Source organism: Phyllobacterium zundukense, from assembly GCF_025452195.1.
Taxonomy (GTDB): Bacteria; Pseudomonadota; Alphaproteobacteria; order Rhizobiales; family Rhizobiaceae; genus Phyllobacterium; species Phyllobacterium zundukense_A.
On the sequence record NZ_CP104973.1, the window covers coordinates 3,388,718 to 3,446,388 of the forward strand.

The following is a 57,671-nucleotide window of genomic DNA, read 5'->3' on the forward strand; positions in this document are numbered from 1 at the left end:
CCCGGCAGCGTTCAACGAAGCAATCAACAAGCCTTACATGCTGGACGCGGGCGACCGCATCCGGCTGACCGTTTTCGAGCAGGAAGGCATTACCAACACATATAGCGTCGATCAGGCGGGATATATCTCCGTCCCGCTGATTGGCAGCGTCCCTGCCCGTGGCAAGACCATCCAGCAGATCGAAAAAGAAGTCGCTGCCAAGCTGCGCAAAGGTTATCTGCGCGATCCGGACGTCGCAGTCGAAATCGATCGCTACCGACCGGTCTTCATCATGGGTGAAGTCGGTGCGGCCGGGCAATACTCCTACGTTCCGGGCATGACGGCGCAGAAAGCCATTGCCGCGGCTGGCGGCTTTACCCCGCGCGCCCAACAGAACGACGTCGATATCACGCGCCAGTTCAACGGCGAAAGCCTGACGGGCCGCGTCACCATTTCCGATCAGGTGCTGCCCGGCGACACGATCTATGTGCGCGAGCGGTTTTTCTGATCACGGGAATGGCCGACAAACCATCCCTTCGCATCGTTCACTGTTTTCGTGCGCCTGTTGGCGGGATATTTCGCCACGTACGCGATCTCATCGAAGCGCAGGTCAAGGCCGGTCACAAGGTCGGTGTGATCTGTGACGCATCGACAGGCGGTGACTTCGAAGAAGCATTGCTTGCAGGGCTGCGCGACAGGCTTGAGCTCGGTCTCAAACGCATTGCCATGCAGCGCCAGATCGGGCCGGGCGATGCGATGGCGGCGCTGCGGACATACAGGATCATCAAGAAATTGCAGCCGGATGTCCTGCACGGGCATGGTGCCAAGGGCGGCACCTATGCGCGGCTCTTCGGCTCGTGGTTGCGGGTATCCGGTTCACGCGTTGCCCGGTTTTATTCTCCGCATGGCGGCAGCCTGCACTACGATCCCAACAGCCTGCAGGGCCGCGTGATCTTCCAGGTCGAACGCGCGATGGAGAAGATGACCGACAGGATCATTTTCGTCTCCGCATTCGAACAGAACGTTTACACGAAGAAAGTCGGCGAGCCGCGGTGCGACTTCGCGCTGATCTATAACGGCCTGGCAGACAGTGAATTCGAACCGGTCGTGACATTGCACGACGCCGCCGATTTTCTATTTATCGGCGAGATGCGCGTATTGAAGGGACCCGATATCTTTATCGACGCCCTTGCGAAAGCGAACAGCCAAAGCGGCCAGAATCTGACGGCAGTCATGGTTGGAGACGGCAAGGATCGAGCGAGCCTCGTCAGACAAGCCGGTGCAAATATTCGTTTTCTCATGCCGATGAAGGCGCATGACGCATTCAGGCTGGCCAAGGTGGTCGTAATTCCTTCCCGCGCCGAAGCCCTACCCTATATCGTGATCGAGGCTCTCGCTGCAGGGATGCCGGTTATTGCCAGTCGCGTCGGTGGCATTCCGGAAATCCTTGGCGATGATTCCCCTGCCCTGGTGCAGCCGGAGGCCAATGATCTGGCTAGCAAAATGACCTATGTCATCAGCGATATCGCACGTTACAGGCAGACGCTTCCAGGTATCGAAGCGCTCAGGCAAAAGTTCGGCGTCGAGGCAATGGCTACGCGGCTGGAAACCGAGTATTTCGCAGCGCTAGATCGCTGAGATTCCTCAAGCCTTTCTTAGCGCATATGTGCTAATGACAGGCAATTCGGGCTTTCAGGTGAATCATGACAGACAGAAAAGCGGAATCGAAGCTTTCGCGCGAGGTTGTTCGCAACCTTACGCCCGACACGCCGCGCACTTCCGGCGAGAAGCCGGTGCTGAGCCCGGTCGCCTATCAGATCGCCTCGCAATATGCCAAGGACACCAATTCGCCAGTGATGATCAGCGGCATCATGCGGATCATCGAATTCCTGATCATTGTGCTGGCGGGCATTGCCGTCTTCATTATCTATGTCGGCCCATCCGCCTCTACCTTGGCGCAATATTCCCTTGCGATCCTCGCCACGGCAGTGGTCACGGTCGTGCTTCTGGAGCTCACCGACAGTTACCAGCTTGCCGTCATGCGCGACCCCTTCAGCAAGTTCGGAAAACTCATCCTCGTCTGGTCCGGCGCTTTCGCGATGATGTCGCTGGCGGCGTTTTTCCTCAAGACCTCGGAAGACTATTCGCGAGTGTGGTTTGGCACCTGGTACGGGTCGGGACTGATCCTTTTCCTCGTATTCCGCATAGTCATGTCGCGCTTGATCCGAGGCTGGGCCCGCAACGGCAAGATGGAACGGCGCGCGGTTATCGTTGGCGGTGGCAAGCCGGCGGAAGACCTCATCCGGTCGATCGAACAGCAGCCCTATAACGACATTCGTATTTGCGGCGTTTTTGACGATCGCGATGCCAAGCGGTCACCGCCGATCGTCGCCGGTTATCCGAAGCTCGGTAATATTTCCGAATTGATCGAGTTCGCGCGTATCGCCCAAATCGATATGCTGATCGTCTCCCTGCCCATCACCGCGGAAGCGCGGGTGCTGTCACTTTTGAAGAAGCTCTGGGTTCTGCCCGTCGATATCCGCCTGTCGGCGCACAACAACCATCTGCAGTTCCGGCCGCGTGCCTATTCCTATATCGGGTCCGTCGCCATGATCGACTTGTTCGACAAGCCGATCAACGACTGGGATTCGGTGGCTAAACGTGCCTTCGACATCTTCTTCAGCGTCTTCGGCCTGATCGTCTTCAGTCCGGTTATTCTGGCGACTGCCATTGCCATCAAGCTTGAAAGCAAGGGGCCGGTGATCTTCAAGCAGCTCCGGCATGGCTTCAACAACGAGGTCATCGAAGTCTGGAAGTTCCGCTCCATGTTCACCGAGATGTGCGACCCGACGGCGCGCAATGCCGTGGTCAAGAACGACCCGCGCGTGACCCGCGTCGGCCGCTTCATTCGCAAGACTTCGATCGACGAACTGCCGCAGTTCTTCAATTCATTGATGGGAACGCTTTCGCTCGTCGGACCCCGGCCGCACGCCATCGCCGCGCATACGCGCAATCTGCTCTATAACGACGTTGTCGACGGTTATTTCGCACGGCATCGGGTCAAGCCCGGCGTGACGGGCTGGGCACAGATCAATGGCTGGCGCGGCGAAGTCGACACGGACGACAAGATCAAGATGCGCACGGAATTCGATCTTTACTACATCGAGAACTGGTCGCTGTGGTTCGATCTGAAGATCCTGTTCCTGACCCCCGTGCGACTTCTCAACACGGATAATGCCTATTGAGCGCGGCAATCGATCAGAACCGGCAGACCGGCGTCGACAACGCCGCAAAAAACCGCGCTCTGATCAGGTTGATTTCGACTTTTGCCGTGGGCTTCGGGGTGTTCCTCAGCGGCTTCGTCATCGATGAACCAGCGCCCTACGAGCTCTACATGGCAGGTCTCATCGCCGTCTGGGCCCTGTTCGGTCTGAGATTGTCGCGCACGGTCGCCGCCCTCCTCGCCATTCTGGTGGTCTTCAATCTCGGCGGCCTTGTCTCCCTGGCGCAAATGCCCGACCTCAAGGCGGCGCCGATGTACATCGCCGTTTCGCTTTTTCTCGGCTTTACGGCGGTTTTCTTCGCAGCGATCATCGATGCCGACCATCGCGTCCTGCGTGTCATCTTCAAGGCCTATATCCTCGCCGCGATCGGCACATCATTGCTCGGTATCCTTGGTTATTTCGATGCCTTTCCCGGAGCAGAACTGTTCACGCGCTATGGCCGTGCAATGGGTGCTTTCCAGGACCCGAATGTTTTCGGTCCTTTTCTCATGCTGCCACTCGCCTGGCTGGTGCATGGCGTCCTGGTAGGCAACCTTCGAGCACTGCCGTTGCGCCTGATCCCGATCCTCATCCTGACGCTTGGCATCTTCCTGTCTTTCTCCCGTGCGGCCTGGGGAATGGCCGCACTGATCATTGCCGGCCTGGCATTGCTTCTGTTCATCAGAAACCCCGATCCGCTGTTCCGGATGAGGATCACCCTGCTTGCGGGCCTGGCTGTCGTGTTTGTCCTGCTCGCTGTGGTCGTCGCGCTGCAAATCCCGAGCGTTGCCGACCTTTTCACGGCGCGAGCGCAGCTGGTGCAAGATTATGACAATGCGCAATTCGGACGCTTTGCCCGTCACTGGTACGGGATGCTCATGTCGATCGATCATCCCCTCGGCATAGGCCCGCTGGAGTTTGGTCCGATCTTCGGCGAGGATACGCATAATATCTGGCTGAAGGCGGCGCTGGACTATGGCTGGATCGGATTTATCAGCTATCTGACGCTCACCATGCTGACACTGGGCCTCGGCCTGCGCATCCTGTTTCGCGAGCGTCCCTGGCAACCCTTTCTGCTCTGCGCCTATCTTGTTTATGTAGCGCATGTAGCCATCGGTAATATCATCGACACCGACCATTGGCGGCATTTCTGGCTGCTCGTCGGCATCGTCTGGGGCTGTGCCGCATTGGAGGCACGCTATCAGAGGAACACTGGGTGATTCATGCGTGTTTTCTTGTTTTCTCAAACTAAGCGCATGATCTTGTTTGATTTATTGCAATACAAATTGTATGCTGGAATACATAATATAACCAAAAATTGTGTAACACTTTTATCACAACTTATTGATGTAGTTCGTATCAAGGTAAAATACGTGGCCATACATGAAGAGCCGTGCATGAGGTCGTTTGCCAACTCTCGATGGAAGAAAGAATTGACCAAAGCATGATGGGTGTACCAATTGGTATTGTTTAGAAGCAACAGTAAAATCTATTCGAACGCTGATGCCCAGCTGATGCAGCGCTCCCTTGATTCGGCCGTCCGGCAGCTGAATGGCCAAGACTTGTCAGACGACGAAATCAATACGCTGGCACGTTTCGTGCGCGCCGCTTTCATCATCGGCAATCGGGATATGGAATCCATGGCGAGGTTTGCGGTAAAGGCAGTTCTCATACGGCGCAAGAGCCGCGCGAAGACCCAGCTCTGAACTCAATTCTCCTGCAGCTTTGCGGCTTCGGCAGCCTTCTTGCGTGCTATCGCGTCGTTTGTGGCTGCCGCGGCGACATTTGCCGTATGATCCTCATTGCCGGCAACTTGTACTGTCGGTGACGCAAAGCCGATGCCATTGGCTCCGAACGCTTCCCTGATCATGGCATAGGCGCGGCGGCGGATCGTGGACTGATGCCCCGGTTTTGTCATCATGGCGAAGCTCAGATTGATACCGTAGTCGCCGAAAGCCTCGACGCCCTTCATCTTGACGGTCTCGATGATCTGCGGGCCGAATTCCGGATCCTGCAGCAGTTCGGCGCCGACCGCTTTCACCAGCTTTTTGACCTTGGCGATATCTGTGTCGTAGCTGACCGAAATGAGGAATTTGTCGATGACCCAGTCACGGCTCATGTTCTGCACGGCACCCAACGTGCCGAATGGCACGGTGAAGATCGGACCGCGATGGTGCCGCAATTTCACGGAACGGATACTGAAGGATTCGACTGTGCCCTTGTAGCTGCCGCTCTGGATATATTCTCCCACCCGAAAGGCGTCGTCGGTCATGTAGAAGATGCCGCTGATGATGTCCCTGACCAGAGCCTGCGAGCCGAAGCCGATGGCGACGCCGAAAATGCCGGCGCCCGCGATCAACGGGCCGATTGCCACGCCAAGACCGGACAGGACCATCATCACGGCAACCGCAGCGATGAGCACAGCAAGAAAATTGCGCAGAATCGGCAGCAAGGTCATAAGCCGCCCGCTGCGGGCCAGTGCAGCTTCATCGCCGCCTTCGATCCGGGCTCGTTCAATACGACCGTTGATGAGACCTTTGAGCATATGCCAGATCAGATCTGCGGCGAGCAGGATCACCACGCCGCCCAGCACGCCGCGAATCATGCGGCTCGCGGCCTCGTCCTCCATCAAACCGATTGTGCGAAAACGAATGACCGCGCCGAGCCAGGCGACTGCAAGTATGATGATGATCACCCTTGCTCCCCGCTCCAGAAGGACTTCAAGGACCGGGTTCCTGGCTTTTGGCGCATCATCGGGGCCGGCGAAGAAGGACTTCACGATTGTGCTGGTCGTCCTCAAAATAGGAGGCAAGATGATGGCATAGACGCCGATCCAGAAAGCCAGGCTCATGCCGGCAACCCATAATGACCAAAGTACGCATAGATAGAGCGTGAGCAGCCACTCCTTGGCGCGGTAGGCCCGGGACGCAACGGGGGCTTCCGGCCGGTTCCAGACGGCTTCCAGCGCCACCGCCAACAGGCCAAGGCCGAGTGCGTAGACGATCAGGCTCCTGACGTTGGGTGTAAAATTGAGCGCGGTCATCATGCCGGCTGCCGCCCAACCTGTGAAAAAGATGCCGGTGAACAAGGCAACGCGGCGATACCAGAACGCGGCCTGCACATCATCCATCGGAATGAGACGCGCCGGAATCTCGCCGCCATCAGCCGTTTTGCGGTCGATTCCGAGCGAAATGGCCGCCAACCGCATGATCACGCGCCAGGCAATCAGCGCGACCAGCATCGGAAGGACAAGCATGGCCAGGAGGGGCGGCCACGTAAATGCGTGGAACGCACCGATACTGGCCAAAGCAAAGACCACCAGCGGTGCCATAGCGGCGAAAATCGATCGGCCGATTACGTGATGCCGTTTGGGCGTATCTGCCTCAGTTGCGGCCGGCACCGCCATTTTCCGGCGCGCGCGGCCGAGAATACGCCGGAAGACAAATTCGGCGCCGAAACCGAGCGCAGCAAACGCAGCGAAGAGCACCAGGACCGCTCCCGGACGTCGGCCGTTGATTTCCGTCATGATCGTCGAGCGCGCCCCGGCAAACTCGCCGGGAACGGCCGGAATGGCCTGTACGAGGCCGCGCAAGTGTGCCCGGATGGCGTTCGACCATTGCATGAAGTCGCTTGCCGATGGCGCAACGGAAACCTCTTCCGCCGCCGCAGGCGGTGGTGCCCCCTTGGCGGCGATCCATGCTTTGATTTCGGGATCATCCAGCAGCTTCAGCAGCTCTTCGACCTTTTTGGGTGGCGGCTCTGTCGCCACCGTCTGCGCCTGCGAAACTCCGGCAAGGCTCAGGAAAGCAACACAGCTCAATGCGAACACGATGCGCATTTTGGCGGTCATGGCTTGAAACACTACTACAGTACTCATGCGTTTGCCCCGGACAGACGTTTTGGTATATTATGAACGCAAAACAATGGCCTGTCTCATGAATAGTACAGCATTGCGTGCGCCGGAATAATGGTGCCGGCTCTATTTACCAGTTCCGCCAAAATAAGTGGTGTCCCGGCTACCCCGCCCTATTGCTGCCAACCGGATGGGTTTACATATAAGATGTGCCAACACGAGGAACCGTCATGACCCGGATCGAATACAGGTTGCATGCTTTTGACCTCGCGAGCCCGTTCGGCTTCGCAGACGGCAATATGTTCGGTCACCTCTTGCGGGAAAAACTCGGAAAGCTCGCGCCGGACAAGCGGGCCGTTCTGATCGAATGCGTCAAAAGATTTTTGCTCCCGGCGCTGCCGCGGCGGATAAAGACTGTCCTCGTCGGCACGCACAATCCCATCCGCATTCCCGACGGCGAGACGATCGACGATATCGAGGACTTCACGGTCGGCATCCGGGAAGATCAGGTGCTGGAAGTGGCCGCGGAACTCGCTTCGAAGCACGATTGATCGAAAAACATCAAACCGGATGCGCTGTTTAGAGTGTTTCGGTTTTACGCAATTCCGGACACAAAATCGGTTCCCGCTTTGCTGGAATTGCTCTCGTCTGCTCCCGGAGCAGGCGTATAGCCGATATCGCGGCTATACTGGTCGGAGTGGCCGGATTCGAACCGACGACCCTATAGTGCGGTAACGCGTGCCAACGTGGGCACTTACTCACACGTAGGGTTATGCTGCGCGGTTGCGCTTTTGGTAATTTCCCGCGCTACACGAATGCGCAATGCATCGTCGTCTAATTTAACGAAAGTTTTGTAGTCTGGATGGCCTCGAATTTGAAGTAGCAACGATTCTCGCGGGTAGTCTGCATATATTTCCAGAAAACGATCATAAAGGCCGAGAATATCACCACCATAGTTGCGAGTGGGACCCTCGGGTTTACCGAAAGCTGCATTGCCATAAATGGCGGCTGCCTTTGCTTCCTCACTGGAAAGCGGAACTCTTACGATGTGACTTGCTTTCGTAATTTCATCCTTGATTGCGACCGTAGCAGAGTCGCCGAATGCAACAATATCGTAAATCGTGCCTTGTGCGGGTGTTCCATCCGGCAAGTTGTAATCGAGTTTTTTGCCGATTTGCAGACTCTCGGAGACCCCGCTCAAGCCCGGAGGAGTGCCATCAAACGTTGATGGTACTGTTTCAACTTCCATAAAGCATTGATAGACCCAGATCATGTCTTTGTGCTTGTCTCGGCGTTCCATGGCCTCTTCAAGGGAGACGAGATCTTCAGACCTAAAATCATCCATCCTATAACCATCGAGGAAGATCAGGCGTTTGACTTCCTTGACGTCATCATTAGCAAAGTAGGGATGATTGGTCACAAAAACGTAAGTCGGGACTGGTTTTTCTTTAGATTGTTTGCCCACGGTCATCAATTCGGCCTCGCGGACATACTGTTGGATTAGCGCATAAAGTGGCGGCAAGTCTGCTTCTGAAAAATTGGTCCCAATTGACAGTTCAAACCAATAGACCGCGTTGGATAGTTTCTTTTCCGAAGCAGCATGAACCTTATTTCGTAGCCAACTACGGAGCTCACTTCGAAATACGTCGCTGTTTAAATCGTAAGCGTTCTTCCAACTATTCTTCCGTTTGGCTTCCACTGCATACTTGCGGCCCGATTTCATAGTAGCCCAAAATTCTGGAGCCTTGTCTGACTTGGCTTGAGCATCCTCAATCTTAGCGCCCGCTAAAGCGAAAGCCGCTGCGACGACCGTCTCATAAACAGCCGGTTGAAAGTGATCGGGTTGCCGCAGCCGACCAATGAGACTCTTTGGCAACTGATCATGATGTTCCATCAGATAGAGGGCGTATGCAAATTGGAAAATGCCCGTAACAAATCCAACGGCTGGTGCCCCCTTGGATGTATCGTGCTGTTTACTATGGGCCGTAAACTTGTCCATCCATCCAAAAAGCGGATGTTTTAATCCGTGTTTCTTCGCTTGGGCGCCCCAATCACGGCCCATAACTTCTGGAAGATAGCTCAACAAGAAATCCGTGAAAAACGTCCATTTCGGTGAGAACACGATCCTGTTCCCGACGGCGACTACGCGTTGGCCTTGGAATTCCGCTGAGATAATCCTTTTACCGTGTCCCTGTTGCCGCTTGCGCACGATTTCCTGCGCTTCCCGCTGCCGAAGCATTCGAGCGATCTGTTCTTTCATGTCCTCCGGCAATTCTGGCTTTCTGATCTGCCCGTGGCAATGCTTGTATTTCTTACCGCTGCCACAAGGGCAAGGCGCGCTTCTTGCGATTCTGGTTGACCTTGGTTCGCCGGGTTTCATAACCCAATGCTCCACATTGCGAAGAATAGCTATGAAAATAAACTGCTTCGGTCAAAGCGGAAAGGTTCTTCCCAAGGAGGCCAAGGAACGCGATACGGGTAATGTATGGGGCTCCCCCCTACCTACATCACGCCCATATTCGCCAAGAATAGAAAAATGTTCTTTGGCGCCGATTTCCTAAGCCGTTCTCTTGGAAGAAAATGGTCGGAGTGGCCGGATTCGAACCGACGACCCCTTGACCCCCAGTCAAGTGCGCTACCGGGCTGCGCTACACTCCGATAAATTCGCTAGATCAATGACTTAGCGAGGCATTCAATCCTCAGAATATTCGGCCTATTTTCTGCCGGGGTAACGCTGAGGGTAACAGTCTCGCCGATTATTTGGGAAGTCTCTGGGGGAAACCTCAAATCGACAGGCGAGCAATTACCCTATGGCGCTACAGGAGGCAAGGGCCGCAACGGAACTACGGACAAGAAATATCCGGCAGAGCGAACCGTTTTCGCCCATAGTGATTATCCCCTGCCGGTCGGAAGTCCAGGTGAAACATGCTATGGTTTGCTTGGAGGAACGGAGGGACAGAACGTTGCCCAATCACGAGGAGAAGATTGCGTCCTACAAGACGTTGATTGATTTGCACTATAGCAATGTCGAGAAAGCACAATGGAGACTGTTTGAATTGCGAACCGGATCGATAACCACCGCCGGGGATGAAGTCGCTTTCAGCAGGTCATTGATTGCAGATGAAATGTGCGAAATCCGCAAGCTGGAAACGCTCCTGAAGCGGCTCGAGCACCCCAAGGAAAACGACACGACAGTGTTATGGCGCATGTTACGCCTAGGGGGCAGTTTGGGCTGGAGCCGTAAAATCAACTGACTATCGCTAGCCCTTATCAGGGGTGAGAAGAAGGAGGAGAGCAAGACATACTAGCCCCCACGCGGCTGTCTTCTCTCCTCTCTCTCCCCCCAACTGGCCGCTTTAGCGGAGGAAACATTTGTCCCAAGACCGGGGTGCCAACAGCGGTCAGCGGGAGCAGGTTACACCTGATTTGCAGTGTCGACTGGCTGGCAAAATGGTCAATCACCTAAAGGCGTATTCCTGCTCCAATTGAGCCAGCGCACGCCCTCCCCACTCCAGACGCCGCACAAAAATTTCTCCGCATGTCGGCAACCGGCCGGCTCATTCGTCCTTTGAGTTGCCGCGCTGGCCGGCAACGCGCCTGGTAGAGGAGTAACCACCATGATCAAGATCACTCAGCATCTCTGGTTCGAGAAAGATATGGAAGCCGCCATCGGCTTCTACACATCCCTGATTCCCGGCTCATCGGTCGACTGGATATCCGCTTTGCCTGCTGACAGCCCGAGCGGGCCAGCGGGCAGCGTCAGGATCGCTGCCTTCACGCTCGGCGACCAGCGCTATATGGCGATCGAGGCCGGTCCCCTCGATCCGTTCAACCACAGTTTCTCGATCATTGCCGAATGCGAAACCCAAGCGGAGATCGACCGTCTATGGGACGCGCTGAAGGAGGGCGGCTCGACGGAGCAATGCGGCTGGTTGAAAGATCGCTGGGGCCTCTCCTGGCAGATAACGCCGAAGCGGCTCGCTGAGCTCATGGGCGACCCCGACCCCGCCAAGGCCAAGCGAGTTGCCGAAGCGATGCTCGGCATGGTGAAGTTCGATATCGCAGGTCTGGAGGCGGCGGCGAATTGTTGACGGGGATCCGATCAGTCGGGATCGGACACTCTCTCGAACAACTCCACAGGGTTGCCGCGATAGGTTGTGGCTTTGAACATTTTGAAGCCTAGGCGTGCGGCGACGCTTTTCGAGGTATCGTTCCAGGTATCGATCATACAAACGGTCCGGTTTGAAATTCTCCTGGAGTCGAACCAGACAAATACGGCTTGCATCGCCTCGGTTGCTATACCCCGGCCGTTCCGGGAATATTCCACCCTCCACATGGCCTCTGGATAACCATCGTAAGAGGCGCCGTGACCTCGATGAAAATGCGCCAGCCCCACCTCGCCGATCACCGCGCCAGATATACGGTCGACAACGGCAAATGGGCCGAAGTCAAACGTTGCCCAGTGTCCGATCCAGCGCAGCAACCGATACCAGATATCTTCCTCGCTCAGTTGCGGGTGACCGGGAGAACCATCCGTCACCGGCTTGTTCACCCACACGCTCTTGTAGGTTTCAAAATCGCCGATGAGCAGCGGACGCAGGAGCAGACGGTCTGTTTCAATCATGGTTTTGCTTGCCAAATGATGGGGTAGGTTCGCAATTTAGGTCGTAAACTCATAAATCTGGTAGAAATGGCGCCTGAAACGGCAAGAAGATGCGAGGAGAAGCGTGAAGGGCGGGGCCTTTCCCCCGGCCGAGCGGTTCGACATGGCAGCTTGCAGCCGTTTCGGCGTCCGGAGGATATGGTCCATCTTCCCGGCAACTGCGTCGCAAAGGACTTGAAAATGGATAAACATTTCCTTCGCCTTTGCTCCTTGTATCCGAAAAGATGGCCTCATACCATTTCCATCAGATTTATGAGTTCACGACCTAGTTTAATATCCGCATTCGAAGGTACCGCCAAATTCTAAACGCGCGTTTTCAATCTTTCGATCCTTATGCTGAACGCCGCAGCGCTCGACGGCACATGCAAGCCCATGGGCGTACGACGCAGCGTGTGATTCGATGGCGCTCCGATTGCAGCGCATCTTTGCCTGCAGCCATTAAGTAACAATTCCGCAACACCTTTCCCCAAAGATGGATGCACGCTGCGATTGTATTCGAAAACTAAACCTTTAGATTTATAGTAGAGCTTTGACTCGCACGACTAATGACCGTTTTATGCATTTTCTAAAACCGGCACGGCAGAGGGGGATCCTTGACAGCTGCGTCCGAAGAAAAGGTGGGATAGGTATCGGCATGACTCTACGCAAAGCTTTGCGCGCATCGACTGCGCTGACCGTGGTTTCGGTTCTCGGCATAACCGCCACGGTCTCCCTCTCGATTTTCGGCGAAGCAAAGGCGCAGACGTGGAATGGGGCGGGACCGGACTATGGTATCGGGACAAACTGGACGCCGAACAATGTTCCGGACGCTGCCGGAGAGACTGCCACGTTCGATGATACCGGCGCAGCCCAGTCAACGGTAAATCTTGGGGGAGCCACTTATTCGTTGAACAGCTGGGTAGTCAACGGCGGCACCACCTACTCGATGGAAAACGGCACCGTAAACTTTCTTGATGCTGCGGGTTTGACGAACAACTCGACCGGCGGCCTGGGGATAAATGCAAACATTACCGGTGTCGGCGGCGTAACGCAGAGTGGCACGTCTACGCTCTTTCTTCTCGGCAACAATAGCTATAGTGGCGGGACGACCGTACTTTCAGGAATAGTTGAAGCAAGGGGAACTGGCAGGCTTGGCACTGGTGCTGTGAACGTCGGGAATGCGTTCGGCGGTGCCTCCGCCGAGCTGCAATTGACCAATGGGTTCGATGCTCAATCACTGTTTATTACCAACCATGCCACGGGCAACACAGTTTTCAATGGCGGGACGGCGGGCGGCGCCACTATCAGAAACAGTGAGGGTGGTGGCACTACCTTCATGAACAATAGCACCGCCGGTAGTGCCACGATTACCAACGATATTAGCGCCAACCAGCCAAGTGTCACGTTGTTCAGCGATACCAGCACGGCCGGTAGCGCGAGGTTTTTTCTGCCCGGCGGTGATGTTCGGTTTCAGGATAACAGCACGGCAGGCAACGCAATCCTAACCGGAACTGCAACAATCGTATTCCAGCAGAATGCGACCGGTGGTAACGCCAACATCAGTCTCGAGTCCTTCACCGGGTTGATTCAATTTCTGGACAACAGCACGGCGGGCGCGGCCACGATTTTGAATGATACCGGCAGCCAAATTCGGTTTGACGGCGCAGGGACGTCTGCCGGGACGGCCACGATCACCAACAGCGGCTCCTCTATTCTACCGGCCGTCCAGAATTCGACAACGATATTCGACACGACCAGCACGGCAGGCAACGCCACGATCATCAACATAAGTGATGGTCGAACACAGTTCCTCGCCAGTAGTAACGCCGGAAGCGCCAGGATTGAAAACAATGTCGGTGGCGGCACGTTTTTTGAAGGCACCAGCAGCGGCAACAGCGCACAGCTCGTTACGGTCGGCACCGGTTTCGTAGACTTCTCGCGAAGCGCTTCTGCCGCGAATACTGCCGGCTCCATCGAGGGCAGCGGTGAGTTGCGGCTCGGTGCGATTGATTTCACTGTCGGCTCGAACAATCTGTCGACCACATATTCCGGTGTGATCCAGGACGGCGGCACCAATGGCGGCACGGGCGCATCGCTGACCAAGACCGGTACAGGAACCCTGACGCTATCCGGTATCAATACTTATACAGGCGACACGACGGTCAATCAGGGCACGCTTTCCGTCAACGGCACAATCGGCGATGTCGACGTGATGAGCGGTGCGACGCTCGGCGGTATCGGTACGGTCGGCAATGCGGTTGTGGCCTCCGGTGCTACCATTGCTCCGGGCAATTCGATCGGCACGCTGAACGTCGCCGGAAACCTCACCCTTGCTGCCGGTTCGGTCTACAGTGTCGAACTCGCAGGCTCGGGTGCGTCGGATATGATCGCAGCTTCCGGCGTTGCAACCTTGCAGGGTGGTTCGGTGTCGGTCACCGCACTTGACCCGCAGACCAGCTATCAGACTGGACAGGTCTACAGGATCTTGACTGCTCAGGGCGGGGTCAGCGGAGCATTCGATCCGAATGTGCTGAGCAATTCCGCATTTTTGAGCGCGACGATTGCGAATACGGCCAACGCCGTGGATCTTACCATTGCAGTCGCAACAACGCCCAATCCGCCTAACCCACCCGGTCCTCCTCCGGTGTTCGTGACCGCCGCGCAAACCCGCAACCAGCTGGCGACGGCCGGTGCTCTCGATACTCTGGTTCAAAGCGGCAGTTCTTTGGCGCTCTATAACAGCCTTCTCGTGCTCGATGCCGTCACGGCGCGCGAAGCATTCGATTCATTGTCGGGCGAGATTTACGCTTCGGCGAAGACAGCTTTGATCGAGGACAGCCGTTTCATCCGCGATGCTGCGATCAACAGGGTTCGCAGTTCCTTTGGCGGTGTGGCTACCGCCGCGGTACCGGTCATGGCCTATGGCGAAGGCGGCCCGGAACTCGCTCCTGCAACAACCGACAAATTCGGCGTATGGGGAACAGGCTTCGGCAATTGGGGTTCGACCGACAGCGATGGCAACGCTGCATCCCTTGATCGTACGACTGGCGGTTTTGTCGTTGGAGCCGACGCACTTGTCTGGGAAAACTGGCGTCTCGGCTTGCTTGCCGGATATAGCCGCACATCGTTCGATGTCGATGATCGTTCGTCGTCGGGAGACAGCGACAATTATCATCTCGGCATCTATGGCGGCACACAGTGGGGTAATCTCGGCTTCCGTGCAGGTGCAGCCTATACGTGGAGCAATATCGATACCGATCGCTCGGTAGTGTTCCCGGGTTTTTCCGAGGATCTCAGCGCCGACTATGACGCCGGAACCGCCCAGGTCTTCGGTGAACTTGGCTACCGCATCGATACCAGCCGCGTCGCATTCGAACCTTTCGCCAATCTCGCCTACGTGAACTTCCGGAGCGACTCCTTCTCCGAATCCGGTGGCGCAGCGGCACTGTCCGCATCGAGCGAAACGACCGACACGACTTTCACCACGTTGGGTCTGCGGGCATCCACAGATTTCACGCTGGGAAGCATGTCGGCGACGGCCCGCGGCATGCTGGGCTGGCGCCATGCATTCGATGACGTAACGCCGCAATCCCGCCTCGCCTTCACTGGAAGCGACGCTTTCACGATATCAGGCGTGCCAATCGACCAGGACGCGTTCGTGGTCGAGGCCGGTCTTGATCTCAAGATCACGCATAGCGCGACGCTTGGACTGGCTTATAATGGCCAGTTTGGCAGCAAGGCGCAGGACAATGGATTCAAGGCCGACCTTTCGTTCAAGTTCTAAGAGCCTGAACGGAAATTCGCCATGAAGGGCTGCAAATGGCATTTTTCTGCGCTCCGATGCTCATGTACAAACGTACGCTGCGCTTCGGTGCTCGAAAACCACCATTTTCGCGACCCCTGACGAATTTTCGTTAGGGCTCTAAGATATTTGGCTCCGGCCTCTGAGGAAATACAATGGAACGGCCGGAAACAGACCATATTGATCAGGATGCCAATCTCGAGGCCTTGGCGAACTTCGTGGACTCCTCTGGCATCAACAGGGATCGGGGCGGCAGGTGCCGGTTTGACGCCGACATCCTGTTCAGCAGCGACAGGACCGTCGACGAGCGCACACGCGTCCATATCAGCTTTCGCGACGACGAGGTTTCAGTGGTGCGCTTTACCGAGAAGGGTGAGTTGAATCCTGTCCATGTGCATACGGAATTCAGACTTGCGTCATCCGTTTTCCGGTTTGAAGATGAAGAACTGCAGATTTTCGGAACGTCACCGAAAGTAGGCCAATACACGGTCCGTATTCGGCCGTTGTAGGACTGAATTCAGACTGGAGAACTACCGAATGACCGCTTCATTTGCGGAAACCAAGCTGCTTCTGTTCCGGAGGCTCAAATACATACTCCGCCGCCCGAAGCCTCCAGTGATGCCGGTCCCCTTTGCCGGACCAGTCGTGGTTGTTGGCTCGGCTCCGGTTTCTCACAAGCCTATCGATTTTGATGAAACATTTCGTGTGATCACCATCAATGGTTCTCAGGCAGTGACCCGGAAATGGGGCATAACGGTGCCCGACGTTACGCTTATGCAGTACAGGCAACTCGATGGCACGAACACGAATGCGGTCGAGGTTCGTCGTGTTCTCAAGGGTGAGCGCACGGGCACGCTCTACGTGCTGTTGTGGCGCAAGGGACTGGCGAGCCTCAACGAGCACCTTAAAGCGTTTGACTATCGCTATGACAGGGTTCAGATCGTAAACCGCTATGAGCGGATTGCGCTGGTGGAAAGAATCTGCGGGCTGAAGGTGCTCGAACTGGACGCGATCTCCAAATGCTCGAATGGGGTGATCGCGGTACTCTTCGCGCTGTTGAACGGCGCCACAGCCGTCATCATCAGCGGAATCAACCCGCAATCGACCGGACATGTCTATAACCAGGAAAATTTGTCCCGGCTTCATGTCGAGATGGACAGCGAAATATTGTTGACGCTGCTGCGTAAGGGATATCCGGTTTATACGGCGGACCCCGAAGTAGCAAAATCAATAGGGTTGCCGCTATGGGAAGGCAGCGCACGAAGCAATTCCGCACCTGTCTCGCATTACCGCGGAACATAAGCGCTGAAGGTCCGTTATAGCCCTGTAGTGAACAGGAGCTTCAAAATGGCAATGTTTTCCAGAAATGCAGATGATATCCAGGGCGACGTCGAGGCGCAGATCGCGGCCTTGCGCAAAGAGATTTCCAAGATTTCGGCCAGTCTTTCCGATTTGGGATCTGAACGATTTGACGAGATGAAGCGCTCCGCATCAAGGCAGGCTCGTTACGCTGCCGATACCGCCAAGGAGAATCCTGTGGCGACGGTCGCGATCATTGCGGCTGCAGCTTTACTACTCGGGCTTTTCTCACGCCGTTGATACAAGGATGACTTACCATGGACGACATGACCGAAGCCATGCAGAGCGAGACGGACAAGGAGAGACTACGCAGTGAGATCGCCGATTTGAAGCGCGATCTGGCGGCGATTACCAAAACCCTGTCCGACCGCGGTATCGAATTCCTCGATAACCTGTCGGATGATGACGAAAGCTCGACGTTCGATGAAATCAAGGAGCGCGGGACGCGTGCTGCCAGCGCTCTGGGTCATCGGGCTCAGAAAATTGCCAATACGCCAACGCAAAATTCGGTTTCGACGCTGATGATCATCGCTGGCCTCGGCGTTATCATCGGCATGCTGGCCCGCTAGAAAAAAAATTATTTTTTGCGGAACCTTTTGCGACATATCTGCGTTCTTACAAAACTGGTCCCCCAACCAGCTAGGCTGCAACCCCACAGCCAACCCCGAGTCCCAGCTTCTGCTCCGGTAGAAGCTGGGCTTTTTTTAGGACTATATGAGTTCAGCGGACCTGATCAAGCAGACGCTTGCATTCAAGCAGATCAAACAGCGTTTCCTGAAGAAGCGTTCGATTGTCCTTGGAGAGCCGTTTGCCATCGGCGGCAACCGGGCCCTCGTCGTCCCCCTTGATCAATCCGAAGAGACGTCTGCCCTGGGGTGCGGATTTCGACGTTCCCATGACGGCAGCCTCCTCGTCGGCGTCGACGCGGTCCTGCTCGGCGGCAAGCGCTTCTTCCTGACGGGCCGAGGCCTGCTTTTGCTGGCTGATGGCTTCGGCGGCCGCAGTGTCGCCACTGCCGAGCGCTATGATGAACTGCGTGCCGTTTTCCCGGAGAAGCCGCTGCACGCCCTTGATTGTATAGCCTTGATCGTAAAGCAGATGGCGGATCCCCTTCAGGAGATCCACGTCCAGCGGGCGGTAATATCGGCGCCCGCCGCCACGTTTCATCGGTTTGATATGCGTGAAGCGTGTTTCCCAGAAACGCAGGACGTGCTGGGGCAGATCGAGATCTTCTGCAACTTCGCTGATGGTTCTAAATGCGTCGGGACTCTTGTCCATGATTTCACCCTCTCAGGAGAAATTCTGATTCGACCTCTATTTCAGCGGTTTATCGACCATTTTTCAAGCGCGGCGCTAAACTACACCACAGCAATCTTGCATCCGGAGCGTGCAGAACGCAAATTCGGCTATGTTCAGGCTGTTTTCTTCTTGCGCGTCTGGTGCGAGCGCAAAATTCGCTGCTTCAGCACGTTTGATGCCTTGAACGTCATGACCCGGCGCGGCAGGATTGGCACCTCTTCACCCGTCTTGGGGTTGCGGCCGATGCGTTCGTTTTTATCTCTTACCTGGAACGTGGCGAAAGACGACAATTTGACGGTCTCGCCACGAACAATTGCGTCACACACTTCGTCGAGAATTGTCTCGACAAGCGAAGCTGATTCTGTGCGTGAAAGCCCTACCTTGCGATAGACCGCTTCAGCCAGATCAGCGCGCGTAATGGTCTTACCCCCCATACGATCTCAAAGCTCTCGTTTGTTGCAAAACTACCAGGTGACAGCGGAAGTTACAGAATGAAACCGGATCGGGCAAGCGCGTTGAGAAAGTTCGTGAACTAATTCAATGCTTAACCTGCCTACTACCACCGTAGCAGAACTGCACCCCACGTAAACCCCCCACCCATGGCTTCGAGAAGGACGAGATCGCCTTGCTTGATCCGGCCGTCGGCGACAGCCGCCGCAAGAGCTAAGGGTACTGAAGCGGCTGATGTATTTCCGTGTTGGTCGACAGTGATGACGACCTTCCCGGCAGGAAGATCGAGCTTCTTCGCCGTGGCGTCGATGATGCGCTTGTTGGCCTGGTGCGGGACGAACCAATCAATGTCCGCAGCAGTAATTCCTGCCTCGGAAAACGCCGCTTCGATGACGTCGGTAACCATGCCGACGGCATGCTTGAACACCTCACGGCCCTCCATGCGCAAATGCCCGACCGTCTGCGTCGTGGATGGTCCACCATCGACATATAGTTTCTGTTTGTGCGATCCATCGGAACGCAGATTGGCGGTGAGCACGCCGCGATCCGAGGTAAGGCCACGGCCCTCACCCGCTTCAAGAACGACAGCACCCGCACCATCCCCGAACAAGACGCATGTCGTGCGGTCTTTCCAGTCGAGGATACGGGAAAAAGTCTCCGATCCGATAACCAGAACGCGTTTGGCCATGCCGCCGCGAATATAAAGATCGGCCGTGGTCATCGCATAGACGAAGCCGGAGCACACCGCCTGCATGTCGAACGCAAAGCCGTGCGTCATGCCAAGACGTGCCTGGATATCGACCGCAGACGCTGGAAATGTATTGTCCGGTGTCGAAGTAGCGAGGATGATGAGATCGATATCGTCCGGCGTGAGACCGGCATTGTCCAGCGCGGCCCGGGCCGCTGTCTCGCCGAGCGAAGCCGTCGTCTCGCCCTCGCCAGCGATGTAACGCTGGCGGATACCCGTGCGCTGTACGATCCATTCGTCGCTCGTCTCGACAATCCCTTCCAGATCAGCATTCTTGACCAGGCGTGCCGGTTTGGCCGCCCCTATACCTTTAACAACTGATCTGATCATTTAACTTCCTGTTGTATTTCGGCTTCTGCGTCGTTGCCGGCTTCGTCTTTGAACGCCACACCGACCGGACCCTTGTGGAAATGCGTCAGATCCGCAGCGATCTTGTCGAGAAGCTTGTTGTGAGCCATGTCATAACCAACATCGATAGCGGAGGCAAAGCCCAGCGCGTCGGTTCCACCATGGCTCTTGATGACGACACCATTAAGGCCAAGGAATACGCCGCCATTGGTCTTGCGCGGGTCAAGCTTTTCTCGCAGACGGTTGAACGCCCCCCTGGCGAAAATATAGCCAATCTTCGCCATCAGCGTGCGGCTCATGGCCTCGCGGAGATATTGCGCATATTGCTTGGCTGTACCTTCTGCTGCCTTGAGCGCGATATTCCCGGTGAACCCTTCAGTGACAACGACATCCACCGTGCCCTTGCCGATGTCGTCACCCTCGACGAAACCGTAATATTCGAGGCTGGGCAACGGAATTTCGCGCAGGATACGCGCCGCGTCCTTGACGTCATCCTGCCCCTTGATCTCTTCCACGCCGACATTCAGAAGGCCAATCGTGGGACGCTCGATGTCAAAAAGTGAGCGCGCCATGGCGGCTCCCATCACAGCGTAGTCCACGAGTTGCTGCGCATCGGCGCCGATAGTCGCGCCTATATCGAGCACAATGCTTTCACCACGCAAGGTCGGCCAAATGCCTGCGATCGCGGGCCGCTCGACATTTGCCATCGTACGCAGGCAGAACTTCGACATCGCCATGAGCGCGCCGGTATTGCCGGCGGAAACGCAGACATCCGCCTCGCCCGTCTTTACGGCCTCGATCGAACGCCACATGGAAGATTTCCAGCGGCCGTTGCGCAAAGCCTGGCTCGGCTTCTCGTCCATGCGCACAGCGACATCGCAATGGTGGAAGGTCGAGGCGTTGGACAATGCCTGATACTTCGCCAGGTGCGGCTGGACTTCTTCTTCCCGTCCAAAAATTACGAACCTGATATCAGGATGGCGCTCCAGCGCCGTTGCCATGCCGGGAATGACGATCGATGGACCGAAATCACCGCCCATGGCATCAATGGAAATTCTGATCACTCTGGATTGTCCTGTCCTGTTCAGTACGGATGCGCCTATCCGGGCGGCATTACTTATGCCGAGGACATGGCACCAATCAAGTCTTCTGTTTCCAATCCTTCAGACCGGCGAACGGATTGGCCGGTTTTTCGGCCTCGTCATCTTCGCCAAAACTCGTCACAACGGGCGGTGCATCCTCGATTCCGCGCTTACGCGGATAGGGATCGATCGCAAGCTCAAAAAACTCCTCGGCGATAGCGCCAGCGTCGAGCCGGTCGCCGGAAAACGTCTCCGGTGCATCGGGGCCCTCGGCGTCGATGATAAGTTCGCCATTCTCGTCGAGCGGCAAACGGGCAAGCCGGGAACTTTCCGGCACGAAGAGCGTATCAATCTCCGCGTTGACGGTCGCATCGATCGGTTCCAGCGTCACGATACATGACTGGACGATCTCTGCCTTGACTGTCCCCCGAACGCGAATGCCGTCCTTTTTCCATGGCACGATCTGCAGATCGGCCTTGAACGATTTGACATCCTCCAACTCGTGAAAGTCGCGCAATGCTTCGCGCTCACGTTGGTCGGCGTCGATCTTTATTGTGACCCCCTTTTGCGGCAGGCGGTTGACGGAAACAGGAAAGCTCAAAGCTCCGTCGGTTTTTCTCGTTGTCATATGGCTTTCCCCCTTTCAATTCTGCGGTGTTTCAAGAGAACCTGCATCAGGAAATGTCACCTTTCCGCTCGCAAGCACTTCGTCAGGCTGGTTCTCCAGCAACCGGACCACACGCCCTACGTAATCTGCGAGCGCAGCCGCGCCTGACCAATTATCGCTGTCGGGCCGAATATTACGCGCAAGCGCGGCAATCAATGCCGGGTGATCATTGATTTCAAGCGCCTTGTCATAGGATTCGATGCGGCCGTAAAACATCCGCGCCAGTTTCTTCATGCGCTTGGGCACACCCGAATCCCCTATACCGAGCTCGCGCAAGGAATGATCGACATCCCTGAAAAATTCATCCGTCACTTCCTGGCCGATTGCCTTCAGCGCCGGGCTTCTGCCCTTGATACGCCTGACAAACAGATAAACATGCAGGGACAGCATTTCATACCGGCCAAGCGGCGAATCCGGTACTTCCAGATCAGAATAAAAGTAAGGCTGCCGCGCCGCTGCCACGATCGCATCGTAGAGGGCAATGGTAATCGCCTCATTTGCTTTGGCCTTGCGGCTGAATAGACTGAGAATCATGTAGTTAGGCCTCAACTTGAGTCACGAGTCGCGTGTTGCATCGGACTTCAAGGTGGTTTACCGAAGTTCTGCGGGCAGCGAAAGACTTGCGCCCAGATTGAAATGGAGATGTCGTTGCTGCAGCGGATTTTCAAGACCGGTTGTTCAAGGGAATACCTTCTCGCCGGAACCTTTTTATTGGCTACGGGGCTCGCTGGCTGCAATACCGCCAACCTCAATCCATCGGAGACACTGACACAGGGCTATGTCATTGATGACAAGGCGCTGGAGTTCGTTCCAGTGGGATCCAGCCGCGAGCAGGTGATCCTGTCGCTTGGTAGTCCGTCGACGACCGCGACATTCGACAACGAAGTGTTTTATTATATATCGCAGAAGGCTCATCGCAGCGTCGCCTTCATGCAGCCCAGGGTCAAGGAACGCCGCATCCTGGCCGTCTATTTCGACAAGGACAGCAAAGTTGCCAGCATTTCCAATTATGGATTGCAGGATGGCAAGGTATTCGACTTCATTTCCCGTACCACGCCGACAGGCGGCAGGGATCTTTCGTTCCTTGGCCAGTTGCTGCAAGGTGTCGGCAAAACCCCGTCAATACCCTCCGCAGGAGGCACGCCCACCGGGGGCGCTCCGAACAACCCGTAAAAATAAAAAACCCGCGAAACATGTTCCGCGGGTTTTTTGTTGGGCTAGAGCAAATTTTGTCTATTTAGAGCCAGTTCTGTTTCCCGGATGGCGAGACAATCCACGCGAAAGGTGGCGAGGCCGATGTTTATCCATCGGACGAAGCCGCCTGACAAAGTGGTTGGCCGCCAGCCGGAAACCCGAAGGGCCGGGTGAATCTGGTTCAAATCCATCGGGTTTCGACTTCGTCCGATGGATAAACATCGCCTCGCCAAACCCCTCGACCTTGAACCAAATTCCCTCCGGCAGAACGACTCTAAATAGACAAAACTTGCTCTAGTATCAGCAATCAGTGTGCAAGCACGGCCAAAAGCAGCAATGCAACGATGTTTGTGATCTTGATCGCCGGATTGACCGCGGGACCTGCCGTATCCTTATAGGGATCGCCAACGGTATCGCCGGTAACCGACGCCTTATGCGCTTCCGACCCCTTCATGTGGCGCTTTCCATCCTTGTCAACGAAGCCGTCTTCGAAGGATTTCTTTGCGTTGTCCCAAGCGCCGCCGCCTGACGTCATCGAAATGGCAACGAAGATGCCATTGATGATAACGCCGAGGAGCGAAGCACCGAGAGCCGCGAAAGCAGAAGCCTTGGAGCCTGAAATCAGCAAAACGCCGAAATACACGACCAGCGGTGCCAGCACAGGCAGGAGCGAGGGAACAACCATTTCCTTGATCGCAGCGCGGGTGAGAATGTCCACCGCCCTCGCATAGTCCGGCCGTTCAGTGCCCTGCATGATGCCTGGCTTTTCGCGGAACTGGCGGCGCACCTCCTCCACAACGGAGCCTGCAGCACGGCCAACTGCCGTCATTGCAATACCGCCGAAGAGATAAGGAATGAGGCCACCGAAGATGAGACCAGCAACCACGTAGGGGTTGGACAGCTCGAACGAGACCGTACCGATTCCCTTGAAGTAGGAGAAAGCGGTCGCGCCTTCCTTGTTGGCTTCCGCGATGAAGAACTGCAGGTCATTGGAATAGGCCGCGAACAGAACCAGCGCACCGAGACCGGCCGAACCAATCGCATATCCCTTGGTTACAGCTTTCGTTGTATTGCCAACCGCATCGAGCGCATCGGTAGATTTGCGAACCTCAGGGTCGAGCCCAGCCATTTCCGCGATACCACCGGCATTGTCGGTGACCGGTCCGAATGCATCGAGCGCAACGATCATGCCGGCAATCCCGAGCATGGCGGTAACGGCAATACCTGTGCCGAACAATCCCGCAAGCTGATAGGTCGAAATGATACCGCCAACGATAACCAGTGCCGGTAGCGCAGTCGATTCGAGCGAGACGGCAAGGCCCTGGATGACATTCGTGCCGTGCCCGGTTACGGATGCCTGTGCGATCGAATTCACCGGGCGCTTGTTGGTACCGGTATAGTATTCGGTAATCACCACGATCAAACCCGTCACGACGAGCCCGATCAGGCCGCAAATGAACAGGTTGGTTCCAGTGATGGACATGCCGGCGACCGTGCCGACCTCACCCCAGCCGACAGTTGCGGAAGTTGCCGCCGCAAGACCGAGGATCGACAGAAGCCCCGTCACGATCAGCCCCTTGTAGAGAGCACCCATGATGGAGTTATTGGCGCCAAGCTTGACGAAAAACGTCCCGGCGATAGAGGTGACGATGCAGGCGCCGCAGATGGCCAAGGGGTAGAGCATGACCGCACTGAGGACGGGTGTCGCGGCAAAAAAGATTGCACCAAGAACCATGGTGGCGACAATAGTCACCGCATAAGTCTCGAACAGATCAGCTGCCATGCCGGCACAATCACCAACGTTGTCGCCGACATTATCGGCGATTGTCGCAGGGTTGCGGGGATCGTCTTCAGGGATACCAGCCTCGACCTTGCCAACGAGATCACCGCCAACATCAGCACCCTTGGTAAAGATACCACCGCCGAGACGCGCAAAAATGGAAATGAGGGAGGCGCCGAAACCAAGTGAGACAAGTGCGTCGATCACCGTTCGATCGGCGGGCCCATAACCCATTGGTCCGGTCAAAATCCAGTAGTAGACGGACACGCCGAGCAAGGCCAGGCCCGCGACCAGCATGCCGGTGATGGCGCCTGACTTGAAGGCGATTTCAAGCCCCGCGGCAAGACTGCGAGATGCGGCCTGTGCCGTCCGAACATTGGCACGGACAGAAACGTGCATGCCGATGAAACCGGCAAGCCCTGAAAGCACTGCGCCGATCAGAAAGCCGATAGCAGCCGTCCCCGTCAGGAGAAACCAGACTGCAAGGAAAACGACGACGCCGACGATGGCGATCGTGGTGTACTGACGTGTGAGATATGCCTGTGCGCCTTCACGAATTGCACCGGCGATTTCTTGCATGCGCGCATTGCCCTGGTCCGCCGCGAGCACCGATTTGGTGGCTAGAAACGCGTAGACAATAGACAGCAGACCGCAGGCAATGACCAAAAACAGTATTGTCATGCCACTCCCTCAGATTTTGACCGGAAAAACCCCTCCCCGGGTCACGTTCGGTACGGCACACAAAAAAATCCGCCAGGCCGGCAGAAACGCGACCGTATGTGTAAGGAGTAGCGAAGCAAATGTGAAAACGTCAAGGTCTTTCGCATGTTGGCGAAATGCGCGACGAAAGTAGGGCTAGGCAGAACGTGAGTCGAACGGCATAAATGGAGGCGGATAGAGATAAAGGTCTGCCTGTGGAGGTCATTTACAACGAACGTATCAAATTGTTTGCAACATTTTTGAATGGGTTGGGAGTAGCCGTTTTTGCAGTAGGAGGTTTGGCCCCGTTGATTTCAAGTTTCAATGGCTCGACAAGTCCGAGGCCGCTGTTGCTGTTTACCAGCACCATCTGTATTCTGGGTGCGTTCGCCCTACATTATATCGCGAGCGTTGTCCTTAAAAGGATGAGATCATGACCACGTTTCAAACGCTTTGGCTTCTGGCGATGCCTATCTCGGCTCTGATCTTTGGGCTTGTTGGTCTCTATATAATCGACAGGAACGCTAAGGAAAATCCACGCGACCGCCATTAGCGGCGGGGGCCCTTAACACCCTTGCTCTCACCGCGAAGTTCAAAAGCAAGTCGATCCAGAACAGCATTGACCAGCTTGGGTTCTTCTTCCGAATAAAACGCCTTGGCGATGTCGACATATTCCGAAACGATGACAGCCGTTGGAACATCAGCCTTGTTCTTCAGTTCCCAGATGCCGGCGCGCAAGATCGCGCGCAGCGTCGAATCAAGACGTGACAGCGGCCAGTCTTCGGTCAGAGCCTGACGGATCATCGGATCGAGTGTAGTCTGATCGGCCACAACGCCTGAAACAATGGCGCGAAACCATTGCGGATCGGCATCGAGATATTGCTTGCCATCGACTTCCTTGCCGAGACGGTGTTCCTCGTATTCAGCCACGACCTCAAGTACGCCTGTACCCGCTACATCCATCTGATAGAGGGCTTGAACTGCGGCCAGCCGAGCAACACCACGTTTATTCGCGGTCTTCACGAGGGGGCTTTGCTCGTCTTTTGGAGAAGGCATCAATCAGGCTCCGAGCTTGTCCTTGAGGGCAATCATGGTCAATGCAGCGCGTGCCGCAAAGCCACCCTTGTCCTTGTCTTCACGCCGTGCGCGCACCCATGCCTGCTCTTCATTCTCGACGGTCAGGATGCCATTACCGATGGCGATGCTTTCGTCGACAGCAAGGTCAATCAGCGCGCGGCATGATTCATTGGAGACGATATCGAAATGGTAGGTCTCGCCGCGGATGACCGTGCCAAGCGCTACATAACCATCATACTCTGTCCCGCCATTCTCCGCACCATCAAGCGCAAAGGAAATGACAGCCGGCACCTCGAGTGCGCCCGGAACGGTAACCACATCGTAAGTGGCATTGGCTTCATCGAGAGCCAATTTTGCGCCATTCAGCAAGGCATCCGACAAATCTTCATAGAATCGCGCTTCCACGATCAACAGATGTGGCGCATGCGCCTTTTTTTTCGACATGATAGCTCCAAGGGAAACTGGTTGCGGATGATTTCCGCGTTGGTTCAGGTCCTAGGCTGATTTCGGATATTCTGCAAGCCGTGCAGCGTATCGCGCCATCTGATCTATCTCGATATTGACCCTGTCGCCAACCCTGCGATCACCCCACGTGGTCACGTCCAGCGAATGACGAATGAGGAGAACATCGAAGTCGTTGCCACTGACACCGTTGACCGTGAGCGACGTACCATCAAGAGCGACGGAACCTTTTTGTGCGATGAACCGTGCAAGTTGCCCAGGTACGCGCAGTGTAAAACGAACGGCATCGCCCTCGTCCTCACGCTTGATGATTTCCGCCATCGCGTCGATATGGCCGGAGACAAGATGGCCGCCCATCTCGTCACCGAGTTTCAACGAACGCTCGAGATTGATGCGTGTTCCTGTCTTCCAGCCGGATATGGTGGTAAGCCGCAGCGCTTCTTCCCAGGCCTCGGCCTCGAACCAGCGCGCATTGGAGCCTCTTTCGGGAAGGGTCGTTACGGTGAGGCAAACGCCGGAGCATGAAATCGATGCACCGATTTCGATCGTTTCCGGGTCGTAATTGGTCTCGACACGCAGCAGCACGCCTTCATTGAGCGGCTTAACCTGACCTATCCTGCCAATATCCGTTACAATTCCCGTAAACATCCGCGATTCCCTAGAAAGGTCTGACATATTCGCTGTAGCGATCTTCACCGAAGCGATATTCATGTGACAGGTTGAAACCACGAGCCATATGGGAGCGCAGTTCAGGCACTACAACCCCACCGCCATCGCCAATTGCAGCCGGACCTTCGAACAGGGCCAGGCGATCCACAAGATCTTCCTGCAGGAACGAGCTTGCTACGGCCGCACCACCTTCGACCATCAGCGTTGCGATGCCCTGTGCCGCAAGATCATCCAGCAATTCCGGCAGTGCGGTCGCGCCGCAATCGGTTTCGGTCGCGAGGATGCGGCAGCCAGCAGCTTCCAATGCCTGACGTTTGACCGGATCGGCTTCAGCATTGGCGGCGATCCAAACTGGTACAGCGCCAGCAGTTCTGACCAGAGAGCCATCAAGCGGCAAACGAAGCCGGCTATCGAGCACGACGCGGATAGGTGAGCGCGGCTCCAGGCCCGGCAAACGACATGTCAGCAGCGGGTCATCGGCAAGAACCGTCCCGATACCAACAAGGATCGCATCGGACTCGGCCCGCATGAGGTGAACCTGCGCGCGGGATACCGGACCCGTGATCGCGACCTGCCCATGCCCCTTGTTTCCGATGAAACCGTCGCTCGAAAGCGCAATCTTTAGAGTCACTTCCGGACGTTTCTTGGAAGATCGAATCAGGTAACCGGCGAGATAATCGGCGGCTTCTCCCCGAAGCACGTTTTCCTCGACCTCGATGCCAGCCGCGCGCAGGATGGCATAGCCTTTACCAGCCACGCGTTCGTCAGGATCGCTTGCGGCCGATACTACGCGGGTCACGCCAGCCGTCACCAGCGCATTGGCGCAAGGCGGGGTTCTGCCGTGATGGGCGCAAGGTTCCAATGTCACATAGGCTGTGGCGCCGCGGGCTTTCTCGCCAGCTTCAAGCAGCGCCTGTGTTTCCGCATGCGGGCGTCCACCTAGGGCGGTAACGCCGCGTCCGACGATTACGCCGTCCTTGACGATCAATGTTGCGACGGAGGGATTTGTTCCTGTCAGCCCCTGATGGATGCGTGACAAGCGAAGGGCCGCTGCCATGTAGCGGCGATCAAGCAAGGAAGCTGCCATTGCTCTCGCTCATTCGTCCTTGACAGGCTCGGCTGCTATGTCACCGGCGGTAATCTCATCGATGACATCGTGAAAGTCCTTGGCCTCGCGGAAATTGCGATAAACCGAAGCAAAGCGGATATAGGCAATGTCGTCGATGCCCTTCAGCGCGTCCATTACCAGCCGGCCAATTTCATCGGAGCTGACCTCCGGTTCGCCCGAGCTTTCCAGCTGGCGAACAATACCGGATACGGCGCGTTCCACTCGCTCGGGATCGACCTGCCGCTTACGCAACGCGATTTCGACCGAACGCATCAGCTTGTCACGATCGAAGGCAACCTTGCGGCCGCTTTTCTTGACGACGGAAAGGTCACGCAATTGCACGCGCTCGAAGGTTGTGAAGCGTCCGCCGCAATCCGGACAGACGCGCCGGCGCCTGATTACGGCGCCATCTTCCGCTGGGCGGGAATCTTTCACCTGAGTATCTTCGGACTGGCAATAGGGACAACGCATCGATGAACTCTCTGAACGCGATTCTAAAATCGTTCCAAAGATAGTGTCTTTCGCGGTGAGATTAAAGCGTTCCTGCGATACGAACTGTCAACCAATAGACGTAGTGGACCAATCTCCCCACTATCTGGGGAGATTGTCGCCCGTATTATCCAAGATATGGATAGAGCGGGAAGCGGTCCGTCAGCGTAACGACCTTCTGCTGAACCGCTTTTTCAACAGCCGCGTTCCCCTCATCGGAATTGGCCACCTTCAGGCCGTCCAGAACTTCTGAAATCAGATCGCCGATTTCGGTGAATTCTGCCGCGCCGAAACCACGTGTCGTTCCGGCCGGTGTACCGAGGCGAACGCCGGACGTAACAAAAGGCTTTTCCGGGTCAAAGGGGATGCCATTCTTGTTGCAGGTGATATTGGCCCGTCCGAGGGCGGCCTCGGCACGTTTGCCGGTTGCATTCTTCGGCCGCAAATCGACCAGCATCAAATGATTGTCGGTGCCGCCGGAGACGATATCAAGACCGTTCTTTTTCAACGTCTCGGCCAGCGTCTTCGCATTGGCGGCGACATCTCTCGCATAGGTCTTGAATTCCGGTTTCAACGCTTCGCCGAATGCAACGGCTTTCGCAGCGATGACATGCATGAGCGGGCCACCCTGAAGCCCGGGGAAAACAGCCGAATTCATCTTCTTGGCGATCTCCGGGTCATTGCTGAGAATCATGCCACCGCGCGGACCGCGCAACGATTTGTGTGTCGTCGTCGTGGTTACGTGCGCGTATGGGACAGGCGACGGGTGCACGCCAGCAGCAACGAGACCAGCGATATGCGCCATATCGACCATGAGATAAGCGCCGACGCTATCTGCGATTTCGCGGAAACGCTTCCAATCCCAGATGCGCGAATAGGCGGTGCCGCCGGCGAGGATCAATTTTGGCCTGGTCTCATGCGCTTGCTTCTCGATCGCATCCATGTCGAGCAGGTGATCGTCCTGACGTACGCCATAGGACACGACCTTGAACCATTTGCCGGACATGTTGACGGGCGAGCCGTGGGTAAGGTGACCGCCTGAATTTAGATCAAGACCCATGAACGTATCGCCTGGCTGCAGGAGCGCCAGGAAAACCGCCTGATTCATCTGGCTGCCGGAATTCGGCTGCACATTGGCAAATTCGCAGCCAAACAGCTGCTTGGCTCGCTCTATCGCCAATTCTTCGGCGATATCAACGAACTGGCAGCCGCCATAATAGCGCTTGCCCGGATAGCCCTCGGCATATTTGTTGGTCATGATCGAGCCCTGTGCTTCAAGCACCGCGCGCGAAACGATGTTTTCCGATGCGATCAGCTCGATCTCGTGGCGCTGACGGCCAAGTTCCTTGCGGATGGAGCTGAAAATCTCCGGATCAATCTCTTCGAGCGATGCGTTGAAAAATGTATCTGCATTCGACATGGTGACAGGACCCTCATTTGCCGGTGGGGAATTCATAGGTAATTGCGGCGCATTATCATACTTAAATACCCAAGGCCAATGGCCGGTACGCGAAAAGCAATAGCCCGAAACCGCCCTAACAAAAAGACCGCCCGAAGGCGGTCTTTTTGTTAAACATGTGGCTGCACCGATCAGGTGTTCGTTCCGATCGACAGGGCGGCCTGTCCGTCCATCTCGTAGATGTCATCACGCAGGTGAACGACACCGTCGCCCGTCGACCATGCGCTCACATAAACAAAATGCAGCGGCACCGGATTGGTGACCGCGATCGGCGTATTGACGCCAGTCTTGATCGTCGCTTCCATCGTCTGGCGATCCCAGCCCGGCGTATCGCGGAGCAGCCAGACGTTCAGATCGCGAACATTCTGCACGCGCACGCAGCCCGAGGAGTCAAACCGCATCAGCTTGTTGAAAATGCCCTGCTGCGGCGTGTCATGCATGTAAACCGCATATTGATTCGGGAAGTTGATCTTGGTCGAGGACATCGCGTTGATCTTGCCCGGATCCTGACGGAACATCAGCTTCATCGCGTCGTCAGTGTTCCAATCGATAGTCTCCGGCGCAATTTCCTCGCGTGTCTGTTCGTTGAACAGCCGGATCTTGTTGCGCGTCAGATAGGTCGGATCCTTGCGCATCAGCGGAATGATATCCTTCTGGATAATCGACTTTGGCGCGGTCCAGTAGGGGTTGAGGATGACTTCCTGAATCTTGGAGTCGAGGATTGGCGTCTGGCGATCGATCTTGCCAACGATGGCTGTGTGGCGCTGGGCGACACGGCCAGCCTCCACAGCTTCGATCTGCGCCGCCGGAATGTTGACCATGACATAGCGCGGACCCTGATCCTCGCTGGCGAGCTTGTGCAGGCGCTCAAGATTCGTATGCAGCTGGCCGAGGCGAACATCGGCCGAAACATTCATTGCAGCGATCGAGTATTGCCCCATGACGCCATCGGCAGGAAGACCATGACGTGACTGGAAACGCTTCACTGCGGCGTCAACATAGGTATCGAAAGAATTCGATAAGCCGGCTGTTTCGGCGAGATCGCCGGAAATCATCAGGCGCTTGCGCATGGCAGAAACGGAAGGATCAACAACGCCGAGCTGCAACTTTACCGTCGGCTGCACTGTGGGCCAGCCACCATTAGCGACAATCTGGCTGTAGGTATTGATCGCGCTCTCGGTGAACGAAACCGTCTCCGGGCTTGCGATCGGCTGGAAACCTGCAACTTTTGCGCGGGTCGTCGAGCGGGCGTCGAACTGGTCATCCCAGTTACCGCGACGCGGAGCGGCAAGAATTTCGCCAATATCCGTCTGCTGTGCAAAGGCCGATGTTGTTACCGCGGCAAGACCAGCAGTTGCCACACCAGTCAAAAAGGCGCGACGATCAAGTGCTGATGATCCAAATTTCTTCATATTTTGTCCAACCCAACTGGAAATCTGCCGTCAACCCGCCGCTTGGAAAGAAAAACAGCTTCGGTCGCGAAAATTATCAGGAACACTCTTAACAAACAGCAACATTCACACTGATCGCGCAATTGTGATGGTTCAAATGCCGACCAGCCCTCTCCGGCTGTCTATGGAACTTCACTGAATATGTGACGTGGCATTTCCACGGCAATATGGCGGATTAATGACTGGGTGTCTCCGGCGTCTCTATCTCGGAAAAGTTGGCGGAATACGACCAAAGACGAATTGACGAGGCAAGATTAGATATAGGAATATGATCCTTTATTTGAGGGATTTTATTCATGAGTATTTTTGACACACCGGAATACGCAATCCTTCGTCTGAAAGATCAAATAGCGGGCAACAGGGCTGTCCTTGCAGCATATAGGCTGGGGCCTCCATCGGAGCACGGCCTCCGTGTCTATCGCCATGTGGAGATGGAACAAGCGCAACTGGAAGAAGAGCTTCGCTTGTTGGAACTGGGCACACTCGACAACAAGTATGACCCCAACCAGCCCCGCGTACCCGCTGGAAATTCCGATGGGGGTCAGTGGACGGATGCTGGCGGGTCGGGAGGGGGTATCGATCCGATAACAACTGGAGCAACTGCGACTACTACTAGTCAAGGAACGGGATCCTGGGTCCGCGAGGCCAAGCCTCAGGCTAGACAGATTATTCGAACTAACCCGGCCATGCGATCAGCCGCAGCGCTGTATGAGTCCCTCAAGAGTCCCCCGATCGAATATCCTCTCGATCAAGCTGTCGAACACTATAACGCCGTTGCCGCGACGGACGACCCTTATACGATTCCGATTATATCAGCACGCGCGCGAGCCTTTGCCAACGGTGGTGCCGACGCAAAGACTTGGGCGAGCGTGCGCGAGGCTGATATAGACGAAGTCAGCAAAATGTGCCCGCATTACTTCACAGTTCAGACGCAGACTGACATGGCTGCATTCGCGGCGGATGCGGTCTCTGACTATAAAAATCCTGGCGCCCACGGCACGGGCGTTCACAAGATACTGGAACATCAAATCAACCCTGCATTCAATCCCGAACTTGTGGCAGAATTCTCGCTGCTAAAGCCAATGGAGGAGGCGCCAAACGGGGTCTACAGCACAGTTCCACGTCGCGGAGCCGAAGATACGGTAAGGCTCGACATCTATGAACGTGTTAGTGATGAAGTTGTCTGCATCTACGATATAAAAGCCGGCAAAAAAGGACTTGAGCCTGGACGAATGTCTGAACTGGCAGAGTCGGTCAGAAGAAAGTACCCCGAAATCAAATGGTTCTTTGTTATCCAGATTAGACCAAGTCCGGGCGTCATTGGCAGGGGGCGAAAATGACGACTGTCGCACAAGTCCGGCGAGCAGTGCGCCCGCTTATTCAACAGCATAGTGATCTTGCAAACATTGGCCGGTTCGTAATGATCAAACCTGTCCACCATATCTGGCGTGCAGTCTTCATCGAATCCACGATTGATCCCTACGCATTTGCGCCATGTAGCTCAGTTGACATTCTAGTGCCTGCGGAGACCAGACGGTCAAGAGGGTTCGGACAACGAATTTTCAGAAATATCTACGGTCCTCGCGATATCAGATCTTCGGATTGGGACATCAGACAACCGGAAACGGTCAAACAAATGCTGGACATGATTGAAAACGAGGCCTTACCGAAACTATACACTATTAATACGTTCGAAGATTATTTTGCATTCATTTCCAGTTTCGGCCGGGAGTATACCGGGCACATCCAATATCTTGAGGTATTCATTCCAGCGGCCAATGGCGACCTCGAGCTTTCACGGAAAAATCTCGAACGACGTGCCCCGATACTTGCCGATATCAAAAAGTTCTACCCAAGGTTCTATCGCGCGCTCGTCGATGATGATCGCTCAGAAATTGCCCGTATCCTGCATGAATGGGAGGCGGACACAGTCAGCACCTACAAACTAGAGAAGATTTGGGAAAAAACGCCATTCCCGCTTGAGCTCTAAACAAACAAAGCCCGCCTTCGTTTCGCACGAAGCCGGGCTTTTGCTGTGAATTGCATGGTCTTACATGCGGTAGGCGATAGAGTCGTTCCAGAAGCGGTCGAGGCGCTGCAGTGCCTTGTTCATCGACTGGAATTCTTCTGCCTTGATGCCACCGACATGTTCGATCGACGCGACATGACGTTCGTAGAGACCCGCGACCAGTTCTGCGACCTCGGTTCCCTTTTCGGTCAGGCTGACCCGGACCGAACGGCGGTCGGTGCGCGAACGTTCATGGGAGATGAAGCCGAGTTCGACGAGTTTCTTCAGATTGTAGGAAACATTCGAGCCCAGATAATAACCGCGGCTGCGCAGTTCGCCGGCGGTCAGTTCCGCATTGCCGATGTTGAAGAGCAGCAATGCCTGGATGGCATTGATGTCGCTGCGGCCATTGCGGTCGAATTCGTCCTTCACCACATCAAGCAGACGGCGATGTAACCGTTCGACCAACTGAAGTGCTTCAAGATATAGTGTACGCAATGCTGTATCACTTGGTGTTGAACGCTGGCTTTCACCAGACTTTCTCTGTGTGTTGTTCATAGTACCTGCCTCACTGTTGTTTCGGTGTATTTTTCTCACCGTTGAGGAGACACTATCGAATACGCATAAAATTCGACTTAAAACACAGACTTAACAGTGCGTTACCACGAATGAATCAATTTCAATCTTAATGAAGACTTACCTGATGGGCTTTGCGTGCTGGCGCTTCTGCACGAAAAGCACAATGCGGAAGAGAATATAAAGCAGCGCCACACAGCCATGGACGATGGCGATCTGCGGCCTGTAGAAAAAGTAATTCGAGAAAACCGTAAACATGAGCGTTTCGCCCAGTGCGGCGACAAACCATATGACAGGGCCCCAGGATACCATCATCCACAGGCCGGTCGACGCCACTGGATAGAGCATGGCAAGCGAGACGGTCGCGACCTTCCATTGCCAGGGCATCAGATCGAAGCGCCAGAGCATGCCTTCATAGTACCCGCTAAGCTGTGCCCAATAGCCGACGCCTGCGACGAGGCAATAGATGGAGACAAGCCGCAGGAACCACACGAAGCCGAGTTGAGCCATTGTCGCATCGAATGGCAGATGGGTCGGCCTATCGCTCATGTATGTCTATTCATGTCAGTTGCAGTTCCCGCTCGCCCAGCGATGCAAAATAGGCATCGACCATGTCGGGCGTTATATCGTCAATTTTGGCGGGCTGCCACACGGGCATATTGTCCTTGTCCACAAGAAGCGCACGCACGCCTTCGTAAAAATCGTGGTTCTCCAGCATGCGGCATAAAATGCGGTATTCCATCTGCATGCATTGATCCATGTCGAGATCGCGGCCGTCCTCGATCTGCCGGAACGTCACATGCAGGCTCGTCGGCGAACGGGTCTTGATGAGATCGAGGAGTTTTTGCGCTTCCTCGCTGCCATTAACGCCGGCCGCAGCCAGGCGGATCACACAACCGCCCAGTGTCTTCAGAATCGAACAGCACGCCGATCATATCGCGGGTTTTTTCGGGCGTTTCATAGTCCGGGTTGATGGTCTTGCCGCGCAGTGCCGTTTCGGGATTGCCGGTTCTGATCAGGCTACGCCGCAGCTTCTCCTTGTTTTCCGCCTTGATGGCGTGGGTGGCAATACCAGTTTGAAGGCAATCACCCTGGCGGATGCGGTTGCCCGTCAGCGCAAGATAGGTGCCGAAATGTTCCGGAAGATGTGGAAGAAAGGCACTTCCCCCAACGTCGGGAAAAAAGCCGATGCCGACCTCCGGCATTGCGAACACGATATTTTCTGTGACAACCCGATACGAACCATGGACGGAAATTCCAACACCGCCGCCCATGCAGATGCCATCAATCAGCGAGACATAGGGCTTGGGAAAGTGCCTGATATAGGCGTTGAGGCGGTATTCTTCGGCAAAGAATTCATAGAATGGCCGACCGGACCGGCCGGCATGGTAGACGGCAAGAATATCGCCGCCAGCGCAAAAGGCCCGCCCCTCGCCCTCGACAAGGACACAATGGACATCGGAATCGGACGACCACGCGACGAGTGCACGATGTATCGCGCCGACCATGTTGCGCGTGAGCGCGTTCAAGGCCTTCGGCCGCGTCAGGCGAATGAGACCCGCCTTGCCGCGGCGCTCGAATACGACCTCCCCCTCGCCGCCGAAATCGATCTCCATGCACCCCTCCGAACTTTCGTGTCAGAGGTTAGGAAACTCTGGCACACCGCGTCAATGGATCACATCCAAGGCCGGGCATCTTGGTCAACAGGTCGTTCCCTGTTAAAACAGTTCCAATCAACGAGGAAATGCCAACGTTCGGCTGAGCAATCATGAACAAACATCCAACGTTTCAAACACGTGCGGCAAGAACAGTCGATGAAATCACGCAAGGCCGCCGCTTGCGCCGCATGCGCAAGGCCGATTGGTCGCGACGCCTGGTTCAGGAGAGCCACCTGACAGTCGATGATCTGATCTGGCCGATTTTCCTGTGCGAGGGCACGAACCGGCGCGAGGACATCAACGCCATGCCGGGTGTCCAGCGGTTTTCCGTCGATATGGCGGTGCGTGAGGCGGAGCGCGCAGCCAAGCTCGGGATCCCCGCTATCGCCACGTTTGCCAATATCGACGCGGACCTGCGCGATGATGCGGGTTCCGGCATTCTCGATCCCGATAACCTCATCAACCGCGCAACACGGGCGATCAAGAGCGCTGTGCCGGAAATCGGCATGATCACCGATGTCGCGCTCGATCCTTTCACCAGCCACGGCCATGACGGCATCCTGCGCGATGGCATCATCGTCAATGACGAGACTGTCGAGCAGATCACCCGAGGCGCTGTGCTGCAAGCAGCAGCGGGTGCGGATATCATCGCGCCGTCGGACATGATGGACGGGCGTATTGGCGCTATTCGCGATGCGCTGGACCAGAACGGCTTTCAGGACGTGGCGATCATGGCCTATGCCACGAAATTCGCCTCGGCCTTCTATGGCCCTTACCGCGAGGCGATCGGAACGTCGGGACGTTTGAAGGGCGACAAGAAGACCTATTATATCGACCCGGCAAACAGCGATGAGGCGGTACGCGAAGCCGAACAGGATCTCGCGGAGGGCGCGGATTCGCTCATGGTCAAGCCTGGCCTGCCCTATCTCGATATCATCCGCCGGCTAAAGGACACCTTCGCCGTGCCGACCTTCGCCTATCAGGTGTCAGGCGAATATACGATGATCAAGGCCGCCGGCGCCAACGGCTGGATTGATGAGGAGCGGGTCATGATGGAAACGCTCCTGGCCTTCAAGCGGGCCGGCTGCGATGGCATCCTGACCTATTTTGCGCCGCTCGTAGCCGAACGTTTGAAAGCCGGTTATTGAAATCTTCTTGATATTTTGTTCTCGAATTCCCAATTTCAACGCAAACGGCGATGTGTCCGTCTTGTGAAACAGGAAATGAAATGAACACGAAGACCCTTGATGGCGAAATTGTCACCAACCGCCTCGATGATTGGCGGCTGTATCAGGGCGTGCGCACGAGCCGCATCTTCGCGTTCCTGATCGACTATGTGATTGTTTTCTTCCTGTGCATTCCCGTTGCCATCCTGATTGCCATCATTGGTGTGGCGACGCTTGGTCTCGGCTGGATCTTGTATGGCATCATGTTTCCTGTCGTTGCCCTTGCCTACGTCGCAACGACACTTGGCGGACCACGCCAGGCGACAAAAGGCATGCAAATGATGGGCCTGAAACTGGAACGGCTGGACGGGCAGAAGGTCGATGGCCTGCTTGCGATCGTTCATACAGTGCTGTTCTGGGGCCTGAACGTCGTGCTGACACCGCTTATCCTGCTGGCAACGCTGTTTCTCGACCGCAAACGCACTGTCCACGATCTTTTGCTCGGCACCGTGGTCGTTCGCGCCTACAACTAACTCCTCAGGGCTCCTGATCTGGGGTCCTTCCTTATTCGGTTTAAAATGATGATGCGACACTCCTTGACGTTCGCTTTTGCGGCGCTTGTACTCTATGGCCTTGGCACCACGACCAGCATGGCGGCGTCTCCGTCAGGGCGGTTTTGCGGCGAAATGATTTCGAGCGGAGACTACCGCGATGTGGAGACCATCCTGAACGTTGCCAGGGATGGCCATCTCTCCGGCACCTATGTATTTGATGAGCCGGATGGCCGCGTTGAAGGCAACTTGATAGAGAAGGACCTTGGAAGCGGCACCTCGCGCACCCTTGTCTGGACCGACAAATATGGGACCGGCCTTCTTTCCCTCGATTTCTCGAGCAATTTTGACGGCTTCAACGGCAGTTGGGGCGGTTCGCTCAATGGCAAGTTCGATGCGACCAGCCATCCATGGAACGGCGCGCGCTGCGGCGGTTCGGTCAGCTAACAGGTCCTGACTCTAACTCACCCAAGACATACACATCTGAATACAATATAATTGAATTGACGTTTCAGGCGGTCATAGGATTCTATAGGTGTTACGACCGTCTCAGGACCTTGGATGACCCATCAACCGCAGCAATCACCGCAGTTCTTCCTGACAGCGCCTTCGCCCTGTCCTTACCTGGAGGGTCAGCTTGAGCGCAAGGTCTTCACGCATCTGGTGGGCGGGCGCGCCGCAGAACTAAATGAGCTGCTGACACAGGGCGGCTTTCGCCGCTCGCAGAACATCGCCTATCGCCCGGCCTGCGAAAACTGCAGGGCCTGCGTGTCGGTACGCATCCTTGCGGGCGAGTTCAAGCAGGACAAGTCCATGCGCCGGGTCTGGAACCGAAACCGCGATTTGATCGGGAATATCCACCACGCCGAGCCGTCTACCGAACAATATTCGCTATTTCGGCATTATCTCGACGCGCGCCACAACAAGGGCGGCATGTCGGAAATGACGGTGCTCGACTATGCGATGATGGTCGAGGATACGCACGTGCCGACGCAAATCATCGAGTACCGGCGGCGCGGACCGGATTCCTTCATTACCAAGAAAGGCGAAGGCGAACTCATCGCTGTCGCCCTGACAGACGTGATGGGGGATGGGCTGTCGATGGTCTACTCCTTCTTCAACCCGGAGCATGCAAGCCGCTCGCTCGGCACCTTCATGATCCTCGATCATATACAGCGTGCCGCGGCTGCCGGTTTGCCACATGTCTATCTCGGCTACTGGGTCGAGGGCTCGCGCAAGATGCAATATAAAATCCGCTACAAGCCGCAGGAACATCTCGGCACAAAAGGCTGGGAGCGTCAGGACTAGATGCTTCAATGAGCTTTGTACCAGCCAATTTCACGCCGCCTGTCGGCCTTGACGGGCAAGGCTTCCGGCTTGAGCCCCTAGGGCCGCAGCACAATCTGTCGGATCACCAGGCGTGGTCCTCGAGCATCCCCCATATCCTCGCAACGCCCGGTTTCAGCGACTGGCCGCCACTGCAAGGCATGAGCCTCGAAGCCAATCTCGCCGATCTCGAAGAGCACGCGCGCGATTTTGCTGACCGCACCGGCTTTACCTATACAGTGCTCGAAGGTTCGCAGGTGATCGGCTGCGTCTATATCTATCCCTCAAAGCAAGACCCGGCGATAACCGTTGTGAGGTCCTGGGTTACCGCCGACCGAGCGCATCTCGACATGCCGCTGTACGAGGCGGTTTCCAGCTGGCTCAAGACATCTTGGCCGTTTGAACACGTCCTGTATCGCTGAACTTCGTTTTCCGTTCTGGCACCCTCTGGACGTAGATTGCCCTTCCGGCTAGACCACGCGGCATAACAAGAATACGGGAAACGCCGCCGCATGTCTCAACTTCATCTCGATCACCGCAAGGGCCTGCTTATCACTGGCCTCGGCGGATTAATCCTGTCCGCTGATATTCCCCTGCTCCGGCTCGGCGAAGGCGAGACGTGGTCGACGCTTCTTTTGCGCAGCGGCACGACATTCATCAGCGCGTTTGTCATCTGGGCGGTATGGAGTCTTGCGACAGGCCGGGCGCGTACGATCGTGCCGGGTCGCGTCGGGTTTTTGGTCGCTGGCCTCTACGGCCTCGCCTCGATCTGCTTCATGATCGCTGTCTACAATACCAAGACGGCTAACCTTGTCTTCATCCTGGCGTTCAACACCGTGTTTTCGGCATTGTTGTCTTGGGTATTCCTGAAAGAACGGCCGAAGACCGTCACGTTCATCGCCATGTTTTTCATGCTGATCGGCGTCGGTATAATTGTTCGAGAGGGGCTATCCTCCGGCCATGTGTTCGGCGATCTGGTGGCGCTGCTGTCCACCTTCATTCTTTCCACAGCGATCACGGTCAGCCGCTCTTCCGGCAAGGATATGGGCTTTGCTGCGATCATCGGCACCATATTGCCGATGGCCGTCGCTGCCTTCATGGTTTCGCAGAATGGTTACACCGTTGCAGTACCCGGCTGGATCATTTTCAACGGCGCGGTCGTGACAACCCTCGCCTTTCTTTGCCTCGCCGCTGGCCCACGCTTCCTTTCGGGACCTGAAGTTGCCATGTTCTATTTGCTGGAAACCGTGTTGACGCCGATCTGGGTCTGGCTGGTCTTTGCTGAAAAGCCCAGCGATCCGACGCTTGTGGGTGGAATCATCATCATCGCGTCACTGGTAGGTCATTCGCTTTGGCAGATGTATCACGTGCGCAAAAGGTCACGGATGGCAGGTCTGGTCCGCCATCCGATCTGATCGTACCTACTCTGCTGCCTCGATAGCCGGCTTCGAAGGCAGCAGTGGAACGGTGTGTATGCCGGGTCTGACGACAATACCCGGCTCATCCGGCTTGTTCGGACGGAACGACCAATGGAATACACGCGCTGTCCAGCGGCTGACATCGTCCATGATCGTATAGAAAGATGGCACGAACACCAGTGACAGGACGGTCGAGATCAACAGGCCGCCAATCACCGCAATCGCCATCGGCGCGCGGAATTCACCGCCATCGCCGAAAGCCATGGCTGCGGGCAGCATGCCGGCCGACATGGCAATCGTGGTCATGACAATCGGGCGGATACGCTTGCGGCCTGCGTCGATGATCGCTTCATCGCGCGGTATGCCATGTTTCACTTCTTCGATGGCGAAATCGACGAGCATGATAGCGTTTTTGGTGACGATACCCATCAGCATCAAAATACCGATGACGACCGCCATGGAGACCGAATTGTTGGTCAATAGCAGCGCGACGGCGACACCGGCGATCGACAGCGGTAATGACATCAAAATGGTGAAGGCGTGGAAAATACTGCCGAACAGCAGGATAAGCACGACGAACACCAGCATCAGGCCCATGATCATGGCATCGCGGAACCCGGCAAAGACCTCGCCCATGACTTCGGCGTCGCCAGTTTCCTGAATGCGCACGCCTTCCGGCATGGATTTCGCCTCAGGCAGGTTCTTGACGATGGAGAGCCCCTCGCCGATCTCCTTTCCGCCCGCCATATTGGCGCCGACAACGATGCGCCGTTCGCGATTAAAACGCTCGATCGAGGATGGGCCCTGTCCGAAACTGATCTGGGCAATGGATTCCAGCGGCACCACGACTCCCGATGGTGTGGTTACGGTCAGCGTACTGAGAATCGACAGATCACGGCGGGATTCTTCGGTCAGCTGAACGCGGATCGGTATCTGGCGATCGCCGACGGTGTATTTGGCCAGATTGGGATCGAGATCGCCTTGCGTTGCAACACGCAACGCGTCCGACAGCGCTGTCGTGGAAATGCCCAACTCCGCCAGCTTGTCCATGCGCGGCGTCACGATGATTTCGGGCCGATCAAGCGCCGCCGTCGAGGAGACCGCCTGAAAGTTGCCAGTCGCAGTCATGGCGCTCTGTAGCGAGCGAGCCTGTTCGTTGACCTTGTCGCCATTGCTGCCGATGACGCCGACAGCGAATTCCCGCTCACCGCGATCATTGACGAAATTTGCCCGCAAATCAGGTACTTGCGACAATTTGTTGAAAATATCGACCTCGACCTGCTTTTGCGTGCGTTCACGCTCGCTCTTATGGCTGAGCTTGACGATCATCGTCGCGCGCCGGGTGTCGAGAGAGCCGGTTGGCGAGGCGCCGCCGGTTACATAGGTCTGCTGGACTTCGGGAATTTCCCGCACCAACGATGCCGCTTCGTCGGTTACCCGGCGTGTCTCATCGATGGGTGCTCCTGGCGGCAGCTCGAGACTGACGGCGACGCGCGCTTCATCCTGCGGCGGCACGAAACCAGCCGGCAGAAAGCCCATGGCCCAGATGGAGACGGCAAATATGGCCACCCCACTGAGCAGCGTCAGCCATCGATAGCGCAGCGTGACGGTGAGGAAACGGGTATAGGCCTTGATCCAGCCGGTCTCCTGCTCACCGTGGTGCAGGCTCTTGCCATCGCGCAGAAGGTAGGCTGTCATCATCGGCGTTATCAGACGGGCGACGAGCAGCGAAAAGAACACTGCGACGGCTACCGTCAGGCCGAATTGCTTGAAGTATTGCCCGGCGATGCCGCTCATGAAGCTGACCGGCGCGAAGACTGCGATAATCGTCACCGAAATAGCGATAACGGCGAGGCCAATTTCGTCGGCGGCTTCAAGCGACGCGCGGTATGGCGATTTGCCGGATCGCATGTGCCGGACGATGTTTTCGATCTCGACGATGGCATCATCGACAAGGATACCCGTCACCAGCGTGATACCAAGCAGGCTGATCAGATTGAGCGAAAATCCGAGCATGTCGATGGCCCAGAAGGTCGGGATTGCCGACAGTGGCAAGGCAACGGCTGCAATCAGGGTAGCGCGGATATTGCGGAGGAACAGGAAGACCACGACGATCGAGAGCAATGCGCCTTCAACCAACGAACTCATGGCGGATTCATAATTGCCATAGGTGTAGTTCACCGAATTGTCGATGATGCTGAAACGTGCGTCGGGAAATTTCTGCTGCAACTGGTCCATTCGGGCCTGCACGAGCGCATAGACATCGGCATCGCTCGCGCCCTTGGCGCGGAATACGCCGAGCGATACCACCGTCTGATTGTTCACACGCGCAAAGGACTTTGGCTCTTCATAGGCGTCGGTGATCGTTCCGAGCTGATCGAGCCGGACGGAACGCCCGCCGGCGATCGGGATCTCCACCGCCCGTAAATCATCAAGCGTGCGCGATGCGCCAAGCGTGCGGATCGTCTGCTGGGTGGTACCGAGATCGCCGCGTCCGCCGGTCAGATCGGCATTCATGGACTTCAGCGCACGATTGACATCGGCGGCCGTCACACCAAGTGCAGTCAATCGATCGGGATCCAGCGCCACACGGATTTCACGCGTGACGCCGCCATAGCGCTCGACACGGCCAACGCCTTTCAGGCCCTGAATATCGCGGAGGATCTTGTCATCGACGAACCAGGAAAGTTCTTCCGAGGTCATGGTCGGCGCCGAGACGCCGTAAGTCAGGATCGCAGAACCCTCCACGTCGACGGAATTGATTATCGGTTCCTTGATCGTTGCGGGAAGGTCATCGCGGATACGCGAAACTGCGTCCTTGACGTCGTTCAATGCCTTTTGTGTATCGACCTCGAGCCGAAATTCGACGAGCGTCGTGGAATTGCCTTCTGTCAAATTGGTTGTGACATTCTTGACGCCGGTAATATTCGCCACCGAATCCTCGACCCGCTTGGCGATCTGCGTTTCAAGTTCTGTCGGCGCCACGCCCGGATCGGTAACGGAGACCGAGATCAAAGGCACATCGATATTGGGAAAACGCGTGATGGGTAGCTTGGCAAAGGCCATCAGGCCAAGAACCACCAGCACGACGAACAGCAGAATCGACGGGACGGGGTTGCGGATCGACCACGCGGAAATGTTCCAGTTCATTTGATCGCCCCTGTCGCCTCATCGGCTACCCGGACAGGCGTGACGCGGTCACCATTGGCAACGAACGTACCGGCACGCGCCACGACATCTTCGCCCTCGCCAAGGCCCTGCAGCACCTCGACAGCGCGATCACTGCGAATGCCAAGGTCAACCTTGCGGCTTTCGATGACACCATCCTTGACCACCTGCACGAGCGCTGAAGTGCCATGGTAGACCACGGCGGAAAGCGGAACGTTGACGCCTTCGCGGCGGGTCAGCTCAATTACCGCGCGGGCAAAGTTGCCGGGCCGGATCGATGCATTCCTGTCGAGCGCGATCTTGACCGAACCAAGGCGCGAGCTTGCGGTGATCTCCGGCGATATGAGGCGGACACGGCCGGCAACCGGTTCGTCCAAGCCGGACACCCTGACCGAAACCGGCATGTTTTCTTTCAGGCGCGGCAGATCGACCTCAGGAATATTGGCCGCCAACTCGAAATCACGATCACGGGCGATACGGAACAAAGGGCCGGCATTGAAAGAGACAATTCCACCAAGAAGTGCGTTGCGGCTCAAAACCACACCGCTTGCGGGCGCCCTCACATCGGCCTTCTCCAGCCGCAGCAGGACATCGCGCTTTTGCGCTGCAACGAGCTGCAATTGCGACTTGGTGGCTGACAAGGCCTGCCGGGCCGTATTGAGACGCGCATTGGCGCTGTCGTGCGCGTTGGTGGCGTTGTCCAGTTCCATTTTGGAGTTGATGCCCTTCATCGACAGGGCACGCGCCCGCTCCAGAGCTTCCTGCGCCTGGCGGACGGCAATCTCCGCGTCAACGATTTGCGCCTCCGACTGGGCAATGGATGCATCGGCTTGGGCGCGCTGCGCTTCGATCTGGGCCAGCTGGATTTCGAGCGAGGATTTATCGAGGCGCGCGAGGATATCGCCCTCTTTCACAATGTCGCCCTGATCGGCATTGAGCTCCAGGACAAGCAAACCAGCGACATCGGTGCCGACCGCCACTTCCTGACGAGGCACAATCGTACCGGTAGCGGTGAGCGTGGCGACCATTTCATTGATGCCGGCAGGGATGACATTGATGACCGGCGGCTTGGCTTCATGGACGGCTGCTACCGTTTTCTCTTCGGCAAATCCACTGGTGGCCGTGGATGAGGAGAGGCCCAAGGCAAGAGCCAGGGAAATCAGGACTTTTTTTCTGTTATGGCTCATTGGACGACCCTGGGTGAGAGCAATATTCATTTGTTTGCCAAAGACTTTGTCGGTCGCAGCACGGCGACGGCGAGCGCGCGGAACACCGGCTCCAGCGCCTCGAGCGGCACACCTTGCGCGGGGAAATTACGCATTATTATCCCCTCGCCCATGGCAGCCAGTGAAGCCACCGCGAGATCCAGATCGGTGACAGGATCGATCTCGCCGCGTTCCTTCGCTGCCGAAAATGCTGCGAGAAGCTCTTCGCGCATCAGGCCTTCGTGAAGTTCACAGATGGCAGCAACGCTTTCGTTGCGCATGGATTCGGCGCGCACCTCGACGAAAAGACGGGCGCTGGAATCGCGAGGGCCCGGCCCCTCATCATTCATCGACATCTTGCGCACGTGGTCGAGTCCAACCTTCGTGATGGCATCAACGATATTATTCGACTGCGACATTCGTGCGAGAATTTCCGCACTTTGCTGGCGGTGAGTCGCGGAAATTTTCTCGATGATCGCTTCCTTCGAAGGGAAATAACGATAGAGCGCTCCGGGACTCATGCCAGCTTCCGAGCAAATCTCGTTCATGGACGCGCCACGAAAACCGGAACGTATGAAACAATTCATCGCGGCGGTGAGGATACGTTCTTCCTGCGCCTCACGATTACGCGCGCGCTTGCCGAAGAGCTTGGCGACGAAACAAAAGGATTCGTCGTCCGCGGCATCTTCGGAAACGCTTGCAGCCTGCTTTGGCAGGGCCTGATCAACCATGGAACACCAAAAAAAGAGAGAACGTTCTCTCTCATTTATACGGATACCAAAGGAAGATCAATACGAGAATGATCATTCTCGTTCTTTGGCGAGATTTTCAGGCAGAAGATGCCAGCCGGTGAAGGCCTCGAGTGATTTCATTGGCCTTCTTGCGCACCCGCGCGACATCGTGGGCAGATTGCATGCTCAGCCAGTGATCCGCCGTGCCGCCTATGACATATTCCAGTCGCAACGCCATTTCTGCCGATATCGCACTCTGTCCAGATAGGACGCGGTAAAGCTGTGATCTGGTAATACCCAAAGCCTGCGCAACAGCACTGACGGGAAGTTTCAAGGCGTCAATATCGTCTTTAAGGAGAGCACCGGGATGAGGCGGGTTTTTCATAGCCATTGTTCATGACCTCCTAATGATAGTCTTCAAAGTCGACGTCGAAGGCATTTCCGTCGGACATCGAGAAGGTAATGCGCCAGTTTGCTCTCACAATCACCGCCCACCGACCTTGGCGATTGCCCTTCAACGGATGCAGTTTCAGCGATGGCCTATCCATGTCTTGTGTTGTGCCTGCCGAATCGAGTGCCGCCAGAATGGACGCAATCCGCGGCACCATATCCTGCGGTAGACGGCTGGCATCGTCCTGCTCATACAGCCGTTTCAGTGCACGACTACGGAACGATTTTATCATAGGATTGTCTCATGTCGCGCGACAATAGACAACCCGGATCAGTCACGATAGAGAACTTAAGTAGCAGACCAAACCTTCAGGAAAACTTGCTGGAGCGCGGGAAACCTTTTGGCACCATGCGCCCGGCTGTCGCGCGCGGGCCGGCCCATTCCAGCAACTCCAATTTGCCGCGAGTGAAGCTGCGACCGGACGCGTCCTGCCATGTAAGGCCCTGCTCCATCGTGAAAACGCGGATATCCGAGACGCCGCCATCTTTATAGCGTTGCAGGCGGACACCCTTGCCGCGGGCAAGTTCTGGAATTTCGGTGAGGGGGAACACCAGCATCTTGCGGTTTTCGCCGACGATCGCAACGCTGTCGCCGCTGATCGGGATGCAATGACGCGCTTCATCGGGCGCCTTGACGTTCATCACCTGCTTGCCCTTGCGCGTATTGGCGATTACCTCGGCCTCGGGCACAAGGAAGCCATTGCCCACATGTGACGACAGGAGCAGCTTTCGCTCCGGATTGTGCACGAAGGCCGTAACGATATCCTGGTCGTTTTCCATATCGACCATGATCCGGATCGGCTCACCGTGACCCCGCCCGCCTGGCAGACTGTTCGCGCCGATCGTATAGAACTTGCCGCCGGTCGTCAGGACGAGGATACGGTCTGTGGTCTCGGCGTGGAAGGCAAGCTTGAGCTTGTCGCCCTCCTTGAATGTCAGCGTCGAGAAGTCCGCCAAGTGGCCCTTCATGGCGCGCAACCAGCCTTTTTCGGAAACGACGACCGTTACGGGTTCCTTCTCGATCATGGCGTGGTGCATGTCGGTCAGATCATGCTGGGGTGCATCGGCGAAAGTGGTGCGGCGTTTGCCGAGCGGCGTATCCGCGCCGTACTTTTTCTGCATCTCGGCGATCTGCCACGAAATTGTCTGCCATTGCTTGGCGTCAGATCCCAGCAGTTCCTCGATCTGCTTCTTCTCGCCTGTCAGGCCGTCGAATTCCTTGCGGATCTCGAATTCCTCAAGCTTGCGCAACGAACGCAAACGCATGTTGAGAATGGCTTCAGCTTGATTGTCTGTGAGTTCGAAACGGCGGATCATTTCCTGCTTCGGCTCGTCTTCCTCGCGGATTATGCGAATGACCTCATCGATATTGAGGTAGGCGATCAGCATGCCGCCAAGGATTTCCAGCCGGCGCTCGATCTCGCCAAGGCGATGACGGGAACGCCTTATGAGAACGTCCTTCCGGTGTTCCAGCCATTGCTTCAGCACATCGCGCAATGAGAGGACGTTCGGTACCTTGCCGTTGGAAAGCACGTTCATGTTCAATGGAAAGCGCGTTTCAAGCTCGGTGAGCTTGAACAGGGATTCCATGAGGATTTCAGGATTGACGCTGCGGCTCTTGGGCTCCAGCACGAGGCGCACGTCTTCCGTGGACTCATCGCGTACGTCGTCCAGCAGCGGCAGCTTCTTGGCGATCAGCAGTTCGGCTATCTTCTCGATCAACCGAGATTTCTGCACCTGATACGGAATTTCGGTGACGACGATATTCCAGGTGCCGCGCCCCTGATCCTCGACCTGCCAGCGTGCGCGCAGGCGAAAGCCGCCGCGGCCGGTTTTGTAAGCGTCGAGAATGGCCTCCGGCGTCTCGACCATAATGCCGCCGGTCGGGAAATCCGGACCGCGAACTTTGGTCTTTAGCGGGTCCTCATCCTCGGTCTGCGACATCAGTTCTTCGACCGTTGCATCCGGATGTTTGATCAGATGCAGCGCAGCGGCACAAAGCTCCGACACATTGTGCGGCGGGATCGAGGTTGCCATACCGACGGCGATGCCTGAGGAGCCATTGGCCAGCAGATTGGGAAATGCGCCGGGAAGGACGATCGGTTCTTCGTCCTCTTCATTATAAGTCGGGCGGAAATCAACGGCGTCCTCGGTGATGCCTTCGAGCAGCAGCATGGCGACATCGGTCATCCGCGCTTCGGTGTAACGCATCGCCGCGGGATTATCGCCGTCGATGTTGCCGAAATTGCCCTGCCCGTCGACGACGGGATAACGCACGGCAAAATCCTGCGACAGCCGTACCAGCGCGTCATAGATCGACTGGTCGCCATGCGGGTGGAATTTACCCATGACCTCGCCGACAATACGCGCGCATTTCGCATAGGACTGATCGGGTGAGAGACGCAACAGGCGCATGGCATGCATGATGCGGCGATGGACCGGCTTCAATCCGTCGCGCACATCCGGCAGGGCGCGGTGCATGATCGTCGATAGTGCATAGGCAAGATAGCGCTCTTCCAGCGCCGCCTTCAGATCGACCGGTTCTACATTGTCATCGCCATTGTCTGGCGGAATCAGGCTTTTTCCCATGTCAATGGACTATCAACTCGCGGAATCGCGGGCAAGCAATGATTCGCCAAGATCACAGGGTGGTGGCGATCATTACGCGTTCAATTGCAGAGAGCTTGCGTCCACACCTCAAATCTGACTTTGTAGCGCCCAAATTGCATCACAGTCTTACTGCTCCTGATGCGTTATGGTTGAAAACAACAGGGATCAAAACATGCCTCCAATCCATCCTGTGAAGTCGGATCTGCGCGTTCTTGCAGCAGCCTCCGCTCTCTCCGTTTTATTTGCGGGTTCGGCCTATGCGGTCGACGGTGATGCGGTAGCCGCCCGCTTAAAGGCTCTTTATGGCGAACAGGGCGGTACGATGGAGTACAGCCATGTGGAAACGCATGACTCCACCGTCATTCTTCAGGACACGAAACTGTCCACCGCAGGTATGAAGGAGACCTTCAACGTCGGCGATATTACGCTCAGCGATGTTACGGACGTATCGGGAGGCGGTTTCAAGATCGGTACGCTTGCCATGCCGGACATCAATTATACTCCGGTAGCCGAGCCGGAGAGCAAAATAAGCGTTCAGGGAATCAGCCTGCAGGGCATCACACTTCCACCTGAGGGCGCGACCGAGCCATTGGCCAAGGTTTTCCAATACGAAAAAGCCGAGGTAAAGCACATTGCCGTCAACGCCAAGGGCAAGGATGTTTTCGTTGCCGACGGTTTGACCTCAACGATCTCTCCGATTACCGAGACGTCGCCGGTTACGTTCACGAGCAACGTCGCAAGCTTCAAGGCGGATCTCTCTGATGTCCAGGACCCAAAGGCCAAAGACGCGCTAAAAGCGCTTGGATACGAGACCATTTCTGGAAAGGTCGACGCCGCCGGGACGTGGAATATGCCCGATGGACGTCTGAATATGGAAAAGATGGACTTTGTCGCGGACAATGCTGGAACGCTCGGCATCAAGCTCGACCTCTCGGGCTACACGCTCGATTTCATCAAGGGAATGCAGGAAGCTACCAAGAACATGGAGGGCAAGGATGACAACGCCAAAAGCATGGCCATGCTCGGGCTGATGCAACAGCTGAGCTTTACCGGTGCGTCCATCCGTTTCGATGATGCTTCTCTCACCAATAAGGCGCTGGATTACGTCGCCAAACAGCAAGGCGGGAAGCGCAGCGATCTCATCGGCCAGGCCAAGATGATCCTGCCCATGGCGGCGGCACAACTCGGCAATGCAGAATTTTCGCAAGCACTTGCGACTGCTGTCAATGCCTATCTCGATGATCCGAAAAACATCGAGGTCAAGGCCGCTCCGGCAAAACCGGTACCCTTTGCGATTATCGCCGCCGGCGGGATGGCCGATCCGAAATCTCTGATCAAGACGCTTGGCGTCACGGTCAATGCCAATCAGTGATAGAAGCTGATCCAATGAAAAAAGCCCGGCAACGATGCCGGGCTTTTTGTTTGACTGTGGTCCGTTAGGAAAGGGTTTTAAAGCTCTTTCTTCACCGGATTGAGCCGAATGTTCAGATCGCGCAGCTGGGCTTGCGATACGTCCGACGGGGCGTTCATCAGCAGATCATGGGCCTGCTGGTTCATCGGGAACATGGTGATCTCACGCAGGTTCTTTGCGCCGACGAGCAGCATAACGATACGATCGATGCCAGCAGCCATGCCGCCGTGCGGAGGCGCGCCATACTGGAAAGCACGGTAGAGGGCGCCAAAACGTTCCTCGACCGCCTCGCGCGAATGGCCGACGGCCTCGAAGGCCTTGACCATGGTTTCCGGCAGATGGTTGCGGATACCGCCCGAGGCGATCTCGAAACCGTTGCAAACCATATCGTACTGGAAAGCCTTGATCGTCAGCGGGTCCTGGTTTTCCAGCGCTTCCATTCCACCCTGCGGCATGGAGAATGGATTGTGGGCAAAGTCGATCTTCTTCTCGTCTTCCAGCCACTCGAAGAACGGGAAATCAATAATCCAGCACAGCTTGAACTGATCGCGGTCGACGAGGTTCAGTTCTTCGCCGGCGCGGGTACGGGCTGCGCCTGCAAACGAAACGAACTTTTTCGGATCGCCAGCAACGAAGAAGGCTGCGTCTCCAGAACTCAAACCAAGTTTCTGTCTTATTGCCTCAGTGCGCTCCGGCCCGATGTTTTTTGCAATGGGCCCTGCTCCTTCAAAGTCTGGGCCGACTGCTACAACTTTATCCGAATATAGGCCCTGCTTTTTCGCATCCATATCGATTTCAGATTGTGAAGGGAACTTTCCTTCTGGTGCTTGCCCAATAACTACAGCACCGGGCAAAATCCCCTCCTCACGCCAGAAGATATAGCCGAGGCCTGGCTGGCCTTCGCTCTGCGCCCAGGAATTCATGCGGTCGCAGAAGGCGCGCGAACCACCGGTCTTGGCCGGAATGGCCCAAACCTCGACCTTCGGATCGTTGGCGATCATGTTGGCGAAAACCTTGAAGCCTGAACCGGCGAAATGCTCGGTCACCGCCTGCATTTCGATCGGGTTGCGTAAGTCAGGCTTGTCCGAACCATACTTACGCATGGCGTCGTCATAGGTGATCCGCGGGAATTCTTGCGTAACAGGTTTGCCGTCGGCAAATTCTTCGAAAACGCCGCGCAATACGGGCTCCATGGTCGAAAGCACGTCATTCTGCTCGACGAAGCTCATCTCGATATCGAGCTGGTAGAACTCGCCGGGAAGACGATCGGCGCGCGGATCTTCATCGCGGAAACACGGCGCAATCTGGAAGTAGCGGTCGAAACCGGACATCATGATCAGCTGCTTGTACTGCTGCGGTGCCTGCGGAAGTGCGTAGAACTTGCCGGGATGGATTCGGCTCGGCACGAGGAAATCGCGCGCGCCTTCCGGGGACGACGCAGTGAGGATCGGTGTCGAAAACTCGGTGAAACCGACGTCTGTCATACGGCGACGCATCGCGGCGATGATCTTGGTGCGCGACATGATATTCTTGTGCAAGCTATCACGACGCAGGTCGAGGAAGCGATATTTCAGGCGAATGTCTTCCGGATAATCGAGCTCGCCGAAGACCGGCAAAGGCAGTTCCTTTGCGGCAGACAGCACCTCGATCTCGCGGGCAAAAACCTCGATCTCGCCAGTCGGCATATTGGGGTTGATCGTGTCGTCCGTACGGGCCTTGACCTCGCCGTCAACACGGATAACCCATTCACCACGCATGGTTTCTGCCAGTTTGAAGGCCGGCGAGATCCGGGTTGGCGACGATCTGCGTCAAGCCATAATGATCGCGGATATCGATAAAGAGAATGCCGCCATGGTCGCGGACGCGATGAACCCAGCCGGAAAGACGAACAGTTGAACCAACGTCCGATTTACGCAAGGCGGCGCAGGTATGGCTGCGGTAACGGTGCATGATAAGTGCCTCTGATAGTGGGATGGACATGCGTGGAAAGCCCCGCAAGCGGTCCAGGAATTTGCGCGGACAAGCGCATTTTGAGGGTGATTTGTCAAGATCAGGATTGGGACGGAGACAAACGCATATCCATTCGCTATAGAAATTTCATGACCATGATTACAACCACAGATCAGCTTGAACAGGCTGTTGCCGCCCTCACCCAATCCGATTTCGTGACAGTCGATACGGAATTTATCCGGGAGACCACGTTCTGGCCGGAGCTTTGCGTCATACAGCTCGCGTCGCCTGATCACACGGCGATCGTGGACGCTTTGGCGCCGGGCCTTGATCTTGCTGCGTTTTTCAAGCTGATGGCCGACGAAAAAATCGTCAAGGTCTTCCATGCCGCGCGCCAGGACATCGAAATCATCTTTCACCTCGGCAATCTGATCCCGCATCCGGTGTTCGACACACAGGTCGCGGCGATGGTCTGTGGCTTCGGCGATGCAATCGCATACGACCAGTTGGTGCAACGGATCGTTGGTGCGCAGATCGATAAATCGTCGCGATTCACCGACTGGCGGCGGCGTCCGCTGTCGGAAAAGCAGCTGGACTATGCGCTGGCCGACGTCACCCATCTGCGCGACATCTACTTGCATCTGAAGAGCAGTCTCGAAGAAGAAGGCCGCACCGAGTGGGTTCTCGACGAGATGAAGATCCTCACCGCACGCGAGACCTACGACATGCATCCGGATGACGCCTGGAAGCGGCTGAAGATGCGCCTGCGCAAGCCGGTTGAGCTCGCCGTTCTGCGCAGTGTTGCCGCCTGGCGCGAACGGGAAGCGCGCGAACGCAATGTGCCGCGCGGCCGGGTCATCAAGGATGACGCCATTTACGAAATCGCCCAGCAGCAGCCGCGCGATGCGGAAGCGATGTCGCGTTTGCGAACAATTCCAAAGGGTTGGGAGCGTTCGAGCATGGCGACGGGCCTGCTCAACGCCGTCAATCTCGCGCTTGATCTGCCTAAGGAAGACATGCCGCGCCTGCCAAAATCGGTGCAGTCGCCTGAGGGAGCAGGTGCTGCGGCCGAACTTTTGAAGGTGCTGTTGCGGCTCGTTACCGAGGAGCACGGCGTCGCTGCAAAGGTCGTCGCGACCACCGACGAGATCGACAGGATCGCGGCGGAAGGCGATGCGGATGACATTCCGGCGCTGCAGGGATGGCGGCGCGAGGTGTTTGGCGAGAAGGCGCTGCAGCTCATCAATGGCGAGCTCTGCCTCAAATTCGAGAACAAGAAGATACGCGCCGTGGAATGGCCGGACGCCGAGACCGCAACCGCGAACAACCAAATTTCTACCGCCGATTGAAATTCTTGCGCCGGATTTGATGATTCTTGCATAGCAATCGACCATCCTTGTGCAGGATTCGCAAACTCTTGTGTGATTTCTGCTCCGGATCGAAGCGGGTTTGATCGAAACTTATAGTTCGATCGTTATCGAAGCATCGAGCGTGGACTTCTTGCATTGATCATGTGCGTGGTTCGTCGTTCGGCAAGCTCACGATGAAGAAGCTCACCATGAGGGAGAAGGGTTGATTGCAGTGATAATCGTTAAGGTTGCTGTTCTCGGCTTTTGCAACTCACTCACTCCCTCATGGTGAGCTTGTCGAACCACGCACAATATTCACGCAGCAAAAATTGAGTAAACCATCATGACCGCATCGACGCTCCCTGCTCCGTCGCTCGCCAAGGAAATTGCCCTCCTCGCCGTTCTCGCGACGCTGTGGGGCGCGTCCTATACCTTCATCAAGATCGGCGTCGAAACGATTCCGCCGGTCACCTTTATCGCGGCGCGGACACTCATTGCCGGCGGACTACTTCTGGCGATCATCAAGTTGCGACGACTATCGCTGCCGCGCGACCCTGCCATCTGGAAGCGCTTCTTTATCCAGGCGTGCATCAACAGCGTCGTTCCGTTCACGCTCATCGCCTGGGCGGAGCTGACGGTAGATGCCGGGCTTGCAACGATCCTCAATTCGACGACACCGATCTTCACCTTCCTTCTGACCGTGCTGATCACACGTCATGAGGCTGTGACGACCCGCAAGCTTTTCGGCGTGGTTGCCGGTGTCATCGGCATCAGCCTCATCATTGGACTGGAAGCGTTCAACGGCGTGGGCAAGGAAGTGCTTGCGCATCTGGCGATTGTGGCCGCGACGATCTCCTATGCGGCGGCGGCGATCTTCGGGAGAGGCTTCAAGGGGCTCGATCCGATGATGCCCGCTGCGGGCTCGCTCCTTTGCGGCGCGGTGCTGCTTATTCCGGTCAGCCTCGTCATCGACCAGCCCTGGACGATCGTGCCGTCGACGCACTCGATCCTGGCGCTGCTTGGCCTTTCGATCTTTTCGACAGCCCTCGCCTTCGTGATCTACTTCCGGTTGATCCACACGCTGGGTTCCGTCAGCACCACATCGCAAGCTTATCTGCGCGTACCCATCGGCGTCGGTATCGGCGTGCTTTTCCTTGGCGAAAGCCTCAATCCGACCGCCTGGATTGGTCTTGTCTGCGTCATTGCAGGCGTCGCCGCCATGACATTGCCAACGCGCCGGAGAGTTGCGGCCACGGCAGGTTGAAAACTAGGGCATCTCATATTTTCAACGAAACACCCCCACCCGCAGCTTTGCTGCGACCTCCCCCATCGAAGGGGGAGGTGGGAGTTTTTCCTTCACCCTCCCCCTTGTGGGGAGGGTCGGCGCGGAGCGCCGGGGTGGGGGCCTATTTTCGTTAAAGCCTGAAGTGTCCTAACTGTCGAGCGCTTCAGCAGCAGGCACGATGCGGTCGCGCACCACATCGTGCAGTTGCCGCACATAGCCGGATCGCCCGGAAGGTGTTGCGGGGTCGGATGTCATCACAACCACAAGCGAGACGTGCGGAACCACATAGATCATCTGGCCGCCATAGCCCCAGGCGTAGTAGACCGGCTTGCCGCTGGCGGCGCTGGACACGAACCAGCCGAGCCCGTAGGCGTCGCCCGTAAACGGCGAACTCGTTCTTGGCTTCCACGATTCCTCGACCCATGCCTTCGGTACGATCTGCCTGCCGCCGCTTGCACCGGATGCCAAAAACATCTCACCGAACGCACGCATGGCCCGGGGCGAAAGCAGCATGTCGTTGCCGCCGAAATAGATGCCCTGCGGATCGCGCGGCCAAGGCGGGATATTGATTTCAAGCGGTTTGCCCAGCCACTCCCGCGCGTTCTGCAATGTCGACCGTCCGGTCTTGCGCGTCAACAGCGCTGAAAGAAGGTGGGAGTTGCCGGTGGAATAGAGCATGCCGCCGCCGGGTTCATCGACGAACTCGCGCGACAGGGCATAGCGGACCCAATCATTGCTTCCGACCCAGCGGCCGTAATTCGGCCCCGAGGTGCGATCGAGACCCGATTGCATCGACAAAAGGTTGCCAAGCGTTACGGCCTGCAATCTGGGGTCGGCGTCGCGCGGCAGCTTGTCGCTAAGCATTGGCGCAATGGGTTGATCCAGCCCCTCGAACACGCGGCGATCGATGGCAATGCCGACGAGCGTGGCGATAATGGTCTTGGAAACGGATTTCACATTGACCGGTCGATCGACGGCAGGCCCGCGGAATACGTGTTCCAGCTGAAGATCGCCGTGCCGCGAGATGATCAGTGCATGCAGGGACGGGAAGCCATTTGCCGCCTCCATGATGGTATCGATGGCAGCCTTGTCCAACCTGGCGGAGGCAGGTTGGGACATGGCACCTCGCGATGCAAATGCGACGGCAGCGAGAGATGTCATCAGGAATGCACGGCGGCCGATTGGAGACACGTTTTTCATTCGCCGAGATTGATGAAAGGCGCGCGCCGCAGCAACACACAAGCTGTCACATGCATGTGATCACTGATTATCTCCGCCTTGTGGGGGAGAGATAACGGGCGCCACCACCCTCCCAATAAATTGGTATCTCCCTGGCATTAATTGGTCTGTTGTCAAATTGCATCTTCGCCGGATTTTTTCATAAATCCGTCACATACCGCACCGTGCTTCCACTTTCGTCGAATTGCTTCCAGGTAGGCCACGAAGTCCAATTCCATACCACACAGCCTCTCTGTGCAGAAGGGTCGTGCATTTTTTATGAAGCGTCATTTCAGAACAATAATTTCAAGGGGTTCATTTCATGAAGAAAATACTTTTGGCAACCACGGCTCTGGCGCTTTGCCTGACGCTTGCCGGTTGCGATGACGACAAAGGCGGCAACGACAATTCTTCCACGTTCAACGAGTTGAACCAGAAGATCGAAAATCAGAACAAGGAGATCGCGGCGCTCAAGCAGGCCCGCGCGGCGGAAAGCGCTGCTTTTGAGACCCGCATTCTGGCTGTGCAGAAAAGCATTGACGAGAAGCCCGCCATCTCGCCGGAGCTGGAAAAGCAGTTGAGCGATTTGAAGGAACAGATCGGCAAGGCGCCGGGGTTCAAGACAGCGGAGGAATTCGAAGCTTTCAAGCAAAGTGTCGCCGGCCTTCGCAGCGATCTCGACAAGGCACCGAAATCGGAGACGCTCACTGCGCTTTCCGACAGCCTGACCGAGCTTGAAGGCAAGCTGGTCAGCGCCACTGATTTCAAGGACATCAAGGACTATGTCGCCAAGGTGAAAACCGGCCTCGACACACTCCTGGCAGCGGCAGATCCCGAGGTGCTGAAAACGCTGAAGGAAACGCTCGCATCCTTGCGCAATGACCTCTCCAGCAAGACAGCACTGACATCGGAGGATATCCTCAAGTTCACCGACCGCATCGCCACGCTGGAGAAACTCATCGATACGAAGGTGGATATTCCGGGTGTTGCGGTTGCGAAGGCTGCTGCGGCGCGCCTCCTGCCTAAGCACTTCGCGCAATTCTCATTTGTTGAAGTTCCTAAAACGGCCGCCAAGCAAGATAGATACAAAGTCTATGGCCGTGCTGGCGCTATTACGGTCGAAGGAAGTTCTCCCGCAGTAATGCTGACCGGCTTGACTGCCTATTTGAAACAGGTTGCCGGTGTAAGCATCGGATGGCCGGGGGACAGTCTCGACCTGTTGCCGCAAACATTGCCCGGGCCAACTGCTCCAATTGAAACCGCGGCCAATGGTCAACACCGCTTTGCTCTAAACGATACCGATGATGGTTACTCCGATGCATACAAGAGCTGGCCGGAATGGGAGCGAAAGATTGATCTCCTTGCCATGCACGGCATCAACGAAGTCTTCATCCCTGTTGGAGTGGAAGAGGTGTACCGGCAGACTTTCCTAGGTTTCGGCTATACCGATGAAGAAATTCGGGCGTGGATTCCGGCCCCGGCACATCAGCCTTGGTGGCTGATGCAGAATTTGTCCGGATTGAATGCCCCATTCTCACCGGATATCTACCGGAAGCGCGTCGAGATGGGACGGAGAATAATCAACCGCTTGCGTGAACTTGGGATGGTGCCCGTCATGCCGGGATATTTCGGCACGGTACCAACAAATTTTGCTGCGAAGAATCCAACTGCTCGATTAGTGCCACAAGGCGAATGGTTCGGCACCCATCTG

53 protein-coding genes, 1 tRNA gene and 2 pseudogenes (2 of these 56 running past the window's edge) are annotated in these 57,671 nt (G+C 56.3%); 26 read left to right on the forward strand and 30 right to left on the reverse strand.

Annotation, left to right across the window (positions count from 1 at the left end):
- The 5 genes from N8E88_RS28980 to N8E88_RS29000 form a co-directional block, all read left to right on the forward strand.
- Positions 1–487: the 3' portion of a polysaccharide biosynthesis/export family protein gene (locus N8E88_RS28980; RefSeq protein ID WP_162701976.1), read on the forward strand. Its footprint begins 35 nt before the window's first position; 487 of the gene's 522 nt are visible here — the last part of the coding sequence; its start codon lies off the left edge, out of view; it ends in the stop codon at positions 485–487.
- Positions 488–495: 8 nt separating this feature from the next.
- A complete protein-coding gene (locus N8E88_RS28985; protein ID WP_262293546.1) occupies positions 496–1,617 on the forward strand; it encodes a glycosyltransferase family 4 protein in 1,122 nt (373 codons plus the stop codon).
- 65 nt (positions 1,618–1,682) lie between these two features.
- Positions 1,683–3,224 carry an undecaprenyl-phosphate glucose phosphotransferase gene (locus tag N8E88_RS28990; RefSeq protein ID WP_262293547.1) on the forward strand — a complete coding sequence of 514 codons (1,542 nt, stop codon included), beginning with the start codon at positions 1,683–1,685 and terminating at the stop codon, positions 3,222–3,224.
- The gene (locus N8E88_RS28995; RefSeq protein ID WP_262293548.1) at positions 3,221–4,462 is read left to right on the forward strand and encodes an O-antigen ligase family protein; all 1,242 of its coding nucleotides are present in this window, start codon (positions 3,221–3,223) and stop codon (positions 4,460–4,462) included. Before N8E88_RS28990 ends, N8E88_RS28995 begins: the two co-directional genes overlap by 4 nt.
- A gap of 294 nt (positions 4,463–4,756) precedes the next feature.
- Positions 4,757–4,948, forward strand: coding sequence for a zinc ribbon-containing protein (locus N8E88_RS29000; protein WP_262293549.1), 192 nt, complete (start codon positions 4,757–4,759; stop codon positions 4,946–4,948).
- 2 nt (positions 4,949–4,950) lie between these two features.
- Here the strand turns inward: N8E88_RS29000 and N8E88_RS29005 are convergent, their stop codons facing one another.
- A complete protein-coding gene (locus tag N8E88_RS29005) occupies positions 4,951–7,119 on the reverse strand; it encodes a mechanosensitive ion channel family protein (protein ID WP_262293550.1) in 2,169 nt (722 codons plus the stop codon).
- Positions 7,120–7,325: 206 nt separating this feature from the next.
- On the opposite strand from N8E88_RS29005, the gene N8E88_RS29010 reads away from it, so the two are divergent.
- A complete protein-coding gene (locus N8E88_RS29010) occupies positions 7,326–7,646 on the forward strand; it encodes a hypothetical protein (RefSeq protein WP_112530852.1) in 321 nt (106 codons plus the stop codon).
- Positions 7,647–9,376: 1,730 nt separating this feature from the next.
- Here N8E88_RS29010 and N8E88_RS31920 read toward each other — a convergent pair.
- Positions 9,377–9,469: pseudogene (locus N8E88_RS31920) on the reverse strand (SEC-C metal-binding domain-containing protein); the annotation flags it as partial.
- Between the two features lie 207 nt (positions 9,470–9,676).
- A tRNA-Pro gene (locus tag N8E88_RS29020) sits at positions 9,677–9,753 on the reverse strand.
- Between the two features lie 305 nt (positions 9,754–10,058).
- Between N8E88_RS29020 and N8E88_RS29025 the strand changes: the two genes are divergently transcribed.
- Together N8E88_RS29025 and N8E88_RS29030 are read left to right on the forward strand one after the other, a co-directional pair.
- Positions 10,059–10,349, forward strand: coding sequence for a hypothetical protein (locus N8E88_RS29025; protein WP_262293552.1), 291 nt, complete (start codon positions 10,059–10,061; stop codon positions 10,347–10,349).
- Positions 10,350–10,712: 363 nt separating this feature from the next.
- A complete protein-coding gene (locus N8E88_RS29030) occupies positions 10,713–11,186 on the forward strand; it encodes a VOC family protein (RefSeq protein ID WP_262293553.1) in 474 nt (157 codons plus the stop codon).
- 11 nt (positions 11,187–11,197) lie between these two features.
- Here the strand turns inward: N8E88_RS29030 and N8E88_RS29035 are convergent, their stop codons facing one another.
- Positions 11,198–11,719, reverse strand: coding sequence for a GNAT family N-acetyltransferase (locus N8E88_RS29035; RefSeq protein WP_262293554.1), 522 nt, complete (start codon positions 11,717–11,719; stop codon positions 11,198–11,200).
- A 673-nt stretch (positions 11,720–12,392) separates the two neighbouring features.
- Here N8E88_RS29035 and N8E88_RS29040 point away from each other — a divergent pair.
- The 5 genes from N8E88_RS29040 to N8E88_RS29060 all read left to right on the forward strand — a co-directional run bounded on the left by N8E88_RS29040 (position 12,393) and on the right by N8E88_RS29060 (position 17,467).
- A complete protein-coding gene (locus tag N8E88_RS29040; RefSeq protein WP_262293555.1) occupies positions 12,393–15,521 on the forward strand; it encodes an autotransporter outer membrane beta-barrel domain-containing protein in 3,129 nt (1,042 codons plus the stop codon).
- A 173-nt stretch (positions 15,522–15,694) separates the two neighbouring features.
- A complete protein-coding gene (locus N8E88_RS29045) occupies positions 15,695–16,048 on the forward strand; it encodes a hypothetical protein (RefSeq protein WP_262293556.1) in 354 nt (117 codons plus the stop codon).
- Positions 16,049–16,076: 28 nt separating this feature from the next.
- Entirely contained in the window at positions 16,077–16,841 is a 765-nt protein-coding gene (locus N8E88_RS29050) for a membrane-anchored protein (RefSeq protein WP_262293557.1), read from the forward strand.
- 45 nt (positions 16,842–16,886) lie between these two features.
- A complete protein-coding gene (locus N8E88_RS29055; protein ID WP_112551317.1) occupies positions 16,887–17,138 on the forward strand; it encodes a hypothetical protein in 252 nt (83 codons plus the stop codon).
- 17 nt (positions 17,139–17,155) lie between these two features.
- Complete coding sequence (locus tag N8E88_RS29060; RefSeq protein ID WP_262293558.1) at positions 17,156–17,467, forward strand: DEAD/DEAH box helicase family protein; 312 nt, start codon at positions 17,156–17,158, stop codon at positions 17,465–17,467.
- 151 nt (positions 17,468–17,618) lie between these two features.
- Here N8E88_RS29060 and N8E88_RS29065 read toward each other — a convergent pair whose 3' ends face one another.
- The 6 genes from N8E88_RS29065 to N8E88_RS29090 form a co-directional block, all read right to left on the reverse strand.
- Positions 17,619–18,176 (reverse strand): MerR family transcriptional regulator, encoded by a 558-nt coding sequence (locus N8E88_RS29065; RefSeq protein ID WP_112530843.1) that lies wholly within the window; start codon positions 18,174–18,176, stop codon positions 17,619–17,621.
- A 134-nt stretch (positions 18,177–18,310) separates the two neighbouring features.
- The gene (locus N8E88_RS29070) at positions 18,311–18,631 is read right to left on the reverse strand and encodes an integration host factor subunit alpha (RefSeq protein ID WP_106716952.1); all 321 of its coding nucleotides are present in this window, start codon (positions 18,629–18,631) and stop codon (positions 18,311–18,313) included.
- Positions 18,632–18,753: 122 nt separating this feature from the next.
- On the reverse strand, positions 18,754–19,725 hold the full coding sequence (locus N8E88_RS29075) for a beta-ketoacyl-ACP synthase III (RefSeq protein WP_262293559.1): 972 nt from the start codon (positions 19,723–19,725) through the stop codon (positions 18,754–18,756).
- Positions 19,722–20,807 carry a phosphate acyltransferase PlsX gene (plsX, locus tag N8E88_RS29080; RefSeq protein WP_262293560.1) on the reverse strand — a complete coding sequence of 362 codons (1,086 nt, stop codon included), beginning with the start codon at positions 20,805–20,807 and terminating at the stop codon, positions 19,722–19,724. The genes N8E88_RS29075 and plsX overlap by 4 nt, the downstream gene beginning before the upstream one ends.
- Before the next feature lie 76 nt (positions 20,808–20,883).
- Positions 20,884–21,453 (reverse strand): YceD family protein, encoded by a 570-nt coding sequence (locus N8E88_RS29085; protein ID WP_262293561.1) that lies wholly within the window; start codon positions 21,451–21,453, stop codon positions 20,884–20,886.
- A 15-nt stretch (positions 21,454–21,468) separates the two neighbouring features.
- Complete coding sequence (locus N8E88_RS29090; protein WP_262293562.1) at positions 21,469–22,026, reverse strand: ubiquinol-cytochrome C chaperone family protein; 558 nt, start codon at positions 22,024–22,026, stop codon at positions 21,469–21,471.
- Positions 22,027–22,140: 114 nt separating this feature from the next.
- On the opposite strand from N8E88_RS29090, the gene N8E88_RS29095 reads away from it, so the two are divergent.
- Positions 22,141–22,665, forward strand: a complete 525-nt coding sequence (locus N8E88_RS29095) for an outer membrane protein assembly factor BamE (protein WP_410010630.1) — start codon at positions 22,141–22,143, stop codon at positions 22,663–22,665.
- Between the two features lie 328 nt (positions 22,666–22,993).
- Here the strand turns inward: N8E88_RS29095 and N8E88_RS29100 are convergent, their stop codons facing one another.
- From N8E88_RS29100 to N8E88_RS29135, 8 genes are all read right to left on the reverse strand, one after another.
- Positions 22,994–25,147, reverse strand: a complete 2,154-nt coding sequence (locus tag N8E88_RS29100) for a sodium-translocating pyrophosphatase (RefSeq protein WP_262293564.1) — start codon at positions 25,145–25,147, stop codon at positions 22,994–22,996.
- A gap of 567 nt (positions 25,148–25,714) precedes the next feature.
- On the reverse strand, positions 25,715–26,221 hold the full coding sequence (gene nusB, locus N8E88_RS29105; RefSeq protein ID WP_112530836.1) for a transcription antitermination factor NusB: 507 nt from the start codon (positions 26,219–26,221) through the stop codon (positions 25,715–25,717).
- 3 nt (positions 26,222–26,224) lie between these two features.
- The gene (locus tag N8E88_RS29110) at positions 26,225–26,686 is read right to left on the reverse strand and encodes a 6,7-dimethyl-8-ribityllumazine synthase (protein WP_262293565.1); all 462 of its coding nucleotides are present in this window, start codon (positions 26,684–26,686) and stop codon (positions 26,225–26,227) included.
- A 51-nt stretch (positions 26,687–26,737) separates the two neighbouring features.
- Positions 26,738–27,352 carry a riboflavin synthase gene (locus N8E88_RS29115; RefSeq protein WP_262293566.1) on the reverse strand — a complete coding sequence of 205 codons (615 nt, stop codon included), beginning with the start codon at positions 27,350–27,352 and terminating at the stop codon, positions 26,738–26,740.
- Between the two features lie 10 nt (positions 27,353–27,362).
- Positions 27,363–28,460: a bifunctional diaminohydroxyphosphoribosylaminopyrimidine deaminase/5-amino-6-(5-phosphoribosylamino)uracil reductase RibD gene (ribD, locus tag N8E88_RS29120; protein WP_262293567.1), complete on the reverse strand. Its 1,098-nt coding sequence runs from the start codon at positions 28,458–28,460 to the stop codon at positions 27,363–27,365.
- Between the two features lie 9 nt (positions 28,461–28,469).
- Complete coding sequence (gene nrdR, locus N8E88_RS29125) at positions 28,470–28,952, reverse strand: transcriptional regulator NrdR (RefSeq protein WP_112551308.1); 483 nt, start codon at positions 28,950–28,952, stop codon at positions 28,470–28,472.
- Positions 28,953–29,097: 145 nt separating this feature from the next.
- A complete protein-coding gene (gene glyA / locus N8E88_RS29130) occupies positions 29,098–30,390 on the reverse strand; it encodes a serine hydroxymethyltransferase (protein WP_262293568.1) in 1,293 nt (430 codons plus the stop codon).
- Between the two features lie 170 nt (positions 30,391–30,560).
- Entirely contained in the window at positions 30,561–31,841 is a 1,281-nt protein-coding gene (locus N8E88_RS29135) for a L,D-transpeptidase family protein (protein WP_262293569.1), read from the reverse strand.
- 335 nt (positions 31,842–32,176) lie between these two features.
- Here N8E88_RS29135 and N8E88_RS29140 point away from each other — a divergent pair, with 335 nt between their 5' ends.
- A complete protein-coding gene (locus N8E88_RS29140) occupies positions 32,177–33,220 on the forward strand; it encodes a hypothetical protein (protein WP_262293570.1) in 1,044 nt (347 codons plus the stop codon).
- The gene (locus tag N8E88_RS29145) at positions 33,217–33,870 is read left to right on the forward strand and encodes a hypothetical protein (RefSeq protein ID WP_262293571.1); all 654 of its coding nucleotides are present in this window, start codon (positions 33,217–33,219) and stop codon (positions 33,868–33,870) included. Before N8E88_RS29140 ends, N8E88_RS29145 begins: the two co-directional genes overlap by 4 nt.
- A gap of 60 nt (positions 33,871–33,930) precedes the next feature.
- Here the strand turns inward: N8E88_RS29145 and ldtR are convergent, their stop codons facing one another.
- From ldtR to N8E88_RS29160, 3 genes and pseudogenes are all read right to left on the reverse strand, one after another.
- The gene (gene ldtR, locus N8E88_RS29150) at positions 33,931–34,446 is read right to left on the reverse strand and encodes a transcriptional regulator LdtR (RefSeq protein WP_112530830.1); all 516 of its coding nucleotides are present in this window, start codon (positions 34,444–34,446) and stop codon (positions 33,931–33,933) included.
- 138 nt (positions 34,447–34,584) lie between these two features.
- The gene (locus tag N8E88_RS29155) at positions 34,585–35,013 is read right to left on the reverse strand and encodes a DUF6163 family protein (RefSeq protein ID WP_112530829.1); all 429 of its coding nucleotides are present in this window, start codon (positions 35,011–35,013) and stop codon (positions 34,585–34,587) included.
- Positions 35,014–35,023: 10 nt separating this feature from the next.
- Positions 35,024–36,080: pseudogene (locus N8E88_RS29160) on the reverse strand (enoyl-CoA hydratase/isomerase family protein).
- A gap of 152 nt (positions 36,081–36,232) precedes the next feature.
- Here N8E88_RS29160 and hemB point away from each other — a divergent pair.
- The 6 genes from hemB (at position 36,233) to N8E88_RS29190 (ending at position 40,580) form a co-directional block, all read left to right on the forward strand.
- The gene (gene hemB / locus N8E88_RS29165; RefSeq protein WP_262293572.1) at positions 36,233–37,270 is read left to right on the forward strand and encodes a porphobilinogen synthase; all 1,038 of its coding nucleotides are present in this window, start codon (positions 36,233–36,235) and stop codon (positions 37,268–37,270) included.
- 80 nt (positions 37,271–37,350) lie between these two features.
- Positions 37,351–37,821 (forward strand): RDD family protein, encoded by a 471-nt coding sequence (locus N8E88_RS29170; protein WP_112551305.1) that lies wholly within the window; start codon positions 37,351–37,353, stop codon positions 37,819–37,821.
- Between the two features lie 63 nt (positions 37,822–37,884).
- A complete protein-coding gene (locus N8E88_RS29175; protein ID WP_262293573.1) occupies positions 37,885–38,286 on the forward strand; it encodes a hypothetical protein in 402 nt (133 codons plus the stop codon).
- Between the two features lie 114 nt (positions 38,287–38,400).
- Positions 38,401–39,147 carry an arginyltransferase gene (locus N8E88_RS29180; protein WP_112551303.1) on the forward strand — a complete coding sequence of 249 codons (747 nt, stop codon included), beginning with the start codon at positions 38,401–38,403 and terminating at the stop codon, positions 39,145–39,147.
- Between the two features lie 8 nt (positions 39,148–39,155).
- The gene (locus N8E88_RS29185; RefSeq protein WP_262293574.1) at positions 39,156–39,587 is read left to right on the forward strand and encodes a hypothetical protein; all 432 of its coding nucleotides are present in this window, start codon (positions 39,156–39,158) and stop codon (positions 39,585–39,587) included.
- Between the two features lie 90 nt (positions 39,588–39,677).
- Complete coding sequence (locus N8E88_RS29190; RefSeq protein ID WP_262293575.1) at positions 39,678–40,580, forward strand: DMT family transporter; 903 nt, start codon at positions 39,678–39,680, stop codon at positions 40,578–40,580.
- 6 nt (positions 40,581–40,586) lie between these two features.
- Here the strand turns inward: N8E88_RS29190 and N8E88_RS29195 are convergent, their stop codons facing one another.
- From N8E88_RS29195 to parC, 6 genes are all read right to left on the reverse strand, one after another.
- Positions 40,587–43,733 carry an efflux RND transporter permease subunit gene (locus N8E88_RS29195; protein ID WP_262293576.1) on the reverse strand — a complete coding sequence of 1,049 codons (3,147 nt, stop codon included), beginning with the start codon at positions 43,731–43,733 and terminating at the stop codon, positions 40,587–40,589.
- A complete protein-coding gene (locus tag N8E88_RS29200) occupies positions 43,730–44,938 on the reverse strand; it encodes an efflux RND transporter periplasmic adaptor subunit (protein WP_262293577.1) in 1,209 nt (402 codons plus the stop codon). Before N8E88_RS29200 ends, N8E88_RS29195 begins: the two co-directional genes overlap by 4 nt.
- 26 nt (positions 44,939–44,964) lie before the next feature.
- A complete protein-coding gene (locus tag N8E88_RS29205) occupies positions 44,965–45,687 on the reverse strand; it encodes a TetR/AcrR family transcriptional regulator (protein ID WP_262293578.1) in 723 nt (240 codons plus the stop codon).
- Positions 45,688–45,784: 97 nt separating this feature from the next.
- Entirely contained in the window at positions 45,785–46,078 is a 294-nt protein-coding gene (locus N8E88_RS29210; protein WP_262293579.1) for a HigA family addiction module antitoxin, read from the reverse strand.
- Between the two features lie 13 nt (positions 46,079–46,091).
- On the reverse strand, positions 46,092–46,370 hold the full coding sequence (locus tag N8E88_RS29215) for a type II toxin-antitoxin system RelE/ParE family toxin (protein WP_262293580.1): 279 nt from the start codon (positions 46,368–46,370) through the stop codon (positions 46,092–46,094).
- A gap of 76 nt (positions 46,371–46,446) precedes the next feature.
- Positions 46,447–48,726, reverse strand: coding sequence for a DNA topoisomerase IV subunit A (parC, locus tag N8E88_RS29220; RefSeq protein WP_262293581.1), 2,280 nt, complete (start codon positions 48,724–48,726; stop codon positions 46,447–46,449).
- Positions 48,727–48,919: 193 nt separating this feature from the next.
- Here parC and N8E88_RS29225 point away from each other — a divergent pair, with 193 nt between their 5' ends.
- The gene (locus N8E88_RS29225) at positions 48,920–50,119 is read left to right on the forward strand and encodes an aq_1923 C-terminal domain (RefSeq protein WP_262293582.1); all 1,200 of its coding nucleotides are present in this window, start codon (positions 48,920–48,922) and stop codon (positions 50,117–50,119) included.
- A gap of 77 nt (positions 50,120–50,196) precedes the next feature.
- Here the strand turns inward: N8E88_RS29225 and aspS are convergent, their stop codons facing one another.
- Both aspS and N8E88_RS29235 read right to left on the reverse strand, forming a co-directional pair.
- Positions 50,197–51,915: an aspartate--tRNA ligase gene (gene aspS / locus N8E88_RS29230; RefSeq protein ID WP_262293583.1), complete on the reverse strand. Its 1,719-nt coding sequence runs from the start codon at positions 51,913–51,915 to the stop codon at positions 50,197–50,199.
- Positions 51,905–52,138, reverse strand: a complete 234-nt coding sequence (locus tag N8E88_RS29235; RefSeq protein ID WP_262293584.1) for an OB-fold nucleic acid binding domain-containing protein — start codon at positions 52,136–52,138, stop codon at positions 51,905–51,907. Before N8E88_RS29235 ends, aspS begins: the two co-directional genes overlap by 11 nt.
- A 119-nt stretch (positions 52,139–52,257) precedes the next feature.
- Here N8E88_RS29235 and rnd point away from each other — a divergent pair, with 119 nt between their 5' ends.
- Together rnd and N8E88_RS29245 are read left to right on the forward strand one after the other, a co-directional pair.
- Positions 52,258–53,457, forward strand: a complete 1,200-nt coding sequence (gene rnd / locus N8E88_RS29240) for a ribonuclease D (RefSeq protein WP_262293585.1) — start codon at positions 52,258–52,260, stop codon at positions 53,455–53,457.
- Between the two features lie 343 nt (positions 53,458–53,800).
- Positions 53,801–54,721, forward strand: a complete 921-nt coding sequence (locus N8E88_RS29245) for a DMT family transporter (RefSeq protein WP_262293586.1) — start codon at positions 53,801–53,803, stop codon at positions 54,719–54,721.
- A gap of 168 nt (positions 54,722–54,889) precedes the next feature.
- On the opposite strand, the gene N8E88_RS29250 is transcribed toward N8E88_RS29245, so the two are convergent.
- Positions 54,890–55,861, reverse strand: a complete 972-nt coding sequence (locus N8E88_RS29250; RefSeq protein WP_262293587.1) for a serine hydrolase domain-containing protein — start codon at positions 55,859–55,861, stop codon at positions 54,890–54,892.
- Positions 55,862–56,387: 526 nt separating this feature from the next.
- On the opposite strand from N8E88_RS29250, the gene N8E88_RS29255 reads away from it, so the two are divergent.
- Positions 56,388–57,671, forward strand: partial view of an alpha-N-acetylglucosaminidase gene (locus N8E88_RS29255; RefSeq protein ID WP_262293588.1) — the beginning only. It continues 1,461 nt past the right edge of the window; only the first 1,284 of its 2,745 coding nucleotides appear in the window; the start codon lies at positions 56,388–56,390; its stop codon lies beyond the right edge, outside the window.

Coding starts and splice junctions, on each gene's coding strand:
- N8E88_RS29030 (WP_262293553.1), top strand. CDS start 10,713: ATGATCAAGATCACTCAGCATCTCTGGTTCGAGAAAGATATGGAAGCC.
- rnd (WP_262293585.1), top strand. CDS start 52,258: ATGACCATGATTACAACCACAGATCAGCTTGAACAGGCTGTTGCCGCC.
- N8E88_RS29055 (WP_112551317.1), top strand. CDS start 16,887: ATGGCAATGTTTTCCAGAAATGCAGATGATATCCAGGGCGACGTCGAG.
- N8E88_RS29210 (WP_262293579.1), bottom strand. CDS start 46,078: ATGGCTATGAAAAACCCGCCTCATCCCGGTGCTCTCCTTAAAGACGAT.
- N8E88_RS29155 (WP_112530829.1), bottom strand. CDS start 35,013: ATGAGCGATAGGCCGACCCATCTGCCATTCGATGCGACAATGGCTCAA.
- N8E88_RS29180 (WP_112551303.1), top strand. CDS start 38,401: ATGACCCATCAACCGCAGCAATCACCGCAGTTCTTCCTGACAGCGCCT.
- ldtR (WP_112530830.1), bottom strand. CDS start 34,446: ATGAACAACACACAGAGAAAGTCTGGTGAAAGCCAGCGTTCAACACCA.
- N8E88_RS29000 (WP_262293549.1), top strand. CDS start 4,757: ATGCAGCGCTCCCTTGATTCGGCCGTCCGGCAGCTGAATGGCCAAGAC.
- N8E88_RS28990 (WP_262293547.1), top strand. CDS start 1,683: ATGACAGACAGAAAAGCGGAATCGAAGCTTTCGCGCGAGGTTGTTCGC.
- N8E88_RS29250 (WP_262293587.1), bottom strand. CDS start 55,861: ATGTCCCAACCTGCCTCCGCCAGGTTGGACAAGGCTGCCATCGATACC.
- N8E88_RS29190 (WP_262293575.1), top strand. CDS start 39,678: ATGTCTCAACTTCATCTCGATCACCGCAAGGGCCTGCTTATCACTGGC.
- N8E88_RS28985 (WP_262293546.1), top strand. CDS start 496: ATGGCCGACAAACCATCCCTTCGCATCGTTCACTGTTTTCGTGCGCCT.
- N8E88_RS29140 (WP_262293570.1), top strand. CDS start 32,177: ATGAGTATTTTTGACACACCGGAATACGCAATCCTTCGTCTGAAAGAT.
- parC (WP_262293581.1), bottom strand. CDS start 48,726: ATGGGAAAAAGCCTGATTCCGCCAGACAATGGCGATGACAATGTAGAA.
- hemB (WP_262293572.1), top strand. CDS start 36,233: ATGAACAAACATCCAACGTTTCAAACACGTGCGGCAAGAACAGTCGAT.
- N8E88_RS29060 (WP_262293558.1), top strand. CDS start 17,156: ATGGACGACATGACCGAAGCCATGCAGAGCGAGACGGACAAGGAGAGA.
- N8E88_RS29045 (WP_262293556.1), top strand. CDS start 15,695: ATGGAACGGCCGGAAACAGACCATATTGATCAGGATGCCAATCTCGAG.
- glyA (WP_262293568.1), bottom strand. CDS start 30,390: ATGTCGAATGCAGATACATTTTTCAACGCATCGCTCGAAGAGATTGAT.
- N8E88_RS29110 (WP_262293565.1), bottom strand. CDS start 26,686: ATGTCGAAAAAAAAGGCGCATGCGCCACATCTGTTGATCGTGGAAGCG.
- N8E88_RS29070 (WP_106716952.1), bottom strand. CDS start 18,631: ATGGGGGGTAAGACCATTACGCGCGCTGATCTGGCTGAAGCGGTCTAT.
- N8E88_RS29085 (WP_262293561.1), bottom strand. CDS start 21,453: ATGACAACGAGAAAAACCGACGGAGCTTTGAGCTTTCCTGTTTCCGTC.
- N8E88_RS29205 (WP_262293578.1), bottom strand. CDS start 45,687: ATGGTTGATCAGGCCCTGCCAAAGCAGGCTGCAAGCGTTTCCGAAGAT.
- N8E88_RS29065 (WP_112530843.1), bottom strand. CDS start 18,176: ATGGACAAGAGTCCCGACGCATTTAGAACCATCAGCGAAGTTGCAGAA.
- nusB (WP_112530836.1), bottom strand. CDS start 26,221: ATGCCTTCTCCAAAAGACGAGCAAAGCCCCCTCGTGAAGACCGCGAAT.
- N8E88_RS29075 (WP_262293559.1), bottom strand. CDS start 19,725: ATGATCAGATCAGTTGTTAAAGGTATAGGGGCGGCCAAACCGGCACGC.
- ribD (WP_262293567.1), bottom strand. CDS start 28,460: ATGGCAGCTTCCTTGCTTGATCGCCGCTACATGGCAGCGGCCCTTCGC.
- N8E88_RS29170 (WP_112551305.1), top strand. CDS start 37,351: ATGAACACGAAGACCCTTGATGGCGAAATTGTCACCAACCGCCTCGAT.
- N8E88_RS29035 (WP_262293554.1), bottom strand. CDS start 11,719: ATGATTGAAACAGACCGTCTGCTCCTGCGTCCGCTGCTCATCGGCGAT.
- N8E88_RS29225 (WP_262293582.1), top strand. CDS start 48,920: ATGCCTCCAATCCATCCTGTGAAGTCGGATCTGCGCGTTCTTGCAGCA.
- N8E88_RS29235 (WP_262293584.1), bottom strand. CDS start 52,138: ATGTCCATCCCACTATCAGAGGCACTTATCATGCACCGTTACCGCAGC.
- N8E88_RS29050 (WP_262293557.1), top strand. CDS start 16,077: ATGACCGCTTCATTTGCGGAAACCAAGCTGCTTCTGTTCCGGAGGCTC.
- N8E88_RS29005 (WP_262293550.1), bottom strand. CDS start 7,119: ATGAGTACTGTAGTAGTGTTTCAAGCCATGACCGCCAAAATGCGCATC.
- N8E88_RS29090 (WP_262293562.1), bottom strand. CDS start 22,026: ATGATTCTCAGTCTATTCAGCCGCAAGGCCAAAGCAAATGAGGCGATT.
- N8E88_RS29135 (WP_262293569.1), bottom strand. CDS start 31,841: ATGAAGAAATTTGGATCATCAGCACTTGATCGTCGCGCCTTTTTGACT.
- aspS (WP_262293583.1), bottom strand. CDS start 51,915: ATGCGTGGTGAATGGGTTATCCGTGTTGACGGCGAGGTCAAGGCCCGT.
- N8E88_RS29115 (WP_262293566.1), bottom strand. CDS start 27,352: ATGTTTACGGGAATTGTAACGGATATTGGCAGGATAGGTCAGGTTAAG.
- N8E88_RS29195 (WP_262293576.1), bottom strand. CDS start 43,733: ATGAACTGGAACATTTCCGCGTGGTCGATCCGCAACCCCGTCCCGTCG.
- N8E88_RS29200 (WP_262293577.1), bottom strand. CDS start 44,938: ATGAGCCATAACAGAAAAAAAGTCCTGATTTCCCTGGCTCTTGCCTTG.
- N8E88_RS29040 (WP_262293555.1), top strand. CDS start 12,393: ATGACTCTACGCAAAGCTTTGCGCGCATCGACTGCGCTGACCGTGGTT.
- N8E88_RS29215 (WP_262293580.1), bottom strand. CDS start 46,370: ATGATAAAATCGTTCCGTAGTCGTGCACTGAAACGGCTGTATGAGCAG.
- N8E88_RS29010 (WP_112530852.1), top strand. CDS start 7,326: ATGACCCGGATCGAATACAGGTTGCATGCTTTTGACCTCGCGAGCCCG.
- N8E88_RS29245 (WP_262293586.1), top strand. CDS start 53,801: ATGACCGCATCGACGCTCCCTGCTCCGTCGCTCGCCAAGGAAATTGCC.
- N8E88_RS29185 (WP_262293574.1), top strand. CDS start 39,156: ATGAGCTTTGTACCAGCCAATTTCACGCCGCCTGTCGGCCTTGACGGG.
- N8E88_RS29100 (WP_262293564.1), bottom strand. CDS start 25,147: ATGACAATACTGTTTTTGGTCATTGCCTGCGGTCTGCTGTCTATTGTC.
- nrdR (WP_112551308.1), bottom strand. CDS start 28,952: ATGCGTTGTCCCTATTGCCAGTCCGAAGATACTCAGGTGAAAGATTCC.
- N8E88_RS29145 (WP_262293571.1), top strand. CDS start 33,217: ATGACGACTGTCGCACAAGTCCGGCGAGCAGTGCGCCCGCTTATTCAA.